The following is a 56,321-nucleotide window of genomic DNA, read 5'->3' as shown; positions in this document are numbered from 1 at the left end:
TACCGGGAATTTTTCCGGACGAGCAATCCAATTGTGCCGCGATCGGGTACAAAGCGATTGGCTAAAAAAGAATAATCGGTTGGGCAAGCGTCCATAAACCATTGCTTGATCAATCGAGCGTTTTCAACCAACAGGAGGGGGTAAATATGAAATTGAAACCATTAGCCGCTGTATTGGCCTGTGTCACGATCGGAATTGGTGCAGCGGGTTGCGCGCCGAAAGAAGAGGCTGACAAGTCGGTAGCAGAAGCGCCGGCAGCGCCTGCGGTGACAGAGTCCGCCGCGCCTGCAGAAGCTCCGGCAGCCCCGGCTGCAGGTGCCGAGACCGTGATGGATCTCAGCGCAGTCATCGGTGGCAGCCAGCGTACCCCCCAGTATGCCGAGCGTGACCAGTTCCGCCATCCGGCAGAAACCCTGGAGTTTATGGGGATTAAGCCTGACATGGCCGTGGTGGAAATCGCCCCGGGTGGCGGTTGGTACACCGAAATCCTGGCGCCTTACCTCAAGGATACCGGTACATTCTACGCGGCACATTTCCCCGCCGATTCTGAGGTGGGCTATTTCCAGCGCTCCCTGAAGGCGTTCAAGGACAAGCTGCAGTCTGATCAGGACTCCTACGGCAAGGTGATCGTGACCGAGTTTGATCCGGGTTCCGATAAAGCAGTGGCACCAGCCGGCAGTGCAGACATGGTGCTGACCTTCCGCAACGTACATAACTGGATGAACCAGAGCAAAGAAGAAGCGGCATTTGCCCAGTTCTTCGCTGCGCTCAAGCCGGGCGGCGTGCTCGGTGTGGTTGAGCATCGGGCTAAGCCAGGCACCAGCCGCGAAGACATGATCAAGAGCGGTTATGTTACCCAGGACTACGTGATTGAAGTGGCCAAGGGCGCCGGTTTCGAGTTTGAGGAAGCCAGCGAGGTGAATGCCAACCCGAAAGACACTGCGGACCATCCGAAAGGTGTTTGGACCCTGCCACCGAGCCTGCGTCTGAAGGATGAGGATCGCGAGAAGTACATGGGCATCGGCGAGAGTGATCGCATGACCCTGCGCTTCCGCAAGCCTGCCGAGTAATACAGCCCCTGTGAAAGGGGAAGTGTTCTCGCAAAAAACGGCCCGCAATGCGGGCCGTTTTTTTGTGTGTGCGGTAGACTCCGCCGGGTAAATATTCGACTGATCAGGCCGTACCCATGATAGTTCCCCACCGACAACTCGACCCAGACACTCTGCAGAACCTGCTTGAGGAATATGCCACCCGTGAAGGAACTGAGTACGGTGAGCGAGAGGTGAGCCTTACTGACAAGGTCGCGAGCCTGCGTCGGCAGCTGGAGTCCGGTGACGTGGTGATCTGGTTTGAGCCAGGCGAGGAATCCGTCAACCTGGTGCTCGCACAGGATATCCCCGCTGATGAATGATTTCCTGATCACCCCCGCCGCGGGCCAGGCTCGCGCGCGCTTCCTGTTTGCGCACGGTGCCGGCGCGCCGATGGACAGCGAATTCATGCAGGAAATCAGTGAGGGATTGGCACGCGCGGGCATCGAGGTACTGCGCTTTGAATTTCCCTACATGGAGGAACGTCGGCAGACCGGCAAGCGACGGCCACCAAACCGGATGCCGGAACTCGAGGCGTGTTTTTTACAGCAGGTACAAGCGGCGGCGGCAATCTCTCCGGCATTGCCACTGTTCATTGGTGGCAAGTCCATGGGCGGGCGTGTTGCCAGTTTGGTGGCTGAGGGGCTGTTTGGTGAGGGCCTGGTGTCCGGCCTGGTTTGTCTCGGCTACCCGTTTCATCCCACTGGTAAACCGGACAAGCTGCGCACGGCGCACCTGCTACCGATGACCTGTCCGACGTTGATTGTGCAGGGCACTCGCGACCCGCTGGGTAATCAGGACGAGGTGTCCGCGTATGGATTGCCTGGGCACTTTGTCGTGCACTGGCTTGAGGATGGTGACCACGACTTCAAGCCGCGACGGGCTAGTGGGTATTCCCGCGCGGAACACTGGCAGGCGGCAGTGGCCGCGATTGCAGAATTCAGCTCGCCTGCTCGAGAATCGTAATGCGCTCTGCCTGCGCCAGCATCGGTGCCAGCTGAGCCATCTGTCCCCGGCGCTCCTCACTGGTGTACCAGTGCTGCCAGTGCAGCTCGGACTGCCACTGGGACAGGGTAAAGCGTTTCAGCGGGTTATCTTTGGCCTGGAAGGTCTGCCCATCAATAAACCCAACCGTACGATAGGCGTTGGTGAGGAGCCTGCGGGCCGCATCCTCATAGGTGCTTTTCATGTCCTCGGCTATTTCGCGCTCGATCAGAACGTAAATCATCGACCCTTACTCGTAACTGGCAGCAAACTCGTCTTGCGGATTCTAGCGTGGGAGACGGTGACCAAGGTGGGCATTTTGGCCGGGTTGCTGGGCAATCCTGCAGTATCGGGATTTCAGGGGGGTCCGGCGACGGCTGAGTCTACGGGTGACGCCGGGTGGGGATTGGAGGACAATAGCGGCCATGAATTCAGATCAAACTCTCGATGCCCGCGGCCTGCTGTGCCCGGAGCCCGTCATGATGCTACACGCCGCAGTGCGCAAGCTGGGGGAGGGCGAGGTGCTGCTAATGCTCGCCACAGACCCGTCGACCCAGCGCGATGTCCCCAAGTTTTGCCAGTTTCTCGGCTATGAACTGGTTGAGCACGCAGAAGCCGACAGTGAATTCTCCTACTGGATTCGCAAGGGCGAATAAGGCCCTGCCACCCGGAAGGCATTGAGAGTCAGAGGGCGACCAGTTGGTCGCCCTCTGTATTGGCCAGTGCGGTCAGGGGTTGGAAACCAGCGCCGCGATCGCGGCCAGCGCTTCCGGGTCCTCTGATTTGATCTTGTTGGCGATGTGGTGCTGAAAGAAATAGCGAAACCCGTTCGATTCCTGCGCGGGATACAGGCAGATATCCCCGGGTAGCACGGGTGTGGTTTCGACGCTGTCATGGTCGATCAGCATGCCGTGGATCTCGCCACAGGCATACAGGCGCCAACTAACCACTTCAGTCAGCGTGAGGTTTTCGCGCTGGTCGTCCATGAATACTGCATGGGTGCCGATGGTGTCGGGAATCTCCTGCGTGATTTCCTCGGCTTTCCCACTCTCGAACTCGAAGTATTCCGCCGCAGTCTCCAACTCGACGATCTTGTGGATGGGCGCCTCGTGGAAGATTTCCTCGACGCCCGGGTCGTAGTAGCCTTCGAAGCGTCCATCCAGGGGGTCCCGGATATCCGGACAGGCAACGATGGAGTTCAGCCAGGGAACAAGGCCTACGACCTCGCCATTGGCTTTGAGGCCCCAGCACAGAATTTTCAGGCTGTAGAGATCTGTGCCACTGGAGCTGTTGGAGTAGAGCATTTCCAAGCCATCCAGCTCCGGCGACAGGCGCACAAAACGCTTGCTCGCAGAAGTCTCGATTGGCTCGCCGGTGAAGAGGTCAACCACGTTGGAATGACGATGGTCGGTCATAGAGCACCTCCTTGCAGGGCCGGTTATGGTGCAGGAGGGCGTTATACTGCTTGTTCCCCCCTTGAATAGGGCAACCCGAGCAGGCAGGGCCTTCTCGGGGTCCCTAACCACTAAGTTATATGTTGGTTTGGCGAAATACAACCAGCCTCTTATATAAGAAGGTTATTATCGGCGTGGTTTTCCATGACTTTGCTCGAGACCGGCGCGTTGTTATAGTCCCCGCCTTTCCCATCCGGTGGAGTACCCGTGTTAGCCAAAGCCCCTGTTATCGAGGCGTTCGCACTGCCTGAGGCCGCTGGCATCGTCGCGGTGTTCAATCGGTGCTTTGCGGACCCCGCCGGCCTGAATACCCGCCTGCGCGGTGGGGCCGCCGAACCCTTTTATCGCCCGGCGGGGGACGGCGTTGATTTCCACTGTATCGAGTTCACCCGTGACTACGCCGCCAGCGCCCTGCACGAAGTCGCACACTGGTGCGTCGCAGGCCCCGAACGCCGCCAGTTGCCCGACTATGGCTACTGGTACGCCCCGGATGGTCGCACAGCGGAACAGCAGCGGGAGTTTGAGCAGGTAGAGATTCGCCCGCAGGCGCTCGAGTGGATTTTCGCCCGGGCCTGTGGTCTGCGTTTCCGCGTCAGCGCCGATAATCTGCAAGCGGGCCTGGGGCCCAGTACGGCGTTCAAACGGGATATCTGGCAACAGGTACAGCTATTTTGCCGCGAAGGCGTCAATACGCGCGCCCGCGATTTTGCGACTGAACTGGCACAAGCATTCACCCATATCGACCCATTTATGGCCGAAAACTATCGGCTGGAAGACCTGGGATGACCCTATGAGCACCCCCGAGAATTTAGCCAGAGAGGGCGGCTGCCTGCTGGTGGACGCCTCTGTCTATATATTCCGCTATTACTTCGCATTGCCCCCCAACTGGACCAGCCGCTCGGGATACAGCACCGAGGCGGTCTATGGCTTTACCAACTTTCTGCTGGACTTGCTGGCGCGGCGTCCGGTGCGGATAGCCTGCGCATTTGATGAATCGCTGGGCAGTTGTTTTCGCAACACGTTGTATCCGGAATACAAGTGCAGCCGGGCGCTGCCCGATGAAGCGCTGGCGTTTCAGCTGGAGGCGTGCCGGGAAATGGCAGAAGCGCTCGGTATTGCGAGCTTTTCCAGCGAGCGCTATGAGGCTGACGATATCCTCGCCTCATTGACGCGGTTGTGTGAGATGCATCGCCCGATCATCGTCAGCCGCGATAAGGATCTCGGCCAGTTAATGGCGAGAGGGGCCATCTCCCTGTGGGATTTCGCCGCGGACAAGCATCTGGATCAAGCCGGCATTGGCGAAAAGTTTGGCGTGGCACCGGGGCAGATTGCCGACTACCTCGCGCTGGTGGGAGACACCAGTGACGATATTCCGGGGGTGCCCGGCGTCGGACCGAAAACGGCCGCGCAGCTACTGTCCCACTATGAGGGTATCGACGGGCTGCTGGCCGATCCGGCCGGTGTAGCGACCCTGCCGATTCGCGGGGCGAAAAAACTGGCGGAAAAGCTAGCAGAGTATGCAGAGCAGGTGCGCCTTGCGTTGCAGCTGACGCGCCTGGTGGAGGATATTGACCTGCAGGTCGATGAGCAGGCACTGCGCTGGCGACCTTATGATTCCGAACTGGTACAGGCAGTCGCCGAAGAGTTTGGTATCGGTGGCCTGAAGGGCAAGATTCGCCGGGTGGCGGAACTCGATTTCACGCAAGAGCGTGTATAGAAGGAAAACCATGGCAAAGGGATCACTGAAAATCGTCGCGGACGAAAATATTCCCGCGCTGGAGCACTATTTCTCCGGTCTCGGCGACGTACATAAGGTGCATGGCCGCACCCTGACGCGCGCGCAGCTCGCAGACGCCGATGTACTTCTGGTGCGTTCGGTCACCCCCGTCAATGCTGCGCTACTCGAGGGCACACCTGTGCGCTTTGTCGGCAGCTGTACGATCGGTACGGATCATCTCGACACCGAATGGCTGGACGCACAGCGTATTGCGTGGAGTGCGGCACCGGGATGCAATGCCAATTCGGTGGTGGAATATGTATTTTGCGCGCTCGCCACGCTGGGTGTGGACTGGCGTGGTCGTAGTTTTGGCATTGTCGGTTGCGGTAACGTCGGTGGCCTGTTGCAGCGTCGGTTGCATGAGATTGGTATTGCCTGTGCGGTTTACGATCCCTGGTTGCCTGACAATCCCGACAGTGCGCCACTCGCGAAGGTATTGCAGCAGGATATCGTTTGTCTGCACGCACCGTTGGTGCGGGGTGGAGAGCACCCCAGTGAGCATCTGCTCGGGGCCTCCGAGCTGGCGCTGTTACGCGAAGGCGCGGTGTTGCTCAGCGCCGGACGCGGCGGGGTGATCGATAACCGGGCACTGCTCGACGCCTTGCGGGCGGGCAAGCCGATGACCGCGATCCTCGATGTGTGGGAAAACGAGCCCAACATCAATGCGGAGCTGCTGGAACAAGTGGACCTGGCGACGCCCCATATCGCCGGGTACAGCTACGATGGCAAGCTCGCCGGAACCCGAATGATTCGGGCCGCGCTGGCCGAGTCTCTCGGTGAGCTGCTGGCTGACAGCGGTGCGGGAGCGGACGATGCGGGCGAAGGGCTGGAGGTGCACGCGCTGCACCTGGCGCACGACGCCGACAGCGATTTTGCCGTGCTGGCGAACCTGCTGCAGCAGATATACGACCCGCGCGAAGATGACCAGCGATTGCGCGCTGTGGCGACCGGAGATCTGGGAACTGCATTCGATCGGCTGCGCCGCGAGTATCCGCGTCGACTGGAGTTTTCCCACTACACACTCGGCGACATCGTACTGGACGCCGAGCAACGTCGACAATTGGCGATATTGGGCTTGCAGTGAAAGTAAAAAAACTGGGTTTGGTGATCAATCCCTGGGCCGGGATCGGTGGGCCCGCGGGTCTCAAGGGCAGCGACGGCGCAGACACCGTGCAAATGGCACTGGATCGGGGGATCGAGCCGCAATCACAAAAGCGCGCGGCAACTGCGCTGGCGGCATTGGCGCCATTTCGTGAGCAGCTGGAAATTCTCAGCTTTGCCGGCGATATGGGCGAGGCCGCCGCTCGGGCTGCCGATCTGCCGGTCAGCGTCGTCGGCGCTGCCGAACACAATCCCTCAACACCGGAAGACAGCGAGGCGGCGGCTGCTGCCATTCGCGCGGCCGGTGCAGATCTGATTGTGTTCGTTGGTGGCGACGGCACTGCCCGCAATATGGTGAATGCCCTCGGCGACACAGTTCCTGTGCTCGGTATTCCTGCGGGTGTGAAGATGCACTCCGCCTGCTTTGCGATTTCTCCGCGTGCTGCCGGGGAAGTATTGCGACGCTTGCTGGAGGGGGAGCTGGTCGACCTGCACGAACGTGAAGTGCGTGACATCGACGAGAAATCGTTTCGTGAGGGCAGGGTGAGTACCCGCTATTACGGCGAGCTCCTGGTGCCGGAAGAAGGGCACTTCCTGCAGGCGGTGAAGAATGCCGGCCGCGAAGTCGAAGAGCTTGCCGTTGCCGACATTGCGGCGGACATTGTCGAGGACCTGGACCCGGAAACCCTTTACGTGGTCGGCCCGGGTTCGACCACGCTGGCGGTACTGAATGAGGTGGGCTGTGAAGGCACACTGTTGGGGGTGGATCTGCTGTTGGACGGTGCACTGATCAAAACTGACGTCAGCGCGCCGGAAATCGAACAGGCACTTGCCGAGCATGAAGGCCCGGTAAAAATTATTCTGACCGCGATCGGCGGGCAGGGCCACCTGATCGGACGCGGTAATCAGCAGTTCTCACCGCGGGTCCTGCAAACCGTGGGGCGCGATAATCTGATCGTGGTTGCCACCAAAACAAAAATTACCGAATTGGGCGGTCGCCCGCTGCTGGTCGACAGTGGCGATGCGACACTCGATGCGGACTGGAGTGGGTTTATTCGCGTGGTGACCGGTTACCGCGATGCAATCCTTTACCCGCTGAGCGACGGAGAGTTTGATGTCGGACAGGAATGAAGTGATCGCAGCTGACTGGAGCGATCTACTGACGCAGGTTGAAGAAAAGCTCGCGTCTCAGTCAGGAGAGTCTGCGCCCGACAGCCGTCGCCTTTTTCACGGGCGTGGCAAGACCTGGCCTGGCCTGGAGCAGGTGTGCGTCGACAGTTTTTACCCGGCGCTGCTGGTGAGTTTCTTCCGCCCGCACGAGGGAGAAGATGCGCTGTGTGCTGAGCTGTGGAAGCGGGTGGAGCCGCTCGGCTATCAGGGGGTTGCCGCGCAGCGGCGCTATCTGCAGGACGCGCCGATCGCCTGGCCATTCGGTGAGCCCGTCACCGCGCCAGTAGCGCGTCGCGCAAAGCTGGAATTTCCGATTACCTTCAAGCGGCAAAATGTCGGCTTTTTTCTCGACATCGAGCCCGGTCGGGTTTGGCTGGAAAAGCAGGTGCAGGAAAAACTGGCAGCGGGAGAGGATCTCAAGCTGTTGAACCTGTTCGCGTTTACTTGTGCCTTTTCTGCAGTGGCGCGTTCGGTTGGGCCGCTCAAGGTCGTCAATGTTGACCTGAATGGGGGTGTGCTCAAGCGCGGGCGCAACAATCACACCGCCAATGGCTTGCCGGTAAAAGGGATCCAGTTTCTGAAGATGGATGCGGTGCGCGAGTTTGACCGCTTTGATCGGCGCGGACCCTTCCAGTTGGCAGTGGTCGATCCTCCCACACGCCAGAAAGGCAGCTTTGATGTCGACCACAATTACCAGCGCTTGCTGGAGTTGCTGCCGACCTGTCTCGCCGACGAGGCGGAGATCTTGATGGTGCTGAACTCACCGCGCCACAGTGAGCAGGGCTTTCGCGCAATGATCGAATCCGCGAACTCGGGCTTTTCCGTGGTAGAGCGCTTGCCGCAGAGTGTCGACTTCCCGGACTGTGATCAGGATGCGGCGCTGAAAATGCTACACGTGCGTTATCGCCGTCAGCCTCAACCTTAAAACAATCGCCTTCTGTGCGGCGTCTGTCGCACCGGTCCCGCGCACTCAGTGCGCGGCCATCTCCGCCATCAGTCGTTCCATCAGTTCCTGCAGGTGATTGGAAGAGCCCTGGCGAACCGCGGTATCCAGCTTCTGTGCATTGCTGGTGCCGGAGTCGTCGCGGCTGATCAGGAGCAGGAAGCCTGCATGGGACAGCGTGGTATCTTCGATCGCTTCCTGGCGCACCAGTTGCGAGAAATCGATATAGCCACTCTGCTTCAACCAGCTCATTGCGCCGAGGCAGGCCATATGGCGTGGCGAATGCAGGCCGAATTCGTCCGGTGTATCCGGTCCGGCAATGTCGTCCACGTAGATAGTCGAGGGCAGCGGAAACTGATTGAACAGTGCCAGCAAAATGCGCCCGGCATCGCGGTAAAAATCGTGGATGTGAAGATCGTCGAGCATCAGCCTGTTTACTGCGAGTAGCGTTCGAGGAAATTGCCAAACCGGCCGATGGCATCGGAAAGATCATCGGCGCGGGGCAGGAATACAATGCGCAGGTGATCCGGCGCATCCCAATGGAACGCGCTGCCCTGTACCAGCAGGATCTTTTCCTGGCGCAGGAAATCCAGCACAAGCTGTTCGTCGTTATTGATCTTGTGATGGTTCAGGTCAATCTTCGGGAACAGGTAAATCGCGCCTTTGGGTTTTACGCAGCTGACGCCGGGAATGTCATTCAGCATGCGATAGGCGAGGTCCCGTTGCTGGCGCATGCGTCCGCCGGGTAATACCAGGTCATTAATACTCTGATAGCCGCCAAGTGCCGTTTGCACCGCGTACATCGCGGGTACATTGCCGCACAGGCGCATGGACGCCAGGATATCCATGCCCTCGATAAACCCTTTGGCGCGGTGTTTGGCGCCGCTGACAATCATCCATCCGGAGCGGAAGCCAGCCAGTCGGTAGGACTTGGACAGTCCGTTGAAACTCAGGCAAAGCACATCCTCGGCGAGGGAGCCCATCGGGGTGAACTCCGCATCGTCATACAGGATCTTGCTATAGATCTCGTCCGCAAAGATCACCAGATCATGCTGGCGTGCCAACTCGACAATTCCTTCGAGTAATTCGCGTGGATACACGGCGCCAGTCGGGTTGTTGGGGTTAATGACTACAATGCCCCGGGTACGCGGGGTAATTTTGGCCTTGATATCATCGATATCCGGCAGCCAGCCCGACTGCTCGTCACAGCGGTAAAGTACCGGGTGGGCACCGGTCAGGTTGGTGGCCGCCATCCACAGTGGATAGTTCGGCATCGGCAACAGCATTTCGTCGCCATTATTGAGCAGCGCCTGGGTAGACATCGAAATCAATTCAGATACGCCATTGCCCAGGTAGATATCCTCGATGTCGACATCGGGGATCCCCAGCGTCTGGGACTCCTGCATGATGGCTTTACGCGCGGCAAACAGTCCCTTGGACTCTACATAGCCCTCTGCCAGTGGCAGGTTATGAATCACATCCTGGATGATTTCGTCGGGAGCGGCAAAGTCGAAAGGGGCAGGGTTACCTATATTCAATTTGAGAATACGGTGCCCTTCCTCTTCCATGCGATAGGCATGCTCCATCACCGGGCCACGAATTTCGTAGCAGACGCCGTGGAGTTTTTCCGACTTGTAGATGTCCTTCATGATGGTTGGGGGAATCCTGACCCTGTACTATCGTAGGATCCGCGTTAACCCGGAGCGGGAATGGGTGGCGGGATCTTACACTGCTGAAAAAGAAGGGAAGTATGGCAAAAGAGAAAGACGATAACTACTGGCGCGAACAGCTGACAGAGGAAGAATTTCACGTTTGTCGCAATGCAGGTACCGAGCGGCCGTTCAGTGGAGAGTATTGGGACTGTTTTGAAGACGGGAAGTACCTGTGCCGCTGTTGTGGCGAAGTGTTGTTTGAGTCATCTTCCAAGTTCGACGCAGGGTGTGGCTGGCCCAGCTTTGATGCAGAGGCCACGCCGGGGGTAGTTGCCGAGCGGGCTGACGACAGCCTGGGCATGCGACGGACAGAGATCCTGTGTGCCAAATGCGAATGTCATCTGGGGCATGTATTTCCCGACGGTCCGACAGAATCCGGATTGCGTTATTGCGTAAATTCTCTTTCGGTAAAACTGAATCGTAAGGACGAAACGTAAATAACAGAGCCTATTTAAGGACAAAATAACAAGAGTAAGGAGTTCGCTATGAAGAAGACCCACTGGAGTCGCTGGCTCGTGCGCCTGCAATGGATTCTGCTGCTCGGCATTTTTATGGCCGGTGCCGCCCTGCGCATGGAGTTGCTGCCGTTTGGTACCGTCTTCAAGGTTTTCCAGTACCTCGGGCTGGCGGTGCTGGCCATCGCGCTGGTGTGCATGCCACTGTTTATCTGGGGGCTGATCAAGCGCAACTCTGAAGTGCGCTGGACCGCACTGAAGGGCGTTATTCTCGGCTTGATCCCGATTGCGGTACCGCTGTTCACGGTTGGCAGAGAAAATTTTGAAGTGCCGGCGATCCACGACATTACCACTGACCTGGCGAACCCGCCGGCGTATGTCACGATTTTGTCCCTGCGGGACGACGACGATAACAATCCCGCCTATGAGGGCGAGCGCGTTGCCAAGCTGCAGCGTGAAGCGGGTATTTACGACGACATTCAGCCTCTGGTGGTGGAACCGTCAGTCGCGGTGATGACCCGCAAGGCCGGTGAGGTCGCCGAGTCGCTGGGCTGGCGGGTTGTGGCCATTTCGCCGGAGCAGGGGCGTGTGGAAGCGGTTGATCGTACGCCACTGTTGGGTTTCCGCGATGACGTTGTGGTGCGGATTACCGAGCATGAGGGCGGCAGCAAGGTCGATGTGCGTAGCAGCTCGCGGGTGGGTGTCAGTGACCTGGGGGCCAACGCCCAGCGTATCCGCACCTTCCTTGAGGCGCTCAAGCAGAAGGTGAGGGAGGCGGAATAGGCAGCCGGCTTGCCGCGCCTTCGAGGCTTGTTGCGGGGTTGCGGTAAGTGCCTGACTCTAAAAGGAAAAAAACTAGAAAAAGTTTCTGGAAGGGTGTTGACAGTCCCCCGGTCGCTCCATAGAATGCGCCCCACTTCTGACGCAGAGCACGACGCCAAACGGCGACACAGCAAAGCCCAGAAGGTCCGGGTCCCCTTCGTCTAGAGGCCTAGGACACCGCCCTTTCACGGCGGTAACAGGGGTTCGACTCCCCTAGGGGACGCCACTGCGGGAATAGCTCAGTTGGTAGAGCGCAACCTTGCCAAGGTTGAGGTCGCCGGTTCGAACCCGGTTTCCCGCTCCAGTTTGATTGCCCGTTATCGGGTGACCTTCGGGTCCGAGATAACAGGTTGCCAGCGAAGATTTTGCTGGCGATGCCACGGACAGTGTGGCAGCATTCGGCATCTGCCGAAAGCAAGTTTCTGTCCCCATCGTCTAGAGGCCTAGGACACCGCCCTTTCACGGCGGTAACAGGGGTTCGACTCCCCTTGGGGATGCCAATAAGACCCGGCAGCAATGCTGCCGGGTCAACCTGAAAAAGCGGGAATAGCTCAGTTGGTAGAGCGCAACCTTGCCAAGGTTGAGGTCGCCGGTTCGAACCCGGTTTCCCGCTCCAGTATTAAAGCCGCTCTTTGAGCGGCTTTTTTATTGCCTGATTTTTGCCTTCAATAGAACGTTGTACGTCTCTTTATGCGTGGGCGCAAAATGACCCCACGGGATACCCGGTTGAAATCTGGTTGGCGAGCGCGTTGAATATGCGCTCCATTTTGCAGGAGTCCTCCATGACCGCCGCGCTCTCCATTCGCGATCTCGAGAAAACCTACGATAACGGCTTTCAGGCGCTGAAAGGCATCAGCTTCGATGTGCAGCCGGGGGATTTCTTTGCATTGCTGGGCCCCAATGGCGCCGGCAAGTCCACGACCATCGGCATTATTTGCTCGCTGGTGCGCAAAACTGGTGGGCAGGTGTCGATCTTTGGCGTGGATATCGATGAGGACTTTGCGGCGGCCAAGCAGCAGCTGGGTGTGGTACCGCAGGAATTCAACTTCAGCCAGTTCGAGAAGGTCTTCGACATCGTCGCCACCCAGGGCGGCTTCTACGGCATGCCGCGCAAGCTCGCCGAAGAGCGCACCGAAAAATACCTGCGCAAGCTGGGGTTGTGGGACAAGCGCGCCTCGCAGGCGCGGATGCTGTCCGGGGGCATGAAGCGTCGCCTGATGATTGCGCGCGCCCTGATCCACGAGCCCAAATTGCTGATTCTCGATGAGCCCACTGCAGGCGTCGACATCGAGCTGCGCCGTTCTATGTGGGCCTTCCTGCAGGAGATCAACGAGCAGGGCACCACCATTATCCTGACAACTCACTATCTCGAAGAGGCAGAGAGCCTGTGTCGCAATATCGCCATTATCGATAAGGGCGAGATTGTTGAGAACACCTCGATCCGCTCGCTGCTGAAGACCCTGAATAAAGAGGTCTTTATTCTCGATACCCGCGAGACCATGCGCGAGTGCCCGGACCTGGGTGATTTTGAGGGGCAGCTCATTGACGAGAACAGTCTTGAGGTGACGGTCGAGAAAGGGCAGTCATTAAATGAGGTGTTCCTGGCATTGGGTAAGCAGGGGCTTGCCGTGGTGAGCATGCGCAACAAGGCGAACCGCCTCGAGGAGCTGTTTGTGTCGTTGCTGGCAGAAGACAAAGAAGGGGATAGCGAATGAACGCGGTAGCCATCTGGACTTCATTCGCGACCATTTTCCGCCGGGAAGTGCGTCGTTTCATGCGTATCTGGCCGCAGACGCTGGTGCCACCGGTCATCACCATGTCCCTGTACTTCGTGATTTTTGGTGCGTTGATCGGCAAGCGTATTGGCGAGATGGGTGGTTTTTCCTATATGGAGTTTGTGGTGCCCGGCCTGATTATGATGGCGGTGATTACCAACTCCTACTCCAATGTGGTGTCTTCCTTTTACAGCGCCAAGTTCCAGCGCAACGTCGAGGAGCTGCTGGTTTCGCCGACGCCCAACTGGGTCATTATGGCGGGCTATGTGCTGGGCGGCGTGGCGCGCGGCCTGATTGTGGGGCTGGCGGTCACTACCATTGCGCTGTTGTTTACCGATCTGGAAATTCAGCACCTGGGCCTGACGGTGCTGGTGGTGTTCCTGACCGCGGTGCTGTTCGCGCTGGCCGGCTTTATCAATGCCATCTTTGCCAACAGCTTTGATGACACCTCGATTATTCCGACTTTTGTGCTGACGCCGCTGACCTATCTGGGTGGTGTGTTCTTCTCGATCCAGATGCTGTCGCCGTTCTGGCAGGCGCTGACCAAGCTGAACCCGGTCTTGTATATGGTCAATGCGTTCCGCTATGGCGTACTGGGCGTTTCCGATATTCATGTGGGTTGGGCATTTGCCGGGGTGGTGCTGTTTATCGCGGCGTTGTCCTGGTGGGGGCTACACTTGATGGCCCACGGCAAGCGCCTGCGCCACTAACCCGATGTATCACCGAGTGACCGATGGATAGAGAAGACTGGCAAAACCTGCCCCTGGGACGTGAGACCCAGTACGAGTCGCGCTACAACGCCGCGTTGCTGCATCCCATTCCGCGCAAGGTGTCCCGCGCCCAGCTCGGGCTGGATGGCCCGCAGCTGCCGTTCCAGGGAGCCGACGAGTGGTGGGGTTTTGAGTTGTCGTGGCTGAACCCGAAAGGGCTGCCGCAGGTGGCGGTAGGGCGGTTTACCTTTCCTGCCAGCAGCCCCTCGATGATCGAGTCCAAGTCGTTCAAGCTGTACCTGAACTCGCTCAACCAGACCGAGTACGCAAGCATTGATGCCGTACACGAGACGTTGGTGCGTGACCTGTCTGCTGCCGCTGGTGCTGAAGTGCAGGTGGAGCTGCTGGATGTGGAAGATCCGTCGCTAAGCACCGGCAGGCCCCAGGGGTTCTGTGTCGACAAGCTGGATATTGCCGTCGACGGATATCAGCCGGATGCCAAGTTGCTGGCGATCGATCCCGGGCGCGGTGATGTGAGCGAGACGCTTTACAGCCACCTGCTGCGCAGCAATTGCCCGGTGACCGGTCAACCGGATTGGGCCACCGTACTGGTGCGCTACCGTGGTCCGGCGATTGTGCCCGAGTCATTCCTCGCTTACGTGGTTTCATTCCGCGAGCATCAGGACTTCCATGAACACTGTGTCGAGCGTATGTTCTGCGACTTGCAGGCACTGGCGGACTTTGGCGAGCTGACCGTCTGCGCGCGATATACCCGCCGCGGAGGCCTGGATATCAATCCGCTGCGTACCCTCGGCACAGATCTCTCCCAGCCGCCGCGTCTGGCACGTCAGTAAAATTTTCTGATTATCGGGCCGGATGATGGCCAGTGAAGAAGGAGGCTGCCCGGATTCGGTGCCGGGCAGGGGTCAGACGATGGTCTTGCTGCGCAGGGTCGAGGCAGCCTTGTCCAGCGCCTGCAGTACCTTGTCGCGGTCGTAATTGCGAATCTTGTCGAGATCCAGGTGGATCGAGAAGCCCGGCGCGTGATCCTCCAGGTAGCTCTGCTGGCCGCCCAGGTTTTTGCGCAGGTCGGTAACCTGGTACACCTTCACCGGGGTGCTGAAGCCCTTCACGGTCACATGGCCCTTGTCGCGGCACATGACGGACTGTTTGATCAGTGCCCAGGTCTCGTGGCTGATCAGGATCTCGCCGGGCTGGGCTGCGCCTTCCAGACGTGCCGCCAGGTTCACGTGGGTACCCATCACCGTGTAAGACTGGTGGTTGGCGGTGCCGAAGATACCCACCGTGCAGTAGCCGGTATTGATGCCCATGCGTACCTGCAGCGGGCGGGAAATTCCCTTGTTGTACCACTCCTGGCGCATCTCGCGGGCGCGCTTGCGCATGGCCAGTGCCATGGCGACACAGCGCAGTGCGTCAGACTTGGGCCCCTTGCTGTCATCATCGCCAAACACCACCATGACCGCATCGCCGATGAACTTGTCGATGGTGCCGCCGTACTGTCCGGCGATCCGCGCCATTTCCGACAGGTAGCTATTGAGCAGCTGGGTCAGGGTTTCGGCCTCCAGCTCTTCGGTCAGCTGGCTGAAGTCTTTGATATCGGAGAAGAATACGGTCAGTAGTTTGCGCTCGGTCACCAGCTCGCCCTCGCGACCGGTGGTCACTGCACGCCACAGGCGCTGGGGCAGGTACTTGGACAGCTTGTAGGTACGCATCTTGTTGACGTGCTGGTCAGCGGTCAGCGAGCGGTTGGTGCGCTGCAGCTGCGCGATTTGCTTGTGGGTATAGAAGGCATGGGCACAGAAGTAAGTGAACACCCCGATCAGGCTGGCGGCGCTGATATTGAGGTCGGCGTTCACCACCAGGTTGGGCTCGTGCAGCAGGTAGCCGGCGCCAATCCCCAGCGCCAGGCCAGTATTGTGCTCCAGCCAGCGGCGCCCACCACCCTCGGTCAGTGCATTGAACTGCACCATGGTGACGAACAGCAGCGAAGGCAGGATTGTGAAGTCGGCCAAGGCAATGGCTACGCCGATCAGGGTAGCATCGGTAAATGACAGCCAGCGGCGAACGGTACCGGCGTTTTCTGCGCTGACCGATTTGGCCACCTGAAACGCAATACCGATATAGGCGAGCATGACCATGGCCATGCCCAGCACAATAATTTTGTCCAGATCCCAGGGGGCGGACCACTGCACGGCATTCAGCAAAGTGCCTGCCGCGGCAAAGCAGATCAGAGTACGGAAATACAGCGGGTAGCGGGTTTCTCGCTCCCGGCCGCCTTGATCCTGTGGCTGCTCCAGCGTCGTCATCGTTTTTTTCTTAATATGACTGGATAAAGAAAATACTACGCAGTCAGGTTGTGCCGGTCTTTGTCGGTCAAAACCTGTCTGGTCGGTCCCCAATAAACCGCAAGTGTACTCCTCAAAGGGGGTCCTTGGGAAATCCTCAGTGTGACCGTTTGTTACTCGAATTGCCTTGCGCGCGCCGTGAGAAAGTCATCCGGCTTTTTGCGTCGAGAGCCTCGGGAGATTTCTGCGACGGCAAGGTGGAATCCAGTCCTGATTCGAGCCGGATGCATCGGCGTCAATCGCGTTATGCGGTAAACTCCGCCAGCGACAACATTCTCCAGCCACAGGATCACACCATGGACGCTCTTGAAGCCCTGCATAACCGGGTATCGACTGGCCTGCTCACTGAGCCTGCTCCGAGTGAAGAGCAGCGCCAGCAGTTATTTCGCGCTGCACTGCGGGCCGCAGATCATGGTTGCCTGAGGCCCTGGCGTTTCCTGCAGATCGAAGGCGAGGCCCGCAAGCGTCTGGGCGAGATCTTCCTGGCTGCCAGTGAGCGGGGCGCTGTGGAACCCTTGAGTGACGCTCAACGTGAGCGCTTCCTCGCTATGCCCCTGCGGGCCCCGTTGATCATTGTCGCGATCAGTTCACCGGTCGAGCATCCCAAGGTGCCAGAGCTGGAGCAGCGCATGTCCACCGCCGGTGCGGTGCAGGCCCTGCTCACCGCCGCTTTCGCCCAGGGCGTGGGAGCCTACTGGCGCACCGGTGTGCTCGCCAGCGAACGGCCCGTTGCCGATGCCCTAGGCCTGGCGCCCAATGAGCATGTCGAAGGCTTCATCTATTGCGGCACCCCCCAGAAAGCCCCGCGTCCGGCACCGAAGCTGGAAGTGAGCGAATACGTCCGCCAGTGGGAGGGGTAGAGCCCCCGCAGCACCCCGCGAACGGCGCATAAAAATTCCTGACCCAACGCTTGCGCCCCGCGCCCCATTTGCGTATAGTGCGCCCTCGCTGATCGGGGGCCTATGTTGCTGATTAGCAAGGCAAAACGCCAATTCCCGCAGGCGTGCGGGCTGACCGGAAACGGAGACAGCGAACAACGCCACAATCAGTTTCGGTGAGGTGTCCGAGTGGTCGAAGGAGCACGCCTGGAAAGTGTGTATGTCGAAAGGCATCGAGGGTTCGAATCCCTCCCTCACCGCCATTAAACAAAAAAGCCCGGCTTCCAGCCGGGCTTTTTTGTTTAACCGCGCTGCGGGCGGGCAAGAACCCTCGCGGTTCGACAAGCGGCCAGCGGCCGCGCAGGGCGCCGCCTTGGCGGCGGGCGAAGCCCGAGCGCACAGCGCGAGCCCATCCCGACCGGATTATCACTGCGAACTCTATCAGCGCTTCCAGCCGGGCTTTTTTGTTTAACCGCGTTGCGGGCGGGTGAGAACCCTCGCGGTTCGACCAACTCGCAAAGCGAGTTGGGACCGAGGCGCAGCCGAGCCCGCAGGGGCAAAACACGCAACCGCGTGTTTTGAGTCAATCCCGACCGCATTATCACTGCGAACTCTATCAGCGCTTCCAGCCGGGCTTTTTTGTTTAACCGCGCTGCGGGCGGGTGAGAACCCTCGCGGTTCGACCAACTCGCAAAGCGAGTTGGGACCGAGGCGCAGCCGAGCCCGCAGGGGCAAAACACGCAACCGCGTGTTTTGAGTCAATCCCGACCGCATTATCACTGCGAACTCTATCAGCGCTTCCAGCCGGGCTTTTTTGTTTAACCGCGCTGCGGGCGGGTGAGAACCCTCGCGGTTCGACCAACTCGCAAAGCGAGTTGGGACCGAGGCGCAGCCGAGCCCGTAGGGGCAAAACACGCAACCGCGTGTTTTGAGTCAATCCCGACCGTATTATCACGACGAATTTACCAAGCGCTTCCAGCCGGGCTTTTCTATTTAATCTGACTCGCTTCTGTTGTTCGCGGCCCATCGGCACCCGTACACAAACACAAGCCCCGCTACCAGTCCGGCCAAACACTGCCCCAGTAATCCCCCCATGCCGCGCGTGCTGGCAATCAGGCTGACATTGAAAATCGGATGCATCGCAGCGAAGAAAGCCAGATAGGCAATTACCCCTCCAACCGGATAAACAATCGTGGCGGGGAGTCCGGTAAAACGGCGCAACAGGCCCATAACGGTAAACCCAATCGCGAGACCAATGGCGATCACAGTGCCGTAGCCTGGCAGCAGTCCGGCGATGTCGCGGCCGGTTGCCACCAGTCGGTCTTGCCAGCTGATTTGCACACCGAGTTCGGTCAGGCCGGATAACACCACCTGAGTGTGAATGATACTGCTCAGCAGGAAGGCAACAACAACGGCCAACAGGTAAGACAGGAACACGGCCGATTTACGAATAGCGGTTTTTTCTTTATTCATGGCAACGACTATCGCACAACTTTGACCTTGCGCGAAGTGTTTGAGGTGTAGGGCAGTGGCTGGGGCGGCCGCTGTAGTGAATAAGGGTTCTGGGGTATAGTTTCCGGAAAAATAAAGGGAGTGCGCAAGTGCCAGTCAAAATCAATGCATGGATGGGCATGATGTCCCTCGCCCTGTTCTCGGTTGTTGCGACCGCGAAGCCTCCGCAAAAGGTCCCCCTGCGAGCAGAGGTCAATAGTGATGCGTTTATCGTTTCCGAATTGAACACCGATTTGCAGCTGCCCTGGGGGCTGTCTTTCCTGCCAGATGGTCAGATGCTGGTGGCAGAGCGGGGTGGTCGCCTGGTGATGCTGGATGCAGACGGCGGCAACCTGCGAGAGATCGAGGGCCTTCCGGAGATCTATGTTAAAGGTCAGGGCGGCCTGTTCGAGGTATTGCCGGCTCCTGACTTTGCCGATACCGGTGAAGTTTTTGTCTCGTATGCGCACGGAACTGACAAAGCCAACGGCACCCGTATTAGCCGGGCCATCCTGCGTGTTGGTCGTCTTCACGACCTGAAACCAGTATTCACCGTCGCCCCCTTAAAAGACACTCCCGTTCATTTCGGTGGGCGTATGGCCTTCCTGCCTGATGGGACCCTGTTGCTCACCACCGGTGATGGCTTCGATATGCGCGAGGATGCGCAAAAACTGGACAACCTGCTTGGTAAGGTCGTACGCATCAATCGCGACGGCAGTGTTCCGGCCGATAACCCCTATGCAGACAGAAAGGGGCCTGGTGCAAAGGTCTGGACCTATGGCCATCGCAACCCTCAGGGGCTGGTTTACAACGCGACCACTGGCAACGTGATTCTGCATGAACATGGACCTGCCGGTGGGGATGAGGTCAATATCCTGCAGGCCGGTAAGAACTACGGTTGGCCAGTGACCACCTACGGAAAAGACTACTCCGGTGCGATTATCTCGCCGTTCACCGAATACGAAGGTATGGAGCAGCCGCTGTTGCACTGGACCCCTTCGATTGCCCCCGCGGGCCTGGCGATCTACCGCGGTGATCTGTTTCCACAGTGGGATGGCGACCTGATGGTAGCGGCACTGGTAGCCCGCCACCTGCGGTTAGTCGATATGGAGGATGGCAAAGCCGTGGCACAGCAGGTCCTGCTTTCCGATCTCGGGGAGCGCATACGGGATGTGCGTATCGGACCGGAGGGCGCCATCTATCTGTTGACCGACAGCACTGAAGGCAAGTTGCTCAAGCTCGAGCCCCGCTGACCATTAATAATGGGCTGCGTTGCTTTGATAAGCTCGCAGCCTTTCTGCTGTCTTACTTCTTCGAATATTGCCCGCTGTAACGGACGGCCCCAATTCCGATACGGAGTGTGGGCCTGGCGTATGACTAGTAACAATCGCAGTGAGGTACAATAGGATTTGCCTTGGTGGCGCGTGTATCTGTATCGACGATACATATAGCCACATTGACCAGTATCTAGATGCGGCTCGGCAAAAATTACAATAATCTTATTGAAAACAATCGCTTAACTCGCCCAGGGATATTTTGAGATACTGGGCAGGGTGGTTGTTTATGCAGAGTGGGAAATTAGAAAGAATATCCCGTAACCTTGACGCCACGGGGGCTTCAGCGCATTCTGGCGCTCATTCAATAAAAAGATAATAGGCCAGTACATATGGCCACTTTGATCAGTATCTAACTGTTATGCATAAGGAGGTAATGTGAAGCCTTCAGAAACCGAACATGGAAAGTTAGCTTTAGAATTCGCGAATGCTTTAGTGAGCGGCGATTATTCTCTCGCCCAACGTTTAATTCATTTGAGCGAAGAGGTAGACCTCGAAGCCGAGTTCATGGAAATGATTGAGTATGGAGATGGGCCTGTTACCAATGTTGAAGTGATGAATGAAATGGTTTCTTGGCCAAGAAGGAAAGAGGATGATGTTGGCTGGGCTTATGTAGCCCTTATCGGCGAGGGATTTTCTGAGGCTGTTGCAGTTGTCGTGTCAAAACTTAATAATTCAGTAATAATCACAGACGTAGAGTGGGGGCGCCCGTAATGCATAACAAGCCGCAGCAATCGCTCCCGTTGGTCGCAGGGACAGCCAAAACGCTGCGCTTATTTGTCTGCCCCTGTGCGGGACGTTATGTTTTCGCACTGAATTGAGTATATGCCACGAATAATTTTGATATTGCTGCTAATGGTTATGGCCTCCGTGAACGTAATACTGGACTTTACTCGTGGTGAGGTTGCTCCTGCTATCAATTCGTGGGTCGTTTTTTCTGTACTGGCTTGCGGTTTTGCCACCGCATTTCCAGCAGGGGTTGCGTTTTTAATCTCGGCCAAAACAAGATTCAACATTGCGGGAATCAAAATCTATCGTTTAGCTTCTGATTTCGTTCTTGGTATAAGTTTGTTGGCTTGGTTTTATTTACTAGTCATTCGCGAACGCCCAGAATATTATGAAGGCGCATCACATTTGTATGTTGCAACTTGGCCTGTACTACTTGGAGCAATTGCAATAGTTTTGTATTTAATCTGTTTGTTGGTTCAAGGCACGCATTGGACAATCAAACATAACAAGGTGCTGTAGTCGCTGCGCTGGGACCTCCGTTCCGCTACGCTTCACTACGGCCCCTAAGCACGGCGTTAGGGTGAAGACTTACCCACGTTTAGTAGACACCCTGTATAGTTAGGTTTCGGCCTAACACGGAGGTGTACCATGGGTAAGAAAAGAACTCAGGCGTATACGGAAGAGTTCCGCAGAGAAGCGGTTAAGAGGGCAGAGAGGCCCGGTGCGACAACCGCATCAGTTGCTCGGGAGCTTGGTGTCAGTGCCCAGCAGATCTATAACTGGCGTCGACAGTTTCGGCGACTGTCCGAAAAGCAGTTCAATAGCCTGGATGGCGTTGACTATTCCAAACAGGAAAGTGCGGAAGTTCGCAGGCTGAAGAAGGAACTGCATGAGGCTCGGCAGGAGGTCGAGTTCCTAAAAAAGGCAGCTGCGTACTTTGCGAACCACCAAGAGTAAAGTACGCACTGATACAGGAGCATGTGGGACTATTCCCGATAGGCTTGATGTGTCGGTGTTTGGAAGTCTCAAGATCGGGATATTATCGTTGGCTCGGCCGCTTGGTGTCCCCTAGAGCTCTGAGAAGGGTTCGGATAGCCGAGAAGGTGAGGGAGACCTTTGCAGAGTTTAGAGGCCGCTATGGAGCGCCCAGAATCACTCGGGAGCTTCAAGAGGCGGGTGAGCCATGCTCAAAGAACTATATCGCTGCGCTTATGCGAAAGGAACATATAAGAGCGAGAAACGGCAAAGGCTTTCGATACAGCAAACCGGCTGAAGCCAATATCAACGTCGCGGCCAACTTGCTTAAGCGCTGTTTCAATGTGGATCAGCCAAATCGCCGTTGGACTAGTGATATTACATACATCTGGGTGCGAGATCGCTGGTTGTACCTGGCCGTAGTGATGGATCTCTACTCTCGGCGTATCATCGGCTGGGCGTTCGATTCCCAGATGAGCGATGAATTGACGCGGCGGGCGTTGAAGATGGCTTTGGCGCAGCGACAATCGAGGCCTGGATTGATTGTTCACTCTGACAGGGGGGTCCAATATCGGTCGCAGAAGTATCAGGATCTATTGTCTGAGAATAAGTGTAAGCCCAGCATGAGCCGTCAGGCCAACTGTTGGGATAATGCCGCAATGGAGTCCTTCTTTAGTCGACTAAAAGTTGAATTGGTCTACGCAGACCCGTTCCAAAGTGAAGAACAGGCGAAATCCGAAGTGTTTGAATACATCGAGGTTTTCTACAATAGGATCCGTAGGCACTCCGCCTTGGGCTATGTGAGCCCGGCAGAGTATGAGCGCAAATGCGCATAGTTAGAATGTCTACTTTTTGTGGGTAAGACCAGGTGCGGACATAGTTCGTGGAATTAAATAAGAAGAAAGTAAGCGGTTTGCATTGATGAGTTTATTTAAAAAAATTTGGCGTGGCTGGGCAGTTGGTGTAAGTGTCGTCTTTATGCCAATTTTTCTTCTGGTCGCGTTGCTATCTGATGAGGCATCAGATCAATTGCTGTATGCGATACCTGTAGTGCCATTGATCGCAGCACTTCAGGGACTTTTAGTTGCTGCACTAGTGGTTCTCGGTCTTAAAATTTGGCCACCAAAGTAAATTGAGTGAACACCCTAACAAGCACAGGCAGTAAAGCTCCGGCCCGTTGGGCCTCCGCGGGACAGCTTACCTTGTGCACCTTTTGCACAGGTCGCTACGCTCCCATTTTTGCGCAAAAGGCGCACAAGGTAAGCCGCCCCTGCTGTGGGCGTTAGGATTCTCTGAAAGTCATGCAAAATATCACCATCACATGCGCTGTTTTGATATTAATTGCATTTGTTTCCTTTTATTCTCAGGAAATCATCCAAAGTAATCAAAAAATTGTGAGAGATCCGGTCAGTGAAGAAGTATCTCCCTTTCTTGCTACGTCACTTCGCTCTGGAAGTCTATTTGAGCAAAAGTTAAAAAAAGAAATTGTGAGGTTCTCTCTATACAGATCATTTGAAGATGCAATTTGGATAACTCTAGATTTAAACGAAGGTAAGATGTATATCGAATCTCGTGACTTTGATATGGGCGCTCAGCAAGGTAAGAAACTTGACCTCTCTGTCAAGGTCGATTCTCAGTATGTAAAAGCCGTTAAAACCGAAATTGCGGAATCATATCTAGAGGCTAAAAAAGAAGACGGCGAGCACGGTCTGGATGGGTCAACGTGGATCATAGAGTTAACGTGGAATGGTAAGTATTACGCAAGTGATGTATGGAGCCCTGAGCTTGGTCCAGAACATCAGTTGGGTAGTTTATTATTTGGTCGAGCGCAGCAATATGCTTCACTCGGCCTCCTGTACTAATCCTAACAAACGCAAGCAGATAGCTACGGCCCTCCGGGCCTCCGCGGGACGCCCAACGCTATGCACATTTTGTGCGAGTCGCTGCGCTCCCAGTTTCGCACAAAATGTGCACAGCGTTGGTCGCCCCTGTTGCGGGCGTTACATGCAAAGAAACTTATGAGCTCTACTTTGAGAATAATTGGGGTCGTTGGGGTACTTCTATTTGGTGTCCTATTTTCTGGGACATTTTTGTCGCCGGAGAAAATTGAAAGTTCCGCTAAAGGATTTGTTAAGTACCAAATTGAAAAAGAAATTCGTGAAAATCAGAAGAAACTTAGTGAATCATCAGTGACAGAGGCGGCACTTAAAGCAGCTGAAAAACTGGGTCTAGAAAGAGAGCAGCTTCAATCTAATTTAGAGAATGAACTTCCCGAAAAAATTGCAAGCGTAATCGCCTCCATGTGTGGTTATGATTGCGAAAAGAAGAAGGTGATAGCTAAATCAATAGCTTCGAGCTATGTAGATAGGATTAAAAGTATCAAAGTTGCCGAGAATACTTTGGCTTCTGTCGTTAAAGGGAAGTATCTTGAGATTATAGGTAACTTGAAACTCGATCTTAGAATATTTCTTGGTTCAAATTTTTTAATGTTTTTAATTTTGCTAGCTGTATCATTCGCAAAACCAAGTTCGATGCAGCATTTATTCTTGCCTGGAATATTGCTTGTGCTGGCAACCGCCGTATCTTCTTTAATCTACATTCTTGGCCAGGATTGGTTCTACACAATCTTGTACAACGACTATATGGGTTATGTTTACATCATATATATAGCTGTAATTTTTGCACTTTTGATGGATGTAGTATTGAACAAGGGTAGGGTCACAACTGAGATTGTTAACGGTATAGCCAACGCTGTCGGTTCAGCGTTCTCGGTGGTCCCGTGCTAGAAGCATGTAACAAGGCGCTGCAGACCGACGTCTAACTTTGTGCACTTTATGCGCGGTCGCTACGCTCCCATTTTCGCGCATAAAGCGCACAAAGTTAGCCGCGGCTGAGCGCGGCGTTACGTTTTTAGGGGAATCTATGAAATACGTAAAGTTGATAGCAGTCTCTTCTGCTCTATTTTTGGCAGCGTGCTCACAGATAGAAAGCACCGGAAACCCGCTCGCAGCGCAGAATTTGGCTGATTCAAAGGCCTGGCTTCGGGAAAATCTTAAAGCAGAGGGTGTAGTTAGTACGCCATCGGGTCTGCAGTACAGAGTACTATCCAGCACAAATGGCAGTGGCTGTAAGCCGAAGAGGAACTCTACGGTAAAAGTTCACTATGATATGCGTTTGGCGAAAACTGGATATGAATTTGATAGTAGCTTTAAAAGAAGCATGCCTTCTGAATTCCCGCTGAGTCAAATGATAGATGCCTGGGGGGTAGGTATTCCAATGATGGAAATAGGGGATTCCTGGGAGTTTTATATTCCCCCTGAATTAGCATATGGGAGCAAGGGTTCAGGTAGCTTAATACAGCCAAATGTCGTGTTGGTTTCTAGAGTAGACCTTCTAGGTTCCAGTAATTGCCGGTAAAACATAGCCAGTATGTGAAGGGTGGCTCCATACGCCGTGCTCCCGTTTTTGCGCAAGATGTGCCCGGAATTGCCGCGGTTGAGTGCTGGCTGAAGTGTTTTTATGTCCAAGGAGGAGTAGATGAAAAAAGTAGCATTTTTATCCGTGATGCTTGTACTGACCGGTTGTGAGGCTGCATTCGATGCAGCTTTTACTGAAATTGGCAAGGCGGGCCTAGAGGAAGCCTGTGGTGAAGAAAACTCTGAATGCTTATTGGCAGTAGATTCTCAGTTTTCGTTCTGTCACGAGCAGTATAGAAAAGAGTGGAAGGACTACATGGTGGCGGGTTTCTCGGAGGAAGATGAGAAACTTGATATTTATATGGAAAAAATTGCTCTCTGCATAGTGGATGAAGAGGGTATTCCCTATTTTGAGTTTGCTTCAAGCAGCAGTTAACCTGAGCGTTAAGTGCGGTTCTATAAACTTTTCTTCGATTTTCAATTTTCTCGCTGCGCTCACAAATTAACGATGAACCGAGGCGTTGCGAGTCGAATCTTATTTTTGTGGGTAAGATCAATTTAGATCGCAATAGATAGTAGTCAATATGAACAGATTGAAAAGTTTCCTTAGGTCTATAGCCGCTGTAGCTGTGGGCTACAGTATGTTCAATATTTCAACTGGATATATCGTAACTCCGATTATTTCAAGGTCTATTCGTGTGTATTTTGAGCTTGATTTTCAAGTGTCGCTCGCTGTCGATTTGATCATCAACTTTTTTGTGTATACCGTTGCCGTATGGCTATCCTGCCTAATTTCAAAAGAGTTTGTTCGTTTTACTTCTCTTATGATCGCTGCCCTAACTGCAGCTACATACAATATCCAAATCGCTATCCCAGATTTGCAATCTGGAGCTTATACGTTGTGGTATATCATCGGAGTTAATCTTGTTGTTATTTTGGGTAGTCTTCTCGTTGCCCACGGTATGCGGAGAGCTAATTCACAGCTTAACTCGGAATACAGTGCCAGTACGCCTCCATCCGTCGGCTGAACCCTGTCTTTGAATCATGAAAGAGACTATTGCCGGTATCACATTTATATTGATAATTCTGAGTTTTTTCTTAGTTGTTATCCCACTTTTTTTGGTCTTGATGACGAAAAAAGAAGGGAGGTTCTCTGTTTTTTGCCGGAATAATCGCTCTTTTGGCGTTATATTGGCCGCATCACTATTAGTGTTTTTGATGGGGAATTTTATTTCTCTGGCTTTCCACATCTATCAACTACTTGTACTTTTGGTGCTTGTCTCATGGAGTGCAGTTAATTTCCCCCGGTTTATGGGCCGGCAAATGAGGGTGCTGAAGAGATATTTGCCTTGGGTAAAGTAAAAGGCATAGTAATCCCCGGTAATCGTTTCCGCTGGTCACAGCGTCTATCATATCGTTGGCATGGTGTATGCCTGGACGAGATCGACATGCCTGGATTGACACGCCTGATACTAATCGCCGTTGTTGGCTTTGCCACGTCAAGCTGTTTCGCCCTGGATGTATCGATACGAAATGCGACTTCGATTCGCTACGAATCTGAGCTGCTGGGTAGGGCTTATACGGTCTCGATCAAGCTCCCGAAGAGCTATACACGTGATGAAAAGCGGATGTACCCTGCAGTTTATGTCCAGGATGCACCGTATACATTTGGGGTGGCCGCATCTACGACACATTTTACACCCCTGGACGATATCATCATTGTGGGGTTGGGGTTTGCCGAGGGTGAAAACGGTCAGTTTAGTCGCGTTCGGGATCTGACGCCGGAAGCGGATGCCTCCTGGAAGTCGTATGAGACTGGGGGCGCCGGGAAGTACTTTGAATTTATATCGAGTGAACTCATCCCTCATATCGAGTCGAAGTACCGCATTGATCCCGGCCAAAGAGTGTTTGCCGGGCAATCACTTGGAGGCTCATTTGGTGCTTGGATGTTGCTGGAGCACCCAGGCTACTTCTCGGGTTACGTCCTGACGAGCCCATCCTTTTGGTATAAGGACGATGTAATCCTCGAATACGAGGCGCAATATCATGCTGCGAACAAGCAGCTGAACGCAAAGGTTTATCTCGCAACAGGCGCGTTTGAAACCCCGGACCATGGTATGCGTCAGGATATGGTGGATGGCCACCGGCGGTTTGTGGAGAGGCTAAAGTCTCGCAATTACGTGGGTTTGGAGCTAAAGGATGAAATAGTGGATGGCACTGACCACTACACCACCTTTCCTGTGGGTCTATCAAAGGGACTGAACTGGATATTTGTTGAACGATGAATCGAGTCGGTTATAAGCACCAAAGGCATTTACCGGATCTGGCGACGACAAAGTTGGCAGTCGCGATGGTTTTTTTTATGTTCATCTTGACTGGTTGTACTGGCCTTGCGGCTGAATTGAGTTGTGCAATCGACGGGCCTATCGAACAAGAACCAACGGAGAAGGTAGCCCAGTTCAGTATCTATGCCGAATACACGGTAGATGGAGAGACAGTAGAAGCTCGGGATGTCCTTACCTGTCGTTATGCAGGGCGCGCATGTGATGGAACAGGGCTTCATAACAAGTGGCAGTCATCCCTTGGTCGGGGCGGTAATAACTTCGCTTTGAGTCGGCTTGACGATGGTAGGCGAATTGAGATTGTTGTCGGTCAGTGTTCGGAGTTGGTAAAAGGCGGGATTAGTGAAGATCCATTCATCATCGTCGCTAGCAAAAAGAATGGCATCGAATCCGGTTTAACTGTGACGCCAGAAGTATTAAGTCGTGATTATTCTATAAGGGTTTCTGGGTACCGTGTTACAAGAAGGCTCTGAGCACTAATTGCACATTTGTCTAGCCCAGGTGTTCGCTGACTCCTCTATTCGCAGGCAGCTATTGCAGTTGCAATGTCTGTTTGCTTCGCTGACTGTTTTGGCTGGTTGTAATGTATGACGTCTCTATTTGAGTATTACCTTGTCGACTGGATTGCGATGACTTTGAGTCTCATCTCAGTCTATTTGTTGGGTAATAAGAATCGCTTCGGGTTTCTTCTGTTTGCCGTTTCCAATGCGATGTTCATTTTCCTCGGATTGGTGTGGATGGATAGTATTGGTATTGCGGTCGGGAATATTATATTTCTGGTGATGAATATCCGGGGTTATCTGCACTGGGGCAGGGGCGATGATGCCGGGCGTCACGCCGGTGGGGCTTGATTAGTCGGGCTTGGATCGGATTGGTTGATGATCACGCATTCGATCGGTTTGCGGAGCGAGGAAGGATCATGCCGGGCAGGGGCCCTGTCAGGGTGATGGTGGGGTGTTTTGAGCTACCGTCTGCACGGACATTACTGCCGTGCAGAATGCTGAATTCTCTCTCTCAGTCCCAATTTGGCTGGCGTTTTTCCAGGAAAGCCGTAATGCCCTCTATCGCATCGGGGCTCTGCAAGCAGGTATCCAGTTGCTCGCGCAAAGTTGGCAGGGCATTGTCGAAGGACATGTCGTCCTGCTGAACAAAAGCCTTTAATCCCATACTCATGGTGCCAGGCGCCAGGCTGGCGAGTTCAGTCGCCAGGTTCTGTACCTGATCCTGGAGCGCATTCGCGGGCACTGCCTGATTAATTAGACCAAACCGTTCGGCCATTTCGGTCGAGATCGAGTTGCCACGCATGACGAAATCCAGTGCGGCGCGTTGCGGCATGGTCCGGAAGAGTCCGGCCATGACCATAAATGGCCAGATGCCACGTTTGATCTCTGGTGCTGAAAACTTTACGCTCTCTGCCGCAATCACATGGGTGGCATTGCAGAGGAATAGCAGTGCGCCGGCGTAAACACTCCCCTGGACACAGGCGATAACCGGTTTATACAGATGGCGGAGCCGCAAGGCGATGTCGTCTGCGGTTCCCCGGATAGGCACCGTGGACGTGCTTTCCTGGTTGCTGCTGCTCATGGCGGACAGATCACCGCCAGCGCAGAAAATGTCTCCGTTTGCGGCCAGTACGACCACGCGTACTGCGCGCTCCTGCTTGGCGTAGTCGAGGGCGTAGAGAATCTCCTTCGCCATTGTCGGATTAATCGCATTCTTGCGTTCGGGCCGATTGAGGCGGATGGTCAGGATGTGGTCATTTTCTTCCACTTCAATGGCCTCAAACACCAGGCCGTGCAGGGACAGTTGAGCTTCGGTCATACGGGGTCTTCATCCATGTGCAGTGCTTTGGTCAGGGAGACGGGTACCTCGATCCACTTCGCCCGCAGGTATTCCCCCATCGATTTTGCCTGAGGATCCATGCGTACCGAGGAGGCGACACCCTCTCCGAGGATACCCTTGATATAGAAGTTGAGTGCGCGGATGTTGGGTAATTCATAACGGTCTATGTCAAAGCCGGCAGTTTCCGGCATTAACTGCTTGAGCAGATCGGTTGTCAGGACGCTGTGGAGATAGCCATAGGCTTCCTCGCTGGTTGCCCATACACCGATATTGGCACAGCCACCTTTGTCCCCAGACCGGGTACCGAATAGCCGGCCAAAAGGAATCGACACGGTTTCTCCCGTCGGGGGAGGGGGAATCGAGCCAGGGTCGGTTTGATAGCGAACCGGCTCGATACCGAGTTGGCTGGTGGGCACGATCTCGGTCACGCTATCGTCGAGGTGGACCTGCTCGATGATGTGCTGGCTGCCAACCAGTGTTGGCCAGTAGACCAGAAAAGTCTCACCATTACCGATCGGGTTGATAACGCCAAAGCCGGGGATGTTTGCCAACGCCAGTTCCACCATCTTGGCAGAGAAGAGACGACCAACTAGATCTTTATCCGGTGACTTGGCAATGATGCGTAATCGGGCGAATGCCTGTTCATTGGTATGCGGGTTTTCTTTGTCACTGCGTACCAGTTCGATGGAAACCGAATCGAACTGTTCCTGACCGCCGACATTCTTGAAGAAGGTGTCGGTGATGATTTTGGCTTTGGCTTCAATATCGAGCCCGGCGAGTAAAATCTCGAAACCGTTGCGAAAGCCTCCGAGAGTGTTAACACAAACCTTGTGACTGGATGGGGGGCTGGAACCCTTGCAGCCGCTGACGTACACGCGGTCGTCGCCCACCTGTTCCAGCTGCAGGGTATCGAAATGGCCGATGACATCCGGGTTGAGGTACGCCGGATCGCTGATTTCGTACAGGAGCTGCGCCGTGACCGTGCCGACCGAGACCAGGCCTGCGGTGCCCGGGTGCTTGGTGATCGTAAAGTTGCCACTGGCTTCGATCTCGGCAATCGGATAACCCGGATTGTCAAAACTGGGCACTTCCTCGAAGAAGGCATAGTTGCCGCCGGTGGCCTGCTGGCCGCACTCGATGATATGGCCTGCTGCCAGGGCGCCCGCCAGTGCATCATAGTCGGAGCGCTGCCAGTTAAATTTCCATGCGGCAGGGCCGATGACCACGGCAGCGTCGGTGACACGTGGGCAAATGACGACGTCTGCCCCCTGGTCCAGTGCCTCTTTAATACCCCAGGCGCCCAGGTAAGCATTGGCGGTGAGCAGAGTATGGTTGCTATCGGCCAGTACCTCGCCGGTATCGAGATTGCGAAACGCCTCGTCATTGGCCTGCAAGTCTTGCATACGCGGTGCCAGATCATCGCCATCGATATAGGCAACCTTGACGTCGAGGTTCAGTTCAGTGGCAATCTCCCGTATCGCTTCGGCCATGCCGGCAGGATTGAGCCCGCCGGCATTGCTGACGATTTTGATGTTGTGCTCGATGCAGTGCCGTAATACCTGTTTTACCTGCTTCAGAAAAGTGCCGACATAGCCGGTATTACGCTGCAACTTTTGGCCGTAAAGGATGGCCATCGTCAGTTCGGCCAGGTAATCCCCCGTGAGCACATCAATGGGACCCCCTTCGACCATTTCTCTGGCCGCGGATAATTTGTCCCCATAGAAGCCGCTGCAGTTGGCGATTTTGATCGTTTCAGTCAACGTGGTCTTCCCGTCTATGGTTGGTCTCTCAGAGAATGTGTGTCAGGCACTCTCTACGCTCACCAGTAATTGTCTGGTTTTAACCTGCTGGCCTGCCTCACAACTGATCCCGGACACCGTGCCACTCATCCCGGCCTTTAGCGGATGCTCCATCTTCATGGCTTCCAGTACTACTAGGGTCTGGCCGGCTTCCACGGAATCGCCCTCACTGACGAGTACTTCAACAATGGCGCCATCCATCGTCGCCTTGACCTGGCCACTGGCCGCACTGCTGGCAGTGGTGGCTGGCTGGTAGGTGACATCTTCCAGGATAAAGTGGCCACTGCCGTCATCCAGATACAGGGTGTCTCCGTCGAAAACGTAATGCAGGGTTTCCTGGATCCCGTTTTCGATATACGCACATTGCTGATTGCCGAATGCAATCAGTGCGAGCTCCACGCGTTCTTCGCCGATGCTGATGATGTAGTGGCCCGGCTGCTCTTGAATGGTGATGGTGCTGGGTTGCCCATCGAAAGAGAGCTTGAAGACGGTCTCCGGGCTGATCGCGCGGCTCCAACTGGGCTCGGCTTGTGGCCCTGCGTCGATGTTCTGCTGCAGGTAGAGCAATGCCGCTTTTGCCAGGGTGGCAGTGGACGGTTGCTTCTGTTGCACGCTCGCATCGTCTGCAAAATGCTGCTCAATAAAGGCGGTGGTCGCCGCACCAGCCCCAAATACTTCGTGTCGCAGAATATTGTGCAAGAACAGCTTGTTGTTGTTGACGCCCAATAGTTGGGTGTCTTGTACGGCAGAAGCCAGCCGACGAATGGCGTCTGGCCGGTTGTCGCCGTAGGCGATGACCTTGGCCAGCATTGGATCGTAGTAGGGACTGATGTCCTGTCCGGCCTGAATGCCATGGTCCATCCGGATACCGGCGCGTGCGGGGTAGTTCCACGCGCGTACCATGCCGGTTTGTGGCATAAATTGGTTGCGCGGGTCCTCGGCATAGAGTCGCACTTCCACCGCGTGGCCTGTCAATGCGATCTGGTCCTGTGTCAGTGGCAGGGCCTCGCCGGCGGCGACCTTCAATTGCCAGGCCACCAAGTCCTGGCCGGTGATGAGTTCCGTCACCGGATGCTCGACCTGCAAGCGAGTATTCATTTCCAGGAAGTAAAAGTTCTTGTCCTTGTCGACCAGAAATTCGACGGTGCCGGCACCACGGTAGTTGCAGGCTTTGGCAGCGTTCACTGCGGCCTCGCCCATCCGCTGGCGCAGGCCGGGGTCCACAAAGGGGGAGGGGGCTTCCTCGACCACCTTCTGGTGACGGCGCTGGATGGAGCAGTCGCGCTCACCCAGATAGACGGCATTGCCGTGTTCGTCGGCAAATACCTGTATCTCAATATGGCGCGGCTCAATGACGGCGCGCTCCAGAATCAGCTCGCCACTGCCAAATGCGCTTTCCGCTTCGGAGCGCGCGGTGCGGATTTGCTCGGCAAGCTCATCCGGCCCTGTCACCAGTCGCATACCACGACCGCCACCGCCGGCGGATGCCTTGACCATCAGGGGAAAGCCGACTTCCTCTGCCCTGGACAACAGGGTTTCGTCAGACTGGTCTTCACCCTGATACCCGGGGATGCAGGGGACTCCGGCGTCCAGCATGGCCAGCTTGGACAGCCGCTTGCTGCCCATGAGCTGAATGGCTTCACTGCGGGGGCCAATAAATACCATGCCCTGCGCTTCGCAGGCCTCGGAGAAGTCCGCATTTTCTGAGAGAAAGCCATAGCCAGGGTGGATGGCATCGGCGCCCGTCTGCCGCGCAGCGGCCAGGATCTTGTCAGCCGACAGATAGGACTCGCTGGCTGGTGCCGGGCCGATACATACGGCCTGATCGGCAATCCGGACGTGCAGGGCGTTGGCATCGGCCTCACTGTAGATGGCGACCGTCCGGTAGCCCAGGTCGCGGGCAGTGCGGATCACCCGCACGGCAATCTCGCCGCGGTTGGCGATCAGTATTTTGGTCATATTTCGCATGATGATGAATCCTCAACTGAGCGCTTATAAGCGACCGATACCAAAGGTACTGGTATTGATGGTACGTTCGTCGGCTTCACGGCAAACACTGAGGGCAAAGGCCACCACAGCGCGGGTGTCGGCGGGATCGATGATGCCGTCATCCCAAACCCGTGCGGTATTGGCAAGCGCATTCGATTTGGCTTCCATGGTTTGGATGGTGTCTTTCTCCAGGGCGTCGACCATCTCACGCATTTCATCGGTGATTTCGCCCATGCGTGCCATTTTGGTTTCCGCCACCTGGCGCAAAACACTGCCGGCTTGCGCGGGGCCCATGACCGAGACCACACTGCGCGGCCAGGCAAACAGGAAGCGCGGATCCATGCCGCGGCCCGCCATGGCGTAATTGCCGGCGCCGTACGAACCGCCCACGAGCATGGTAATCTTGGGTACGGTGCAGTTGGTTACCGCCTGAATAAACTTGGCACCGTGTTTGATAATGCCGGCTTGCTCCGGCTCTGTACCCACCAGAAAACCCGTGGTGTTGCACAGGAACAGCAGGGGTGTGCCCGATTGCTCACACAGCTGGATAAACTGCGCTGCCTTGACTGAACCTTTGGCGGTTATGGGGCTGTTGTTTCCAATGACGCCGCAGGGATACCCTTCGATATCAATGTGGCCACACAGGGTGCCGCTATCGAGTTGCCCTTTGAACTCCAGAAAATCTGAGCCGTCGGCGATACGTGCAATCACTTCGCGCATATCGAAGGGCGTCTTTGGATCTTCGGGAATGATGCCGCGGAGCTCTTCGGCGGCGTAGAGCGGCTCGCGATAAGTTACTTCGGCACGCTGGGGCTGGTTCTTGTTCCAGCCGAGCTTTTGCATCACTTCTCGGGCGATGCGAATGCCATCGGCATCGTCTTCTGCCAGATAGTCGTTGGTGCCGGCCATTTCACTGTGCATCTCGGCGCCCCCTAACTCTTCATCGGTGGCAATTTCACCGGTGGCGGCTTTCAGCAGGGGAGGGCCGGCCAGATACATGGTGGATTGTTTGCGCACCAGAATCAGGTAGTCAGACAGGGTCGGCTGGTAGGCGCCGCCCGCGGTCGCACTGCCATGTACCACGGTAATTTGAGGAATACCGGCGGCCGACATACGGCATTGCTGGGCAAAGCCTGCACCGGATTCGCCGAAGAAGTCCCCAATGAGTTTAAGGTTGCCGCCGGCACTCTGTGCCAGCACGACCATGGGCAATTTGTTTTCAAAGGCCAGTTGCATGGAGCGCATGCGCTTCTTGCCCCCCAGCGGGGTGATACTGCCGCCCTTGGTCAGGAAGTCATCAATGGAAACCATACAACGCACGCCGGCGATATAGCCGATACCGGCGATGCAGCTACCGCCTGCTGCGGAGCCATCCAGGTCTTCTTCCTGCAGGTAGCCGCACAACGTCGACAGTTCGAGAAACGGGGATCCTGCGTCCAGCAGCAAGCTCAGGCGTTCTCTTGGAGAGATAAAGCCTTTCTTCAAATAGCGCGGCGCCTTGGCCTGCGCTGCGTCAATCACGCGACGTTCAATGCCGCGAAATTCCTCGACGGCTGCATTCATCACGGCCGCGTTCTGTTGGAATGCTGCGGACTGGGTATCTAGTTGGGATTCGATCACCGCCATTACGGTCTTCCTGTTGTCATTGTTCTTGGATCGCTAGAGAGAGCGGTTAGCCGCGCGGAAGCGTGCCCATTTTCTTGCAAATAATACTGAGCATGACTTCGTCAGCACCGCCGCCAATGGAGGCCAGGCGCATATCGCGGTACGCGCGAGAAACGGGGTTGTCCCACATGTAGCCCATGCCACCCCAGTACTGCAGGCAGGCATCGGTCACTTCACGCTGCAGCCTGCCGGCTTTGAGCTTGGCCATGGATGCCTTGAGGGTGACATCATCCCCATGGATATAGCCTTCCACGGCGTCATAAGTGAGCGCACGCAGGGCTTCGATTTCGGTCTGTAATTCGGCCAGGCGGAAATGGATCACCTGCTGGTCCAGTAACGGCTTGCCAAAGGCAACGCGCTCGCGGGTGTATTCGATAGTGCTGTTGATGCAATGCTCCATGGCCTTGAGGCCACCAGCCGCACAATACAGGCGCTCCTCCTGAAACTGCATCATCTGATAGGCGAATCCCATGCCTTCTTCCCCAATCAGGTTTTGCTGCGGTACGCGTACGTCATCAAAAAAGATCTGCGCGGTATCGGAGGAGCGCATACCGAGCTTGTCGAGTTTTTCCGAGAAGGAGATACCAGGGGTTTTGGTGGGGACCACAATAAGGGACTTGCTCAGGTGTGGATTATCGCCACCGGTATTGGCCAGCAGGCACAGGTAGTCTGCCTGGGTCGCGTTGGTGATCCACATCTTGCTGCCGTTGATGACATAGTCGGATCCGTCTTTTACCGCGGTGGTTTTAATATTGGCGACATCGGAGCCGGCCTGCGGTTCGCTGACTGCAATGGAACAGACTGCATCACCGGAGATGGCCTTGGTCAGGAACTCCTGTCGGATATAGTCGCTGCCGAACTTTGCCATTGCCGGTGTTGCCATATCGGTTTGTACTCCGATGGCCATGGAGACCCCGCCGCTGGCGATACGTCCCAGTTCTTCGGAGAATACGATTTGGTAGCTGTAGTCGAGCCCCATACCGCCATACTCGGTAGGTTTGGCAATACCCAACAGGCCGAGATTGCCCATTTTCTTGAACAGGGTGTGGGCGGGGAATATGCCGTCTTTTTCCCACTGATCGCAGTAAGGGTTGATTTCTTTATCGATAAACTGGGCAATGGTATGGCGTATGGCTTCGTGTTCCGGGGTGAGTTTCATCGAGATTCCCTCTATCGCTTCGGTGGCAACATTCCGGTGAAATTATTGTTAGGCCTTATTGAAAACGCGCTGCTGTCTTCGCCAATTTTCATCACTTTCTGGAAGGCAGGACGGGCGCGCATCCGGTTCAGGTAGTCACGTACCTGTGGCTTGTAACGTTCATCAATTTTCAGGACTTCGCCCAGGTGCAGGGCGAACGTGATGGCGATATCGGCAATGGTAAAGCGCTCGCCGACCAGAAATTCTCGGCCATCCGCCAGAAAATGATTGAGCCTTTTCAGGCGGGCGTGGTACCACTTCATATAGTCTGTGGCTGCCTCGGCGAGCCCGCGCTCGGGGGGCTCCATAAACGTATAGCGGATATACACGGTCTGTGGAAAGGTCAGGGTGGCGTCGCTCTGAAACAACCAGTTGAGATAGTCACCGTACTCGCGATGGTCGGGCCTCACGCCAAACTCATATTTGCCATAGCGCTCGACCAGGTACAGGGGAATACCGGAAGACTCGGTCATATGTGTCTCGCCATCGACCATATACGGCACAGTCCCGAGCGGATTCACTTCGAGAAACTCCGGCTGCAGAAAGCGCGGGGGGAAGGGCAGGACTTCCACCTCGTAGTCAAAGCCCATCTCCTCCAGCGCCCAGAGCACACGCAGTGAGCGGGCGTTATGGCAGTGCCACACTTTAATCGTCATTGGTTCAGACTCCATACTGGCGCGAAGCCAGGTCGCGCATAATTTCTTCCGAGCCACCACCGATGGCATTCACGCGGACTTCACGGTAAATACGCTCGACCCGGTTGTCGCGCAGATAGCTGGCACCGCCCAGAATTTGGCTGGCCTCGCGCGCACAGTACTCCATGGTCTGGCTGCACTGGACTTTCAGCAAAGCGATGTCGCCGGGGTTGGGAGTGCCTTCGATCATTTCCCGGGTGCAGTGGTTGATGTAGGCCTGGCAGGCGTTGATGCGCTGCTTCATTTCGGCAATCTTGTGGCGGATGACCTGATGCTTGGACAGGGGCTTGCCAAAGGTGTGGCGCTGCTGTGCCCAGTTCACGGCCTCCTCGAGGCATACCCGCGCGCTGGCTTCCATGCTCACGCACAGGGCCATGCGTTCGGCGTTAAAGTTGTTCATGATCACCAGGAAGCCGAGGTTCTCCTCACCGACCAGGTGATCGACGGGGACCTTGACGTTGTCGAAGTAGAGGGTGGCCGTATCTGAACACCACCAGCCCTGCTTGCGTTCCAGCGGCGTGCGGGAGACGCCCTCGGCATCCATCGGGATTAAGAGCATGGAGACCCCGCCAGGGCCCTCGCCACCGGTGCGCACAGCAGTGGTGGTCCAGTCGGCGTTCATGCCGCCCGTAATAAAGGTTTTACAGCCGTTGACGATATAGTGGTCGCCCTCGCGGCGTGCGCTGGTCTGCAGGTTGGCGACATCGGAACCGCCACTGGGCTCGGTAATGCCCAGGGAAATGCGTTTACTGCCATTCAATACGGCTGGCACTACTTCGCGCTTGATGTCATCAGTGGCGAAGTTAACGACGGGTGGCAAGCCGATGCCGTGTACCAGCAAGGTGGCGCCAATGCCGCCGACACCAGAGCGTGCCATTTCTTCACCGACAATATTGTGGTGCCAGATATCGGTACCAGTACTGACGCCGCCATATTCCTCCGGATAGCCCAGTCCGAGTAACCCGATTTCTGCGGCTTTGGGCCAGAGCGCGTCGGGGATCTGTCCTGCTTCATCCCATTCTGCGGCGTAAGGCAGGATCTCTCGGTCGATAAAGCGGCGTAGTTGTGCGCGCCACTGTTCATGATCGGCGGTCAGGTGAGGGTTGGATAAACGAGCACTATCAAAATCTAAAGCCATCGCTGAATCTCTCAATATGTTCTCTTTATGCGTTCGGCAAAGCAGATGGCCCCGCAGACTGTAGTGAACTATGGATTGAGAGGGCCAGTAGATGCCCAATTTTAGATGCCATTCGTATGGGAATTGGTGCCATTGAAATGGTCGGCAGCGGAGGCAGAGGTGCGGGGAAGGCAAGCGGAGCGGGTGATTGGCGTGCTAGCGCTGACGATGCTCCAGAGGAGAAATCCCATGCCACGACTTGAACGCCGCAGAAAATGAGCTCTGATCGCTATACCCGAGCAAGAAGGCAATTTCGGTGACAGTGAGACGCTCGTCCGCCAGGTAGCGCGTTGCCAGTTCGGCGCGGATCTGTTGCAGCACCTGGAGGAATTGGGTTTCACGTTCCGACAGGCGGCGCTGCAGGGTACGACGGGAAAGGTTAAGGGATTCCGCCACCCGATCGATACTGATTTCACCACGGGGTAGCAGCTGCAGTATTGTCTGGCGTAACTGGGTCAGGAAGACATCCGGTGGCTCATCTGCCTGCAGCAGGTGCTCCACCGGACGCGCAAAACTCGTATTCAGCTTGCCCAGCAGGCGTGTGAGCGGGTAGTCGAGGCTCTCGCGGGAGAAGTAGAGCCCGCTGACCGGCTGTTCGAAGTGCAGATCGTCACCGAAAATCGTGCGCAGCAGAGTCAGGTCCTTTGGCTCGCTATAGGTGAAATGGGCCTGCTGCACCGGAACCGGCAGAATGCACAGTGAGTTCACAATGGCAGCTGCATTGGTCAGCACCATATCACTCAGAAATCGCTGTTGTGCACTGGCTTGCCAGAGTGGTTGCCACTCCAGTTTGAGCGATTGTTTATCGGCTCGCATCGCCACCTCGCCGATATCTCCGGTGGTGCGCAGGATACTGGGCATCAGGTTGAGGTATTCGCGAAAGGTCTGGCATACCGTCGACATGTACAGCTGCAGGTTCAGCCCGTTGATATAGCCGATCCGCCCAACAAAAATCCCGAGGTCAAAATCCTGGCTGTGCTCAGCGATCAACTCGCACAGGCGCATCACCTGGGCCACGCTAAATCGTTGCTCCGGATCTTTTAGCAGGTGCTTATCGATCCCTACTTTTACCAGCAGCGCATCAACCGGTGCGCCCAGATGTTCCCCGGCCTGAATAATGGCGCTGACAAGCGGACTGTATAGGCTCCAGTTTGGGTTCGGTCCTTTCATTGTACGCCCGCTAGCATCACACGGTTTTTTCCTGAGATCGGGCTGTTGGGGCGAAGACGCCTGTTATGATGCTGCATTGCAGTTTGGAGTGATTCCTTACATTTCTAGGGATTCATTTACGCGGCGGATCCAAATGGGGATATCTTGATATTTCGTGTATTTGTACACAAAGGACGATGTTATCCCAGTGGTGAGACCGGAACAAATGGGGAGTAACCGTGAGTATTCCGTGAATACCCACAAAGGGTTTTCTAGTCGACAAGGCCTTCAATAGTCTTCTTGACTTTTTGACAGCGCGCTATATCACGACCTGCAGGATGCGGTAGGGCGAACTGGCCGGAATCATTGTCAAAATACTTTCCGGCCGCGTTGGCAAACTGGTCAGATGTTGCAGCTTGCACCAGGATGTTAGCGCCAATACTCAGATCTTTCCCCGGGATGCCAAAGCCTTCTTTCACCATTTTACTGGCGAGTAAAGAGCCCGGATTCACAGCGATGACCACAGGTGGTTTACCGGCCAGTGCATCGGCGAGCGCCGATGTCCACATCATGAGGGCAAGTTTGCTCTGTGAGTAGGCTTCCATGGCTTCCATTTCTGAGCCATTTCCTGCCAGCGCGTCGAGATCCACCGGGGCCTGGGCGGCAGACGCCAGATTGATGACCCGTCCATTTTTGCTGAGTAACGGCATCAGTGCTTTGGTGAGGAGGTAGGGCGCAATCGTGTTGACCACAAAACGAATATCAATGCCATCGATACTGGTTGGACCCGGTACCTGCAGGACGCCGGCGTTGTTGATCAGGACATCCAGACTATGGTGATCTTTTGAGACGGCGGCTGCGAGTGACTTGACCGCATCCATTTGCGTCAAGTCGGCGATATAGCCATCCACTTTGCCCATGGGCGAGAGTTCTGCCAGGGCTTTCTGGAGCTTTTGTTCCGTGCGCCCGTGCAGTAATACATGGTGACCCTGAGCCAGTAACAGCTTCGCAGTTTCATAGCCGATACCATCGGTCGATCCGGTGATCAAAATTGTTTTGGACATGCGCTCTCTCTAGCGATTGATATTGGGTAGAACCTGGTCGGCCAGCGTATACAGTGTTTCCTCTATGTCCGCCTGGTTGAACCGCAGGTTCAGTGCGACATGGTTGATACCCAGGTCCCTGCGTGACTGCAGATAGGCCGTCAGGGCGTGCACGCCCAGTCTCAGTCCCAGGTGAATCGGCTGGGGCGGCGCATCGGGATCGTGCAGCAAGTCGATATACAGCGGTTCCATTACGGGCTTGGCCGGCCCTCCAGCTTCCTGAATACGCTTGCGCCATTCGCCGATGATTTTGCTCTGGGTCGCCGCGTCTCGCGGATAGACTATCCAACCATCCCCATGCTCTGCAATCCATTCCGTACTTTGTTGACTGCCTCCGGTCACCAACAGGGGCAGAGTGCTTGCCTGCGGTTTCGGCAGCATATCCATCGTTCCGCGCAGGGTCCCACAGGTATTGGAAAACACCGGGTAGTCTTCGCGCATTGCGCGAATATAGTCGTAGCTCTCTCGAAAGCGATCGCCACGGTTTTCGTAGGGCAGGTTGAGGGCCGGGTACTCTTCCGGGCGATCCCCGGAGGCGATGCCGAGGATCAGCCGGCCGCCGGACAGCGCGTCGACACTGGTGGCCGATTTGGCGACATGCGCAGGGTTTCTGAGTGGCAGCACCACACTGGCCACGCCCAGGGCGATACGCTGGGTGTTTCCGGCGAGATATCCGAGGTACACAAACGGGTCAAACAGTTGGCCGGCATCGCCGAAAGAGGGGACGTTAAATGGGACGTCACGCAGCCATACGGCGGAGAACCCGAGGGTCTCGGCGAGTTGTACACGCTCCAGATGGTTGGTCAGTTCGGGAACAGGGCTTCTATCGTAGCGCTCGATGGGTACGACCAGGCCCAGGCTCAGTCGTTCGGGTTTAAACGTCTGGTTGTAGCCGGTGTTGAGCGCGGGAAACTCTGGGTTTTCGGTAGAGCTCGGCATTCGGGTATCCATTAGCCATGCGCGATGCAGGTCAGGCTGTTTAGCAAGTGTAGGTGGGGTTCAGCTGGCGTTTTGTTAGGGACCGTAAACTTCCCTGGTCTGGTTGCTGGTTATTGAGTCGGGTTTTGACATCAAATCATACCTAGCCGTCGACCTGGCAAGCGTATCTCCTAAGCTGTTTAGCGCCCACAAGCAATTTGGTTTGCCGTATGACGCAATGGATACTCAGGTTTCTGTTGTTGCTGACGACGATAGCCGTGGTTGGCTGCAGTACCGCACGTGAACGGCCTGCGCCAGTTTCTGATTCGGTAGCGTCGTCAATCCCGCCCACCGAAGGGAGAGGCATACCGCATAGCGCGCCCTCCACTGGCACGGTACCCCTCAATGATCCGTTTGCCGGTGTCAAAGATCGCCTTTATCGACAGCATCAGTCGTGGAAGGGGACCCGATACCGGCTCGGTGGTATGAGTCGGAAAGGTGTGGATTGCTCAGCCTTTGTGCTGCTGACCTATCAGGAGCACTTTGACATTCAGCTGCCGCGTACAACCGGTGCACAAGTTCAGGTCGGTAAGAAAATTAGCCGAAGCCAACTACGCCCCGGGGACCTGGTGTTTTTCAAGACCGGTCGTAGATTACGCCATGTGGGGATCTATATAGAAGGCGGCAAGTTCCTGCATGCCTCGACCTCGCGTGGCGTGATGATTTCAGGCTTGAGTGACTACTACTGGAAAGACAAATACTGGACGGCACGACGCGTCGAGTTAGGTAGCAGCAAATAGCCAGAGCATCCGCCGAATGGCAACCTACACGCGGTTTGCAGCTTGGCTATATTTGATCAAATGCGAGTGAACGCCCCTCAATCTTCCTTTCTTTGCTGCCTGTTAATGTTTGCATTAGCCGGTTGCAGCCTGCATGGCCCCGATATGATGCGGTCTTCACGCATTGCCTATAACAAGGCCGTTCAGGTGAGCGACCAGCGTGAGCAATTGCTGAACCTGGTGCATTTACGCTACGACGAGGCGCCTGAATTCCTGTCTGTCAGTGGTATCTCCACGCAGATGAATGTGGACCTGCGAGGTTCATTGGGCGCGGTATTGGGCGAAGAAGGTGGTGATACCACTGCGGTGGCATCCCCAAACTTTGAGGTGCGCTATTCGGAGGCGCCGACGGTAACCTTCGTGCCGCAACGGGATGAGAAGTTTACACAACAGCTGGTTGCGCCAACGGGGCTGGATAGCGTGTATCTGTTGACGCGGTATGGCGGGGATCTTGACCGGATCCTGACACTGATGGTGGACGAGGTCGACGGTATCCCCTCAGGTACAGAGCCCTACCGAGCCATCATTCACCAGTTGGGGCATCTTCACGATATCGGGCTCGTGGATATCGAGATGAGGAGACACAGTGAAGACGTCTCACCCCTGATCACAGCGCAGCCGCCTTCCGCCGCTGACGTATTGGCTGCTGCCGAACAGGGCTATCGCTTTGAGGCCCGGGGGGCGGGCTACGTCCTGACCACCCAGGTTTCTTCCTACATGCTTTCGTTCCAGCCGCAGGCGTGGACGGTCGGGAGTGCGGGTTCGGTCGCCAATCTCCTGCAGCTGACGCCGGGCGCTTCTTACTACGAGCTCGATCCCGGCAATGGTGCCGATACCGGAGCCATCGAGATCACCACGCGATCGGTGCTCGGCGCAATGAAATACCTCTCCAACATGGTGGAAATACCGGCGGCGCATCAGGGCATCGTCCGTTCGGCAGTCTACACGCCCGAACCCATGCTTCAGGTGCGGGTTTCGCCAGAACCCGTCGAGGATGCATTTCTGTCAGTGCAGCATCGCGGCTACTGGTTCTACGTCGCGGACACAGATGTTTCCAGTAAGAGAACCCTGGGGCTGCTGACCTCTCTGGTGCGTCTGACGATCACGGCTGGTGGTGCGGAAAATGTGCCGGTGCTGACTTTGCCGGTTACTCGTTAAAGGTCTGAATACCCGTGGAGAAGTGCAGCAGGTGTGGTGGGAGCGTGGAACCTGCGGTGGAGGAACGTCTGCAGGTGTGGATCTTGATAAAAAAGGCCAGCTCAAAAACTGAGCTGGCCAAGCTGGAAACCGAATCCTGTGGTTTCGAGAGAGAACTTAGAACTTTGCGCTAACGCCCAGGATAAAGCGACGGTCTGTCTCCATTACCTGGAATACCGTACCGGTAGCGCCGGTATTGATGGTGGGCTCGGCAGTCAGGTTGGTGACGTTGGCCACGACGGTAATGTCGTTGGTGATGTCGTAGGTTGCTGACAGATCCACCTGCTTCAGGTCTTCGCGATAGTCATTGCCCAGAGTGGGGTCATCCGGATTGGCACCGACGCTGATGCCCAGTGGACGAACACGCTTGGTGTCGTTGTTGTCCAGGAAGCGGTCACGGTAGGTGTAGGCCAGTCGAACACCAAATGCGCCGTACTCATAGTACAACTGCGTATTGAAAGTGTTCTCGGAGATGTCCTCCAGTGGTACGCCGTCCGGGTCTTCACTGTCAGAGTAGGTGTAGTTGGCAGTCAGGCCCAGGCCAGACCAGGCGCCTGGCAGAAAGTCGAAGGCCTGCTGGTAGCCCAGTTCAAAGCCCTGGATTTTGCCTTCCTCACCATTGGTGACCAGGTCGGTTTCGATACCCATTTCCGAGATTGGCGTATTCTCGTTGGCATACTGGATTGGCCCTTCCGCATTCCACAGACAGATCTTTTCATAGTCGTCGGTGTTGGACAGGGTGCTCACGATCTCAGGCAGGTTGGCGCAGGTAGAGGTGCTCTTCAGGAAGGAGGCTACGTCCTTGTAGAACAGCGCCGCAGACACCATGTTGCCCTCGCCGAAGTAGTGCTCGGCAGAGATGTCGTACTGGGTTGCACGATAGGGCTCCAGTGCCGGGTTGCCGCGATCCGCAGCAATATATGCATCGCGGAACTGGTAAGCGGGGCTGAGCTCACCGAAGTCGGCGCGACGCATCACCTTGCCGGCCGCAAAGCGCAGCAGGGTATCGTCGTTGACATCCCAGGTGACATTCAGGCTGGGCAGGAAGTCGTCATAGTTGGTGCCGTCTGTGACAACTTCGGAAACGCCGTCCACGTCCTGATACGCACTGGATTCGATGTCAGTATCGACGTAACGACCACCAACGACTGCGCGCACGGCGCCGAAGTCGAGATTCGCCTGCACATACATGGCTGATGTCTCTTCGGTAATCGCCGAGAAACCACTCTCCATGTACTCGAGGTTGTCTGCCAGACTGCCATTCACTTCGTAGTTGGTGCCTGCCAGAAGCTGCTGCACGATATCGAAGGTGGCGGACTGATTCTTCAGCAAACTTACATTAAAGGCATTGATGTTGGCGAGATCGTATGCGCCGCTGGTGCCGGTATGTTCGAAGGCATCGTTAAAGTTGTAGTTCTGGATAACGCCGGGGAACTGCGCGGCGATATCTTCCATCCAGATAATATCCGGATTGCCTTCGCTATCGGTCAGGTCCTTATAGATATTGGTCAGACGGAACTGGCGCTGGTTCTGTTCAAACTCTCGATTGGTAAAGCGCACACCAGTCTTGACTGCAGATACCCACTCCAGACCAAAAGGTTCGGCATATTCCACGTCGAAGCGGAAAGCATCTTCCTGGTTGACGACAAAAGTGCGGGTGTCTTCATAGCGGCGGAAGGCCTGATTCTGCTGATCGGCAAACACGAAGCCGTCTGCAAAATCCACTACCGGTGCACCGTTCGCACTGTTGGTGAAAGTTACCGGTACATACCATTGGTTGGAATCCGGATGGCCATCACCTTCCAGCGCCTGCTCGATGCCACGGAAGCGGAATTCGGATTTCGGCGTATAGGTATCGGACTCCGCCATGCTGTATTCGGCAGACACTTTTAGCTGGTCCGTAAAGTTCCACTCACCACCCAATGCATGGCTGAACGAGTCGGTATTACGGAACTCAGAAGCCGCAGTCTGGATCGGCAATACACTTTCGTAGGTGAAGTTCTGTAGCTGGCCGTTGCCATCTTCGTAGGTCACGCCAGGCGTCGTGACCGGCGTGCCGCCAACGTGCAGGATGGAGAAGGCTTCCTGGCTACCGCTACGCTCAGTGGCGTTCAGGTCCAGGTAAACCGAACCCTGCTCGGATGCCGGGGCCCATTGCAGAGATACATTGAAAGCAGTGCGCTCGCGTTGTTCTGTACGCGGGTTGTAAGTGTGCTCTCGGCCATAAACGTAATTACCGCTCGGTGTATTTTGCGCAGCGTCGGCGCTGGTGATCTCACCGTCATTGTTGAAATCCACCTGGCCTACCTGCAGCTGCAACAGGGACTCGTCACGGCGCAGGGTGCGATCCTGGTGGGAGACCAGGGCCATCGCACCGAAGGTGCCAGCTTCACCGAGATCCCAGCTGTTGCCCACCGAGCTGTTGAGAATCGGGGCCCAGTTGTCGGCTTTGTCGGCGTACTCACTCTGGAAAGAGACGGCAGCCACAGGCGCGTTGAGGTCCAGCGGACGTGCGGTTTCGAGATTAATTGTGCCGCCCAGTGCACCCTCGATCATTTCCGGGGTAGGGGACTTGACCACTTCGACTTTGGACAGGAAAGCAGAAGGGAAGTCCTGGAAGTTAATCCCATTACGGCCATCGCCCAGGGTGGAACGGCCGTTAATTTCGACGCGGTTTTGTTTGAGGCCGCGAATGGACACTTCGGAGCCAACGCCGAAGTCACGGTTGATGGACACACCGGTGACGCGTTGCAGTGCTTCGGCGATATTGTTGTCGGGCAATTTGCCGATATCTTCGGCAACAATGGCGTCGACAATGCGGTCGTCATTGCGTTTGGCGTCGACGGCAGCTTCAAGGCTGTGGCGGATGCCGACGGCGACAACTTCCTCGAGTTCGGTGGCCTCTTGCGCCATGAGTGCGGGCGCGGCCATAGCGGAGGCCGAGAGCATCAGTATGCTGAGATCCCTCTTCACACTGTGCGTGTCGAATTTCTTATTCGTTTTCATCGTTTGATTTCCCTCATCTTGAATACAGCTTGACTGTTGTTATTTGCTGCAACGCGAGTTAAACCAATCGGTCTATTTTCTGTCAACCAAATAATAAATAAATGTTACATATTGGTAATGCCAATATTATTAAGTTGCTGAAATTAAGGGTCTTTTTGAATTAGGGGATTTTTGGCGACAATCATGCTGAATTTATAGGCCATTGTTAATAGTCTGGATTTTTATTATTGGCCTAACCAATTTTGCGGGTTTGGGTGTCACGAGAAGTGCGCGTGTGTAATTCGGACTCTGGCGATTGCAGGCGAATAAATCCTCTTCTGCATCGTCGAAGGTAATTCGTGCGCCAAAGAGGTCATCAGGCACGGTTCGAGATGTTGAATGAGGAGACAGCGTGACTTGATCTAGATCATTCGAAAGCCAATTAGTGCGTGAGGGAATACGTCCGGCGTACGGAAACGCCAGACGTGTGGAGTATGCTGGCTTTATCTACATTTCACTGCAGGGCCAGGGAGATTGCGATGGGTCAGGAAATTGATACGACTGAATTCAGCGAAGCCGATGAACAGGAATTTCGGCGTCGCTTACGCACCGAAACCAATATTCTCAACCGCTGGTTCAAGCAGGAACGTTTTGAAGTGCCGGAAAGGCCTATGTGCGGGCTGGAGTTGGAGGCATGGCTTACCGATAGTGACTTTGTGCCCGCCCCCGAGAGCGAGGCGTTTTTGGCCAAGGTCAATGATGAATTGGTGGTGCCAGAAATCTCCCGTTTCAACTTCGAGTTAAACAGCATTCCGAGTGCGATTCAGTCGACCGTTTTCAGCGAGTTGGATACAAACCTGTCTGCATTGTGGAACACCTGCACCAGGCAGGCGGAGTCGATGGGGTTGCGAGCGATCTCCATCGGGTCCTTGCCGACGATACGCGCCAATATGCTGACGCTCGATCAAATCTACCCAAGCAAGCGTTACTTCGCGTTGAATAAGCGCATTATGAAGATGCGTCGCAATCGGCCACTGGTGCTTTCCCTCGAGGGCAAGGAATTATTGGAGGTCTCTCATCCCGATATCATGCTGGAAGCCGCTGCGACTTCAGTGCAGGTCCACTTGCAAGTTGCGCTTGCCGAAGGCAAACGATTCTTCAATGCGTCGACCATTGCTTCTCCGATCATGGCCGCTGTTGCGGCGAACTCGCCCTTTTTATATGGCAAGGCGTTATGGAGTGAGACACGGATTCCGATTTTCGAGCAGGCAGTGAATTTGGGCAGCTTCCGCAATCTCGATGGTTCCGTTGCCAAGCGGGTCTCTCTGGGGAATGGCTATGTGCGGGAATCCCTGCTGGAGTTGTTTCTCGAGAACCTGGAAGGTTACCCGGTACTGTTGCCGGACAATTACGACCGCAGCCCGGATGAACTCAGCCACCTCCGTCTGCACAATGGGACGATCTGGCGCTGGAACCGTCCTCTGGTGGGCATCGGGGAGGACGGGACGCCCCATCTGCGCATTGAGCATCGGGTACCCTCGTCGGGCCCCTCGATACCCGACGTGGTTGCCAACACGGCCTTCTTTCTTGGGCTTGCTACTTATCTCGCCAGGTTGCCAGAGCCCCCGGAAGATCAACTGCCATTTGCCGCAGTAAAGGAGAACTTCCTCAGGGCATGCAAGGACGGGCTTAATGCGGAAATCGCCTGGATCGATGGCAAGACCTGGAATTTGCAGAAGCTGGTATTGCAGGTGCTTATCGGCCCGGTAGAGGAGGCTCTGGTGTCCCTTGGCGTCGAACAGGAGGACATTTACCGCTATATAACCAGAATCATCCGGCCACGGGTTATCACCGGGCAGAATGGCTCGAACTGGCAGCGGGCTTTTATCAATACCCACGGACCCAACTTCCAGCGATTGCTGGAAACCTATTATCAGTACCAGAAGCAGGACATTCCTGTACATGAGTGGAAAAGTGAAGCTTAGGTTTCTGGATTCTCTGCCTGCGGCATTCTATACCATCGATCACCCGCGCGAGCTTCTGGGTGTATTGGGAGGCCCCACGGTGGTGTCTCTGGAAGGAAAGGCATCTGAGCCGCTGATGCTGAGTACCTTATTGCACGGCAATGAGACAACCGGATTTTTCGCCTTGCAGCGGCTGTTGCGGACATATCGCGAGCGTGCCTTGCCACGCTCGCTCATCATTTTCTTCGGTAATCTGGAAGCCGCGGCACAAGGGGTCCGGCATTTACCCGGCCAGCCCGATTTCAATCGTATCTGGGGTGGAGGGGAAACACCTGAGGCCAATATGGCGCGGCAGGTAGTGCGCTATGCCCGTGAGCGCGGTGTCATTGCCAGTGTTGATATCCATAATACAACTGGAAGAAATCCCTACTATGCGTGTATGAACCGGACCTCTGAGGATTTCCTGCAGCTGGCCCGGGGCTTCACTGACATTGTCATTTACTTCACCGAACCCCATGAAGTGAATTCGAATGCGTTTGCCAAGTTGTGCCCTTCAGTGACCTTGGAGTGTGGGTTGCCCGGTGAGCCCGAGGGGGTTGAGCATCTGTATCAATATCTCGAATCCCTGTTAATCAGGGATCCCGAGCAACCACTGGGTACCGGTAGCCATCGGGTCTTCCATACGGTCGCGCGCCTCAAGCTGCCATACTTCTGTGCGTTTGATTTTGATTTTGAGGAAAATACACAAAAGGACTTTTCGTTTGTTCGCGGATTTGATCGGCATAACTTTGAGGTGATCAAGAAGGGATCAGTACTCGCGTACACCCGGCAGGGTGGGCCACATCTCGCGGCGCTCGATAATAACGACAGGTTGGTAACGGAAAGCTACTTTGCGTTTCAGGAGGGCAAAGTGATCACCCGAAGGGACATTATCCCTTCAATGTTTACCACCGTTGCAGAGGTAGCACGGGAGGATTCCCTGGGATACTTGATGGAGCCGTATCGTGGAGATTGACGTGTAGCCAGAACGGCTGGAGTGGGGGAGTATCCCCACCATGACCGGAGCGCTAGCGTCACTCCGATCATGGTGGGGACGGTCAGTTAGGAGCGGGACAGCTCGGCGTTATTCTCTGGTGCAGTCCGGAGCAACGATTGCTTAATCCGGGAGCCGAATGCGCCGATATCGAGCCCGATGGCATACATGGCGGGTACCAGCAGCAGGGTGACGAAGAAGGCTACGAAGACCCCGAAGGCCAGAGCCACTACGATAGGCTGCAGGAAGGCCGCCTGGATACTGCGCTCCAACATCATCGGAACCAGGCCAACGATAGTGGTGATGGTGGTCAGCAGGATAGGACGGAATCTCGCCACACCGGCTTCCACAATCGCGTCTATGGCTTTGATGCCCTGGCTGCGCAATCGATTGCAGTGATCCATCAGGACCAGGTTGTCATTGACCACAACACCGGCCGCGGCAGCGATACCAAAGTAGCTGAAGATCGCCATAGTCATCCCCATGACACCGTGCCCAAGAATTGCGCCCAGGAAGGCGAACGGGATGGCCACAAGAATCAGGAGGGGCTGGGAGTAGCTGCGGAAGGCGACTGCCAGCAAGCTGTACATGCCGAAGAACGCCATGATGTAGAGGCCCATCACCTCCTGAATAAAGCGTTTTTCGCCCTCCGCCTGGCCGACAGAGCCACGCGCGATGCCAGGGTAACGCTTCTCCCACTCCGGGAAGAAGTTTTCATTCAGGTCCTTCATGATGTCCCCACGGACATCATCCTTGAGGTCCGCCATAACGCGCGCCGCGCGGTTGCCGTTCCAGCGCTGGATGCGCTTGATGCCCGGGGCATACTCCAGTTCGGCGATCGCCAGCAGGGGGACTTCGTGGCCATCGGCGGTGCGCACGCGGAGGTCCTTCAGGCTTTCGATCGAGCGACGGTCCTCCAGCGGATATCGCACCATGACCTTGACGTCCTGGCCCGCGCGGGGCAGACGCTGGACCTCTTCGCCAAAATAGGCCTGACGTACCTGGCGGTTCACATCGGCCAGGGTCAGTCCGAGTTTTGCCGCACCCGGCTTCAGGTCGATACGAATTTCTTCGGAAGCACCCTCGAGGTTGTTGCGTACATCGTAGAGGCTCTCGTAGGTACGCAGCTGGGTTTCGAGCTCCGCCGTAGCCGTACGCAGAACGTCGAGATCCGGATGGCGAATAGAAAGTTCGAAGCCCGGGCCGTTATCGTTCAGTGAGTAGCGCACTGACACTTCTTTTGCGTCGGGGATATCGCCAATCAGTTCACGCAGGCGCAGTGCGGCATCCTTTGCCGACATGTCGCGCACTTCCGGGGGAGCCAGCTGCACGATAGCCATGACGCTGTCGCGACGGGAGCGGGTGTACCAGTTCTCGATCAGCGCACCTTTACCCTCGGTACGCTCATTGACCTCTTCTTCCAGCTGTTTTTCAGCGCGTTGCAGCTGAGCCAGGATTTCCAGTGCGCGGCTGTAGGGCGCGCCTTCTGGCATGGTCACATTGACGATGACTTCAGTGGATTCGATATCGGGCATAAAGCCTTTCTTGATCCAGCCACTGCCGAAAGCGCCAAAGCCGATCATCAGCGCCGCAACAAAGATGCTCACGGTCAGGTAACGACGATCCACTGCCCACTGGCCGATGCCGCGATAGTGGTTTTGTGCAAAGTAGATGATGCTGTCGGCAATGCGCTTTTGTACCCGTCCGAAGCGTCCGAGCTTGGTGCGGGGCTTCAGGTTACGCAGGTGCGCCGGCAGGATGAACAGACACTCGACCAGGGAGAATACCAGCGCAAGGATTACCACCCAGGTAATGTGACGAGTAAATTCGCTGGTGGAGCCACTGATAAAGAGCCATGGCAGGAACGCGAAGATCGTTGTCACGACCGCAAACACTACCGGCTTGGCGACCAGCTGGGTGCCAAGCACTGCAGCACTCAGTGAATTTTTATGCTCCGGGTTGTGGGATTCGGTATGGATACTTTCCCCGACCACAATCGCATCGTCCACCACGATACCCAGCACCAGCAGGAAGGCGAAGGTGGAGAGCATGTTCAGTGAGACACCGACGCTGGGCAGCAGTACAAACGCACCCGCATAGGCGGTGGCAATCCCCACGGCGACCCAGAAGGCCACTTTCGGGCGCAGGCTGAATACCAGCACCAGCATCACCAGCAGCAGACCTTGCAGGGCTGAACTACCAATGGTGTTCATGCGTCCCTTGAAGTCTTCGGCGTTGTCCGTCCACAGTGTGAGCTGGGCGCCGCCGGGCAAGGTTTCACTGCGCTCCGCAATCCATTTGCGAATGGAGTCCGAGGCGGTGACGATATCCATCGTTTCGGTGGTCATGACCTGCAGGAGTACTGCCGGCTCACCGTTCAGGGTCGCGAGGATTTCGTTATCTTCAAAGCCATCTACCACGTTGGCTACATCGCGTACTCGAATGGTGCCGCCGTCTGCAGTCTGGCGCACGATGATGTCGCCAAATTCCTGTTCGCTATCCGCCTGGTTGCGGACCTTGAGCTGATAGGCGCCCACCTCAGTACGTACGGTGCCCGCAGACTGGTTGATGGAGTTTGAGCGAATGGCGTTGGCGACTTCCTGGAACGTCATGCCATAGCGACGCAGCGCCTGTTCGCTGACCTCAATGGAGACTTCCTCCATACGGGTGCCGAACAGTTGCACCACTGAAATGGCGGGTAGTGAAGCGGCTTCCCGGCGTAACTGCTCAGCCAGTCGCTTCAGTTCACGCTCGCCCAGGTCACCGTGTACGGCAACGCGGATATATTCATTGCGGTTTACCCACTGACGCACCTGAGGCGGTTCAATATCGCGTGGAAAAGAGGAAATACTATCGACGCGGATTTTGATCTCGTTCATAAAGCGGGAGAAATCCACGTCACTCTCGGCGAGAATGTAGACCCCACCGTAGCTTTCCGCTGAGGTCGAGCGCACCCACTCGATATTATCGAGATCGCTGACCGCTTCTTCGATCCGCGCAACAATCTGCTCTTCCACTTCCTGTGGTGCAGCGCCGGGCCATGAAACCTCAATTTCCAGGCCGGGGAAGCGTACCTGTGGGTCCATTTCCCGCTCCATCATGCCGAAGCCGAGAAAGCCCGCCACGAGGATGCCCACCATTGCGAGGTTGGCGGCAACGTGGTTGCGCGCCCACCAGTCAATCAGTCTATTCATGTGCTTACTCCGTTACCGCTGGGCCAGCTGGGTGATCGGCTGGACTTCCATGCCGTCAACGGCGTTGGCAATAGTCGAAGTCACCACACGCTCACCATCCGCGAGGCCAGAAGCGACCACCACACGGTTTTCCGATGTGGACAGGACTTCCACGGTACGGATGTCGAGGCGATTATCTTCATCAATCACGTAGACCTTGTCGGCATTGCGCAGGGCGTCACGTGGCATCACCAGTGCCTGGTACGGCTTTACGCCCTCTGCCTCGGCGGTCACAAAGAGACCCACCGCGAGCGGGGCGCCGTCGCTGGCGCCAGCGCCATAGGGGTCTTTCACCTCGGCTACCGCATAGATCAGGCGGGTCTGCTGGTCGACGGCTGCCTGGGTGCGCACAATCTGGCCCTGCCAGTGGCGAACTTCGCGTCCGACGGCGGCAGAGAGGGTGACTTCAGGTCCCGGGCGTTTTTCGCTGGAAACGAAGCCCATGGGCAGGTCCAGTTCCTGCAGTTGGGAATCTGTCAGCGGAAGGCGGATCTCTACGCGATCGGTGGCAAATACCCGACCGAGTGCCTTGCCTGCGGTCACATATTCACCAACACCGACGTCGCGGCTGATCACGCGTCCGCGGAACGGCAACTTGATACGGGTGCGCGCCAGATTCAGCTTGGCGTCAGCCAGCTCGGCCTTGGCGGAACGCAGGCGCGCTTCGGCCTCTTCAACCTGCGGCTTGTTGACCTGCAGCGGGGTGGGTTGTTTGTTCGGGTTGATGGACAGCCACTGCTGGCGCTTGATCTGCGCCTGGGCCTCGGCCTGCAGCAGCAGGACTTCGGCCTGCTCGACGCCGGCCTCAGCGCGTGCGAGGGCGAGCTTGTAGTCGCTGTCGTCGAGCTGGATGAGTGTCTCACCGGATTTGAAGCCCGCGCCCTCAGCGAAGCTGTCGGCGATCGCAACGATACGCCCGGAAACCTGCGGGGTCAGGTCAATCTCGGTATGGGCCCGGACTTCCCCCTGAGTGCTGACCGCCAGATGGACAGACTCCTCACGAGCCTGTGAATACATCAGCGATACCAGGCGCTGCTCTTCTTCCTTTTTTTCGGGCGCAGGTTTTGATGCGCTCAATACCTGTACCACCCCAAAACCGAGCGCCAGCACCAGTACCGGTGCTGCTCCTTTCAAATATTTCTTGTTCATTGGTCTCATCTTGCCTGGATAGAGAGTTCGCCAACGGTTACCGCTGGCATTAATGGACCCGATCAAATCAGGAAACCCCAAAGCTTGGCTATGGGCTGCCGCTGTGAATAAGCCGGAAAGAGTCGGATCAGCGGTAGATGCCCGTGGCCATCGTTTCTATTGACTATGCGGGTTGCACGTTTGGATGCAGGGCTCGAAAAACTTTTTGGACGAAATGGATGATTTTGGCGACAGGATGACAGCGGGCTCCGGGTGATGCCCGGCGGGATTCCAGTGGGGCTGCGCAAAACTGTCAAAAGTTGAGCAAACATTGATCAGTTGCCGGGCCTCCTTTGCCCTCAGCCTGAACTATCCTGAGTTCGCCGAAAGCATTGTATGCCATGGATTGCCGGATTTAGCCAGAGAAATCCCCTTATGGAAAAAGCGTGGTTTCAGCGGTCAGTCGATGACACGCTCTCAGAGCTGGATGTCGATGTGGAACAGGGACTCAGTGCGCCAGCGGCGGAGGACCGGCTGCGTTCGGCTGGTCCCAACAAGCTCGCCGAAGTGCGACGGCAGTCGACCATTGCGCTCTTCCTGGAACAGTTCAAAAACCCCCTGCTGATCGTGCTGATGATCGGCGCAGCCATTTCTTTCTATGCCGATCACGTTGTCGATGCCATTGCGATTGCCGTCATCGTATTAATAAACGCCACCATCAGTTTTGTGCAGGAATTCAACGCCGCCAAGTCGATGGCCGCACTGAAGGGGATGGCCGCGCCCAGCGCATTTGTGCGCCGCTCTGGTCAGTGGGTGGATGTGCCCGCGGAGGCGCTGGTACCGGGGGAAATCCTGCGCTTAAACACCGGTGACATCATTGCTGCCGATGTCCGCATCGTTGAGTCGAACAATCTTCAGGTGGACGAGGCGGCACTGACCGGGGAATCCGAGCCTGTGCACAAAGAGGTGGAAGTCATTCAACCTGATCGGGTGCCACTGGGGGATCAATTTAATCTGGGTTTTGCCAGCACCATTATCACGGCCGGGACAGGCGTGGGTATCGTGATTGGCACGGGCATGGATACCGAGGTGGGCAAAATTGCGCATCTCATGGCGTCTGCCGAGGAGCCGATGACGCCGCTACAACAGCGTATCCGCAAGCTCTCGCACATTCTCGTTGGCGCTGCCCTCGCCGTAGTGGCGGGGATTATTGGTATTGGCATCCTGCATGGCATGGACTTGATGGAGATGCTGAATACCGGCATATCCTTGTCCGTTGCGGCAATTCCAGAAGGGTTGCCCACAGTTGTCACCATTGTTTTAACGATGGGTTCGCAGCGAATGGCCAGAGGCAATGCACTGGCGCGCAAGCTGTCGGCGGTCGAGACACTGGGTTCTACTTCGGTGATTTGTTCAGACAAGACCGGCACGCTGACACAGAACCAGATGCAGGTAATGGCGATCTGGGCAGGGGGCGCTTACTGGCGGGTGAACGGCCAGGGGTTTAACCCGCAGGGGACTTTTGTGGCGGGGGACGGAAAAGAAGTCGATCCACAGAAGGATCCCGACCTCAAACTGGCCCTTATCATCTCTGCGCTGTGCAACGAAGCCACGCTGACCACGCGTGATGGTCTGCCGGCAATTCAGGGCAACCCCACGGAAGGCGCCTTACTGGTGGCGGCCACCAAAGCGGGACTTTCTCGGGAGCAGCTTCTGAGTGAAGGCTACTCGATCATCAAGAAGTTCCCGTTTGATTCCACACGCAAGATGATGAGTGTCATTGTGCGGACACCACAAGGTGCACACTTGCTCGCCGCCAAAGGTGCACCGGATGTCGTGTTAACGCGGGCAGTAAAGATGCGGCGTGACGGGCAGGAGGTATCCGTCGACGACGAGTCTCGGGGGAGTGTGGAAAAAGCCATTTCTTCATTTGGCGAACGCGCATTGCGTACGTTGGCCATCGCATACCGCACGCTGGATTCCGCCGAGGTCAGCGCTGCAGAAGATGGCCCCGCTGCTGAAAACATTGAGCAGCAGATGGTATTGCTGGGTATCCACGGCATTATGGATCCACCGCGACCCGAGGTAATTGATGCGGTGGCCGAATGCTGGAGCGCCGGAGTGCGAACCATCATGATCACCGGTGATCATGCAGCGACCGCCCGCGCGATTGCGGAAGAAATTGGTATCCGGCGCAGTGAGGAGGACCTGGTGTTTACCGGCGCAGAGCTGGATGGACTATCTGACCGCGAGCTGCAAAATGTGGTGCCCCATGCTTCTGTCTTTGCCCGGGTATCACCTGAGCACAAGCAGCGAATCGTCAGGGCACTTCAGGCCAATGATCAGGTTGTCGCCATGACGGGAGATGGTGTCAATGATGCACCCGCGCTGCGCAATGCGGATATTGGCGTGGCCATGGGCATTGCCGGAACCGCCGTCGCCAAAGATTCCGCGGATCTGGTGCTGCTGGATGACAACTTTTCCACGATTGTGGCGGCGGTATCGGAAGGTCGGCGTATCTACGACAACATCCGCAAGTTCATCCGCCAGGCGCTCACCGCCAACGTCGCGGAAGTTTCGGTCATTCTGTTTGCATTTATGCTGATGGGGGATGATCCGTTGTTGCCGATTACCGCCCTGATGGTGTTATGGATCAACCTGATCAGTGATGGTATACCGGCCCTTGCCCTAGGTTTGGAACCGGCGGAGCCCGATGTGATGGATCGCCTGCCGCGCAGCCGCGATGAAAGCTTTTTTGCCGATAACCTTGGTGCGCGCATTGTCATTCGGGGGTTGGCGCTGGGATGGATCAGTTACTGGTTATTTGATTTCGCCCTGGGGCGTGGGCGACCGTTGGAGTACGCGCAAACCCTGGCGTTTACCAC

General features: G+C 55.9%; 54 protein-coding genes and 5 tRNA genes (1 of these 59 cut by a window edge). 40 read left to right on the top strand and 19 right to left on the bottom strand.

All coding sequences use genetic code 11. The features are described 5' to 3' along the window. The first annotated feature begins 146 nt into the window (after window positions 1-146). From ACXAD0_RS14830 to ACXAD0_RS14820, 3 genes are all read left to right on the top strand, one after another. Window positions 147-1,070, top strand: a complete 924-nt coding sequence (locus tag ACXAD0_RS14830) for a class I SAM-dependent methyltransferase (protein WP_475089331.1) — start codon at window positions 147-149, stop codon at window positions 1,068-1,070. 116 nt (window positions 1,071-1,186) lie between these two features. Continuing rightward, window positions 1,187-1,411 (top strand): YheU family protein, encoded by a 225-nt coding sequence (locus tag ACXAD0_RS14825; protein ID WP_475089330.1) that lies wholly within the window; start codon window positions 1,187-1,189, stop codon window positions 1,409-1,411. Continuing rightward, complete coding sequence (locus ACXAD0_RS14820; protein WP_475089328.1) at window positions 1,404-2,054, top strand: alpha/beta family hydrolase; 651 nt, start codon at window positions 1,404-1,406, stop codon at window positions 2,052-2,054. Before ACXAD0_RS14825 ends, ACXAD0_RS14820 begins: the two co-directional genes overlap by 8 nt. On the opposite strand, the gene ACXAD0_RS14815 is transcribed toward ACXAD0_RS14820, so the two are convergent. Next, entirely contained in the window at window positions 2,029-2,316 is a 288-nt protein-coding gene (locus ACXAD0_RS14815) for an antibiotic biosynthesis monooxygenase family protein (RefSeq protein WP_475089327.1), read from the bottom strand. The two genes, ACXAD0_RS14820 and ACXAD0_RS14815, sit on opposite strands and share 26 nt — an antisense overlap. Before the next feature lie 181 nt (window positions 2,317-2,497). Here ACXAD0_RS14815 and tusA point away from each other — a divergent pair, with 181 nt between their 5' ends. Further along, window positions 2,498-2,728, top strand: a complete 231-nt coding sequence (gene tusA, locus ACXAD0_RS14810; RefSeq protein WP_475089326.1) for a sulfurtransferase TusA — start codon at window positions 2,498-2,500, stop codon at window positions 2,726-2,728. Window positions 2,729-2,800: 72 nt separating this feature from the next. Here the strand turns inward: tusA and ACXAD0_RS14805 are convergent, their stop codons facing one another. Further along, a complete protein-coding gene (locus ACXAD0_RS14805; RefSeq protein ID WP_475089324.1) occupies window positions 2,801-3,487 on the bottom strand; it encodes a hypothetical protein in 687 nt (228 codons plus the stop codon). A gap of 246 nt (window positions 3,488-3,733) precedes the next feature. Between ACXAD0_RS14805 and ACXAD0_RS14800 the strand changes: the two genes are divergently transcribed. From ACXAD0_RS14800 to ACXAD0_RS14780, 5 genes are read left to right on the top strand one after another with little or no spacing between them, the layout of a single operon-like run. After that, window positions 3,734-4,312, top strand: coding sequence for an elongation factor P hydroxylase (locus ACXAD0_RS14800; protein ID WP_475089323.1), 579 nt, complete (start codon window positions 3,734-3,736; stop codon window positions 4,310-4,312). Between the two features lie 4 nt (window positions 4,313-4,316). Next, window positions 4,317-5,243, top strand: a complete 927-nt coding sequence (locus tag ACXAD0_RS14795) for a 5'-3' exonuclease (RefSeq protein WP_475089322.1) — start codon at window positions 4,317-4,319, stop codon at window positions 5,241-5,243. 10 nt (window positions 5,244-5,253) lie between these two features. Further along, on the top strand, window positions 5,254-6,387 hold the full coding sequence (locus ACXAD0_RS14790) for a 4-phosphoerythronate dehydrogenase (RefSeq protein WP_475089321.1): 1,134 nt from the start codon (window positions 5,254-5,256) through the stop codon (window positions 6,385-6,387). Continuing rightward, window positions 6,384-7,535, top strand: a complete 1,152-nt coding sequence (locus ACXAD0_RS14785) for an ATP-NAD kinase family protein (protein ID WP_475089320.1) — start codon at window positions 6,384-6,386, stop codon at window positions 7,533-7,535. Before ACXAD0_RS14790 ends, ACXAD0_RS14785 begins: the two co-directional genes overlap by 4 nt. After that, complete coding sequence (locus tag ACXAD0_RS14780; protein WP_475089319.1) at window positions 7,519-8,499, top strand: class I SAM-dependent methyltransferase; 981 nt, start codon at window positions 7,519-7,521, stop codon at window positions 8,497-8,499. The genes ACXAD0_RS14785 and ACXAD0_RS14780 overlap by 17 nt, the downstream gene beginning before the upstream one ends. Window positions 8,500-8,544: 45 nt before the next feature. Here ACXAD0_RS14780 and ACXAD0_RS14775 read toward each other — a convergent pair whose 3' ends face one another. Beyond that, a complete protein-coding gene (locus tag ACXAD0_RS14775; RefSeq protein ID WP_475089318.1) occupies window positions 8,545-8,943 on the bottom strand; it encodes a hypothetical protein in 399 nt (132 codons plus the stop codon). Window positions 8,944-8,951: 8 nt separating this feature from the next. Then, the gene (locus ACXAD0_RS14770) at window positions 8,952-10,166 is read right to left on the bottom strand and encodes a pyridoxal phosphate-dependent aminotransferase (RefSeq protein WP_475089317.1); all 1,215 of its coding nucleotides are present in this window, start codon (window positions 10,164-10,166) and stop codon (window positions 8,952-8,954) included. Between the two features lie 101 nt (window positions 10,167-10,267). On the opposite strand from ACXAD0_RS14770, the gene msrB reads away from it, so the two are divergent. From msrB to queF, 9 genes are all read left to right on the top strand, one after another. Beyond that, window positions 10,268-10,666, top strand: coding sequence for a peptide-methionine (R)-S-oxide reductase MsrB (gene msrB / locus ACXAD0_RS14765; protein WP_475089316.1), 399 nt, complete (start codon window positions 10,268-10,270; stop codon window positions 10,664-10,666). A gap of 48 nt (window positions 10,667-10,714) precedes the next feature. Then, on the top strand, window positions 10,715-11,467 hold the full coding sequence (locus tag ACXAD0_RS14760; protein ID WP_475089315.1) for a DUF1499 domain-containing protein: 753 nt from the start codon (window positions 10,715-10,717) through the stop codon (window positions 11,465-11,467). Window positions 11,468-11,656: 189 nt separating this feature from the next. Further along, a tRNA-Glu gene (locus ACXAD0_RS14755) sits at window positions 11,657-11,732 on the top strand. Window positions 11,733-11,734: 2 nt separating this feature from the next. Next, window positions 11,735-11,810 (top strand) — tRNA-Gly (locus ACXAD0_RS14750). 120 nt (window positions 11,811-11,930) lie between these two features. Next, window positions 11,931-12,006: transfer RNA gene (locus ACXAD0_RS14745), tRNA-Glu, on the top strand. A 40-nt stretch (window positions 12,007-12,046) separates the two neighbouring features. Next, window positions 12,047-12,122 (top strand) — tRNA-Gly (locus ACXAD0_RS14740). A gap of 166 nt (window positions 12,123-12,288) precedes the next feature. After that, window positions 12,289-13,221: an ABC transporter ATP-binding protein gene (locus ACXAD0_RS14735; protein WP_475089314.1), complete on the top strand. Its 933-nt coding sequence runs from the start codon at window positions 12,289-12,291 to the stop codon at window positions 13,219-13,221. Next, entirely contained in the window at window positions 13,218-13,991 is a 774-nt protein-coding gene (locus ACXAD0_RS14730; protein ID WP_475089313.1) for an ABC transporter permease, read from the top strand. The genes ACXAD0_RS14735 and ACXAD0_RS14730 overlap by 4 nt, the downstream gene beginning before the upstream one ends. Before the next feature lie 23 nt (window positions 13,992-14,014). Beyond that, the gene (gene queF / locus ACXAD0_RS14725) at window positions 14,015-14,845 is read left to right on the top strand and encodes an NADPH-dependent 7-cyano-7-deazaguanine reductase QueF (RefSeq protein ID WP_475089312.1); all 831 of its coding nucleotides are present in this window, start codon (window positions 14,015-14,017) and stop codon (window positions 14,843-14,845) included. 72 nt (window positions 14,846-14,917) lie between these two features. On the opposite strand, the gene ACXAD0_RS14720 is transcribed toward queF, so the two are convergent. Next, window positions 14,918-16,318, bottom strand: coding sequence for an adenylate/guanylate cyclase domain-containing protein (locus tag ACXAD0_RS14720; RefSeq protein ID WP_475089311.1), 1,401 nt, complete (start codon window positions 16,316-16,318; stop codon window positions 14,918-14,920). A gap of 335 nt (window positions 16,319-16,653) precedes the next feature. On the opposite strand from ACXAD0_RS14720, the gene ACXAD0_RS14715 reads away from it, so the two are divergent. The 3 genes from ACXAD0_RS14715 to ACXAD0_RS14705 all read left to right on the top strand — a co-directional run bounded on the left by ACXAD0_RS14715 (window position 16,654) and on the right by ACXAD0_RS14705 (window position 17,707). Further along, window positions 16,654-17,217 (top strand): nitroreductase family protein, encoded by a 564-nt coding sequence (locus ACXAD0_RS14715; protein ID WP_475089310.1) that lies wholly within the window; start codon window positions 16,654-16,656, stop codon window positions 17,215-17,217. Between the two features lie 193 nt (window positions 17,218-17,410). Then, window positions 17,411-17,498, top strand: a tRNA-Ser gene (locus ACXAD0_RS14710). Next, entirely contained in the window at window positions 17,456-17,707 is a 252-nt protein-coding gene (locus ACXAD0_RS14705) for a hypothetical protein (RefSeq protein WP_475089309.1), read from the top strand. The genes ACXAD0_RS14710 and ACXAD0_RS14705 overlap by 43 nt, the downstream gene beginning before the upstream one ends. A 521-nt stretch (window positions 17,708-18,228) precedes the next feature. On the opposite strand, the gene ACXAD0_RS14700 is transcribed toward ACXAD0_RS14705, so the two are convergent. Then, window positions 18,229-18,708 (bottom strand): hypothetical protein, encoded by a 480-nt coding sequence (locus ACXAD0_RS14700; protein ID WP_475089308.1) that lies wholly within the window; start codon window positions 18,706-18,708, stop codon window positions 18,229-18,231. A 128-nt stretch (window positions 18,709-18,836) separates the two neighbouring features. Here ACXAD0_RS14700 and ACXAD0_RS14695 point away from each other — a divergent pair, with 128 nt between their 5' ends. The 14 genes from ACXAD0_RS14695 to ACXAD0_RS14630 all read left to right on the top strand — a co-directional run bounded on the left by ACXAD0_RS14695 (window position 18,837) and on the right by ACXAD0_RS14630 (window position 28,373). Continuing rightward, window positions 18,837-19,979, top strand: a complete 1,143-nt coding sequence (locus ACXAD0_RS14695) for a PQQ-dependent sugar dehydrogenase (protein ID WP_475089307.1) — start codon at window positions 18,837-18,839, stop codon at window positions 19,977-19,979. Window positions 19,980-20,438: 459 nt separating this feature from the next. Continuing rightward, window positions 20,439-20,774 carry a hypothetical protein gene (locus ACXAD0_RS14690; protein ID WP_475089305.1) on the top strand — a complete coding sequence of 112 codons (336 nt, stop codon included), beginning with the start codon at window positions 20,439-20,441 and terminating at the stop codon, window positions 20,772-20,774. Between the two features lie 156 nt (window positions 20,775-20,930). Beyond that, window positions 20,931-21,308 (top strand): hypothetical protein, encoded by a 378-nt coding sequence (locus ACXAD0_RS14685; RefSeq protein ID WP_475089304.1) that lies wholly within the window; start codon window positions 20,931-20,933, stop codon window positions 21,306-21,308. Window positions 21,309-21,437: 129 nt separating this feature from the next. After that, a complete protein-coding gene (locus ACXAD0_RS14680; protein WP_475086650.1) occupies window positions 21,438-21,746 on the top strand; it encodes a transposase in 309 nt (102 codons plus the stop codon). A gap of 8 nt (window positions 21,747-21,754) precedes the next feature. Continuing rightward, window positions 21,755-22,600: an IS3 family transposase gene (locus ACXAD0_RS14675; RefSeq protein ID WP_475090290.1), complete on the top strand. Its 846-nt coding sequence runs from the start codon at window positions 21,755-21,757 to the stop codon at window positions 22,598-22,600. Between the two features lie 85 nt (window positions 22,601-22,685). Then, window positions 22,686-22,895 (top strand): hypothetical protein, encoded by a 210-nt coding sequence (locus ACXAD0_RS14670; protein WP_475089303.1) that lies wholly within the window; start codon window positions 22,686-22,688, stop codon window positions 22,893-22,895. A gap of 170 nt (window positions 22,896-23,065) precedes the next feature. Next, the gene (locus tag ACXAD0_RS14665) at window positions 23,066-23,626 is read left to right on the top strand and encodes a hypothetical protein (RefSeq protein WP_475089302.1); all 561 of its coding nucleotides are present in this window, start codon (window positions 23,066-23,068) and stop codon (window positions 23,624-23,626) included. Window positions 23,627-23,782: 156 nt separating this feature from the next. Beyond that, a complete protein-coding gene (locus ACXAD0_RS14660; RefSeq protein WP_475089301.1) occupies window positions 23,783-24,550 on the top strand; it encodes a hypothetical protein in 768 nt (255 codons plus the stop codon). 136 nt (window positions 24,551-24,686) lie between these two features. Next, window positions 24,687-25,181, top strand: a complete 495-nt coding sequence (locus tag ACXAD0_RS14655; RefSeq protein WP_475089300.1) for an FKBP-type peptidyl-prolyl cis-trans isomerase — start codon at window positions 24,687-24,689, stop codon at window positions 25,179-25,181. 120 nt (window positions 25,182-25,301) lie between these two features. Continuing rightward, complete coding sequence (locus ACXAD0_RS14650) at window positions 25,302-25,616, top strand: hypothetical protein (protein ID WP_475089299.1); 315 nt, start codon at window positions 25,302-25,304, stop codon at window positions 25,614-25,616. A 148-nt stretch (window positions 25,617-25,764) separates the two neighbouring features. Then, window positions 25,765-26,208 carry a hypothetical protein gene (locus ACXAD0_RS14645; protein ID WP_475089298.1) on the top strand — a complete coding sequence of 148 codons (444 nt, stop codon included), beginning with the start codon at window positions 25,765-25,767 and terminating at the stop codon, window positions 26,206-26,208. Window positions 26,209-26,529: 321 nt separating this feature from the next. Further along, window positions 26,530-27,465, top strand: coding sequence for an alpha/beta hydrolase (locus tag ACXAD0_RS14640; protein ID WP_475089297.1), 936 nt, complete (start codon window positions 26,530-26,532; stop codon window positions 27,463-27,465). Beyond that, entirely contained in the window at window positions 27,462-27,995 is a 534-nt protein-coding gene (locus ACXAD0_RS14635) for a hypothetical protein (RefSeq protein WP_475089296.1), read from the top strand. Before ACXAD0_RS14640 ends, ACXAD0_RS14635 begins: the two co-directional genes overlap by 4 nt. A gap of 114 nt (window positions 27,996-28,109) precedes the next feature. Further along, window positions 28,110-28,373: a nicotinamide mononucleotide transporter gene (locus ACXAD0_RS14630; RefSeq protein WP_475089295.1), complete on the top strand. Its 264-nt coding sequence runs from the start codon at window positions 28,110-28,112 to the stop codon at window positions 28,371-28,373. Window positions 28,374-28,536: 163 nt separating this feature from the next. Here ACXAD0_RS14630 and ACXAD0_RS14625 read toward each other — a convergent pair whose 3' ends face one another. From ACXAD0_RS14625 to ACXAD0_RS14580, 10 genes are all read right to left on the bottom strand, one after another. After that, window positions 28,537-29,343, bottom strand: coding sequence for an enoyl-CoA hydratase/isomerase family protein (locus tag ACXAD0_RS14625; RefSeq protein ID WP_475089294.1), 807 nt, complete (start codon window positions 29,341-29,343; stop codon window positions 28,537-28,539). Then, on the bottom strand, window positions 29,340-31,124 hold the full coding sequence (locus ACXAD0_RS14620; RefSeq protein ID WP_475089293.1) for an acyclic terpene utilization AtuA family protein: 1,785 nt from the start codon (window positions 31,122-31,124) through the stop codon (window positions 29,340-29,342). The genes ACXAD0_RS14625 and ACXAD0_RS14620 overlap by 4 nt, the downstream gene beginning before the upstream one ends. Window positions 31,125-31,166: 42 nt before the next feature. After that, the gene (locus tag ACXAD0_RS14615) at window positions 31,167-33,131 is read right to left on the bottom strand and encodes an acetyl/propionyl/methylcrotonyl-CoA carboxylase subunit alpha (RefSeq protein ID WP_475089292.1); all 1,965 of its coding nucleotides are present in this window, start codon (window positions 33,129-33,131) and stop codon (window positions 31,167-31,169) included. Between the two features lie 24 nt (window positions 33,132-33,155). After that, window positions 33,156-34,778 (bottom strand): acyl-CoA carboxylase subunit beta, encoded by a 1,623-nt coding sequence (locus ACXAD0_RS14610; RefSeq protein ID WP_475089291.1) that lies wholly within the window; start codon window positions 34,776-34,778, stop codon window positions 33,156-33,158. 46 nt (window positions 34,779-34,824) lie between these two features. Then, complete coding sequence (locus ACXAD0_RS14605) at window positions 34,825-35,976, bottom strand: acyl-CoA dehydrogenase family protein (protein ID WP_475089290.1); 1,152 nt, start codon at window positions 35,974-35,976, stop codon at window positions 34,825-34,827. An 11-nt stretch (window positions 35,977-35,987) separates the two neighbouring features. After that, window positions 35,988-36,671: a glutathione S-transferase family protein gene (locus ACXAD0_RS14600; RefSeq protein ID WP_475089289.1), complete on the bottom strand. Its 684-nt coding sequence runs from the start codon at window positions 36,669-36,671 to the stop codon at window positions 35,988-35,990. Window positions 36,672-36,675: 4 nt separating this feature from the next. Then, window positions 36,676-37,848 (bottom strand): acyl-CoA dehydrogenase family protein, encoded by a 1,173-nt coding sequence (locus ACXAD0_RS14595; protein WP_475089288.1) that lies wholly within the window; start codon window positions 37,846-37,848, stop codon window positions 36,676-36,678. Window positions 37,849-38,043: 195 nt separating this feature from the next. Next, window positions 38,044-39,057: an AraC family transcriptional regulator gene (locus ACXAD0_RS14590; protein WP_475089287.1), complete on the bottom strand. Its 1,014-nt coding sequence runs from the start codon at window positions 39,055-39,057 to the stop codon at window positions 38,044-38,046. Between the two features lie 251 nt (window positions 39,058-39,308). After that, entirely contained in the window at window positions 39,309-40,100 is a 792-nt protein-coding gene (locus ACXAD0_RS14585) for an SDR family NAD(P)-dependent oxidoreductase (protein WP_475089286.1), read from the bottom strand. A 9-nt stretch (window positions 40,101-40,109) separates the two neighbouring features. Then, window positions 40,110-41,078, bottom strand: a complete 969-nt coding sequence (locus ACXAD0_RS14580) for an LLM class oxidoreductase (protein ID WP_475089285.1) — start codon at window positions 41,076-41,078, stop codon at window positions 40,110-40,112. Between the two features lie 209 nt (window positions 41,079-41,287). Here ACXAD0_RS14580 and ACXAD0_RS14575 point away from each other — a divergent pair, with 209 nt between their 5' ends. Together ACXAD0_RS14575 and ACXAD0_RS14570 are read left to right on the top strand one after the other, a co-directional pair. Next, a complete protein-coding gene (locus ACXAD0_RS14575) occupies window positions 41,288-41,857 on the top strand; it encodes an NlpC/P60 family protein (protein WP_475089284.1) in 570 nt (189 codons plus the stop codon). Window positions 41,858-41,962: 105 nt separating this feature from the next. Beyond that, window positions 41,963-43,054, top strand: a complete 1,092-nt coding sequence (locus tag ACXAD0_RS14570) for a hypothetical protein (RefSeq protein ID WP_475089283.1) — start codon at window positions 41,963-41,965, stop codon at window positions 43,052-43,054. Window positions 43,055-43,210: 156 nt separating this feature from the next. Here ACXAD0_RS14570 and ACXAD0_RS14565 read toward each other — a convergent pair whose 3' ends face one another. Further along, window positions 43,211-46,099 carry a TonB-dependent receptor gene (locus tag ACXAD0_RS14565; protein WP_475089282.1) on the bottom strand — a complete coding sequence of 963 codons (2,889 nt, stop codon included), beginning with the start codon at window positions 46,097-46,099 and terminating at the stop codon, window positions 43,211-43,213. 518 nt (window positions 46,100-46,617) lie between these two features. On the opposite strand from ACXAD0_RS14565, the gene ACXAD0_RS14560 reads away from it, so the two are divergent. Together ACXAD0_RS14560 and ACXAD0_RS14555 are read left to right on the top strand one after the other, a co-directional pair. Beyond that, complete coding sequence (locus ACXAD0_RS14560) at window positions 46,618-48,063, top strand: glutamate-cysteine ligase family protein (protein WP_475089281.1); 1,446 nt, start codon at window positions 46,618-46,620, stop codon at window positions 48,061-48,063. Beyond that, on the top strand, window positions 48,053-49,057 hold the full coding sequence (locus ACXAD0_RS14555) for a M14 family metallopeptidase (protein WP_475089279.1): 1,005 nt from the start codon (window positions 48,053-48,055) through the stop codon (window positions 49,055-49,057). Before ACXAD0_RS14560 ends, ACXAD0_RS14555 begins: the two co-directional genes overlap by 11 nt. A gap of 86 nt (window positions 49,058-49,143) precedes the next feature. Here the strand turns inward: ACXAD0_RS14555 and ACXAD0_RS14550 are convergent, their stop codons facing one another. Beyond that, the gene (locus tag ACXAD0_RS14550; RefSeq protein ID WP_475089277.1) at window positions 49,144-52,269 is read right to left on the bottom strand and encodes an efflux RND transporter permease subunit; all 3,126 of its coding nucleotides are present in this window, start codon (window positions 52,267-52,269) and stop codon (window positions 49,144-49,146) included. A 12-nt stretch (window positions 52,270-52,281) separates the two neighbouring features. Next, a complete protein-coding gene (locus tag ACXAD0_RS14545) occupies window positions 52,282-53,457 on the bottom strand; it encodes an efflux RND transporter periplasmic adaptor subunit (RefSeq protein ID WP_475089276.1) in 1,176 nt (391 codons plus the stop codon). Window positions 53,458-53,871: 414 nt separating this feature from the next. On the opposite strand from ACXAD0_RS14545, the gene ACXAD0_RS14540 reads away from it, so the two are divergent. Then, window positions 53,872-56,321: the 5' portion of a cation-translocating P-type ATPase gene (locus ACXAD0_RS14540; protein WP_475089274.1), read on the top strand. Its footprint extends 271 nt past the window's final position; 2,450 of the gene's 2,721 nt are visible here — the first part of the coding sequence; the start codon lies at window positions 53,872-53,874; the stop codon falls past the right edge of the window.

Source organism: Microbulbifer sp. ABF4_148, assembly GCF_056158985.1.
The sequence above is the reverse complement of the archived record's forward strand: the minus strand, read 5'-3'. Positions and strand labels throughout refer to the sequence as shown.

Excerpts from the sequence above, each read along its gene's own strand:
- ACXAD0_RS14545 (WP_475089276.1), bottom strand. The coding sequence starts at position 53,457 with ATGAACAAGAAATATTTGAAAGGAGCAGCACCGGTACTGGTGCTGGCG.
- msrB (WP_475089316.1), top strand. The coding sequence starts at position 10,268 with ATGGCAAAAGAGAAAGACGATAACTACTGGCGCGAACAGCTGACAGAG.
- ACXAD0_RS14825 (WP_475089330.1), top strand. The coding sequence starts at position 1,187 with ATGATAGTTCCCCACCGACAACTCGACCCAGACACTCTGCAGAACCTG.
- ACXAD0_RS14665 (WP_475089302.1), top strand. The coding sequence starts at position 23,066 with ATGCAAAATATCACCATCACATGCGCTGTTTTGATATTAATTGCATTT.
- ACXAD0_RS14770 (WP_475089317.1), bottom strand. The coding sequence starts at position 10,166 with ATGAAGGACATCTACAAGTCGGAAAAACTCCACGGCGTCTGCTACGAA.
- ACXAD0_RS14635 (WP_475089296.1), top strand. The coding sequence starts at position 27,462 with ATGAATCGAGTCGGTTATAAGCACCAAAGGCATTTACCGGATCTGGCG.
- ACXAD0_RS14595 (WP_475089288.1), bottom strand. The coding sequence starts at position 37,848 with ATGGCTTTAGATTTTGATAGTGCTCGTTTATCCAACCCTCACCTGACC.
- ACXAD0_RS14705 (WP_475089309.1), top strand. The coding sequence starts at position 17,456 with ATGTCGAAAGGCATCGAGGGTTCGAATCCCTCCCTCACCGCCATTAAA.
- ACXAD0_RS14760 (WP_475089315.1), top strand. The coding sequence starts at position 10,715 with ATGAAGAAGACCCACTGGAGTCGCTGGCTCGTGCGCCTGCAATGGATT.
- ACXAD0_RS14560 (WP_475089281.1), top strand. The coding sequence starts at position 46,618 with ATGGGTCAGGAAATTGATACGACTGAATTCAGCGAAGCCGATGAACAG.
- ACXAD0_RS14580 (WP_475089285.1), bottom strand. The coding sequence starts at position 41,078 with ATGCCGAGCTCTACCGAAAACCCAGAGTTTCCCGCGCTCAACACCGGC.
- ACXAD0_RS14600 (WP_475089289.1), bottom strand. The coding sequence starts at position 36,671 with ATGACGATTAAAGTGTGGCACTGCCATAACGCCCGCTCACTGCGTGTG.
- tusA (WP_475089326.1), top strand. The coding sequence starts at position 2,498 with ATGAATTCAGATCAAACTCTCGATGCCCGCGGCCTGCTGTGCCCGGAG.
- ACXAD0_RS14655 (WP_475089300.1), top strand. The coding sequence starts at position 24,687 with ATGAAATACGTAAAGTTGATAGCAGTCTCTTCTGCTCTATTTTTGGCA.
- ACXAD0_RS14590 (WP_475089287.1), bottom strand. The coding sequence starts at position 39,057 with ATGAAAGGACCGAACCCAAACTGGAGCCTATACAGTCCGCTTGTCAGC.
- ACXAD0_RS14630 (WP_475089295.1), top strand. The coding sequence starts at position 28,110 with ATGACGTCTCTATTTGAGTATTACCTTGTCGACTGGATTGCGATGACT.
- ACXAD0_RS14830 (WP_475089331.1), top strand. The coding sequence starts at position 147 with ATGAAATTGAAACCATTAGCCGCTGTATTGGCCTGTGTCACGATCGGA.
- ACXAD0_RS14805 (WP_475089324.1), bottom strand. The coding sequence starts at position 3,487 with ATGACCGACCATCGTCATTCCAACGTGGTTGACCTCTTCACCGGCGAG.
- ACXAD0_RS14565 (WP_475089282.1), bottom strand. The coding sequence starts at position 46,099 with ATGAAAACGAATAAGAAATTCGACACGCACAGTGTGAAGAGGGATCTC.
- ACXAD0_RS14645 (WP_475089298.1), top strand. The coding sequence starts at position 25,765 with ATGAACAGATTGAAAAGTTTCCTTAGGTCTATAGCCGCTGTAGCTGTG.
- ACXAD0_RS14735 (WP_475089314.1), top strand. The coding sequence starts at position 12,289 with ATGACCGCCGCGCTCTCCATTCGCGATCTCGAGAAAACCTACGATAAC.
- ACXAD0_RS14660 (WP_475089301.1), top strand. The coding sequence starts at position 23,783 with ATGAGCTCTACTTTGAGAATAATTGGGGTCGTTGGGGTACTTCTATTT.
- ACXAD0_RS14610 (WP_475089291.1), bottom strand. The coding sequence starts at position 34,778 with ATGGCGGTGATCGAATCCCAACTAGATACCCAGTCCGCAGCATTCCAA.
- ACXAD0_RS14605 (WP_475089290.1), bottom strand. The coding sequence starts at position 35,976 with ATGAAACTCACCCCGGAACACGAAGCCATACGCCATACCATTGCCCAG.
- ACXAD0_RS14650 (WP_475089299.1), top strand. The coding sequence starts at position 25,302 with ATGAAAAAAGTAGCATTTTTATCCGTGATGCTTGTACTGACCGGTTGT.
- ACXAD0_RS14790 (WP_475089321.1), top strand. The coding sequence starts at position 5,254 with ATGGCAAAGGGATCACTGAAAATCGTCGCGGACGAAAATATTCCCGCG.
- ACXAD0_RS14550 (WP_475089277.1), bottom strand. The coding sequence starts at position 52,269 with ATGAATAGACTGATTGACTGGTGGGCGCGCAACCACGTTGCCGCCAAC.
- ACXAD0_RS14625 (WP_475089294.1), bottom strand. The coding sequence starts at position 29,343 with ATGACCGAAGCTCAACTGTCCCTGCACGGCCTGGTGTTTGAGGCCATT.
- ACXAD0_RS14570 (WP_475089283.1), top strand. The coding sequence starts at position 41,963 with ATGTTTGCATTAGCCGGTTGCAGCCTGCATGGCCCCGATATGATGCGG.
- ACXAD0_RS14615 (WP_475089292.1), bottom strand. The coding sequence starts at position 33,131 with ATGCGAAATATGACCAAAATACTGATCGCCAACCGCGGCGAGATTGCC.
- queF (WP_475089312.1), top strand. The coding sequence starts at position 14,015 with ATGGATAGAGAAGACTGGCAAAACCTGCCCCTGGGACGTGAGACCCAG.
- ACXAD0_RS14815 (WP_475089327.1), bottom strand. The coding sequence starts at position 2,316 with ATGATTTACGTTCTGATCGAGCGCGAAATAGCCGAGGACATGAAAAGC.
- ACXAD0_RS14715 (WP_475089310.1), top strand. The coding sequence starts at position 16,654 with ATGGACGCTCTTGAAGCCCTGCATAACCGGGTATCGACTGGCCTGCTC.
- ACXAD0_RS14670 (WP_475089303.1), top strand. The coding sequence starts at position 22,686 with ATGAGTTTATTTAAAAAAATTTGGCGTGGCTGGGCAGTTGGTGTAAGT.
- ACXAD0_RS14730 (WP_475089313.1), top strand. The coding sequence starts at position 13,218 with ATGAACGCGGTAGCCATCTGGACTTCATTCGCGACCATTTTCCGCCGG.
- ACXAD0_RS14575 (WP_475089284.1), top strand. The coding sequence starts at position 41,288 with ATGACGCAATGGATACTCAGGTTTCTGTTGTTGCTGACGACGATAGCC.
- ACXAD0_RS14820 (WP_475089328.1), top strand. The coding sequence starts at position 1,404 with ATGAATGATTTCCTGATCACCCCCGCCGCGGGCCAGGCTCGCGCGCGC.
- ACXAD0_RS14780 (WP_475089319.1), top strand. The coding sequence starts at position 7,519 with ATGTCGGACAGGAATGAAGTGATCGCAGCTGACTGGAGCGATCTACTG.
- ACXAD0_RS14720 (WP_475089311.1), bottom strand. The coding sequence starts at position 16,318 with ATGACGACGCTGGAGCAGCCACAGGATCAAGGCGGCCGGGAGCGAGAA.
- ACXAD0_RS14680 (WP_475086650.1), top strand. The coding sequence starts at position 21,438 with ATGGGTAAGAAAAGAACTCAGGCGTATACGGAAGAGTTCCGCAGAGAA.
- ACXAD0_RS14700 (WP_475089308.1), bottom strand. The coding sequence starts at position 18,708 with ATGAATAAAGAAAAAACCGCTATTCGTAAATCGGCCGTGTTCCTGTCT.
- ACXAD0_RS14795 (WP_475089322.1), top strand. The coding sequence starts at position 4,317 with ATGAGCACCCCCGAGAATTTAGCCAGAGAGGGCGGCTGCCTGCTGGTG.
- ACXAD0_RS14775 (WP_475089318.1), bottom strand. The coding sequence starts at position 8,943 with ATGCTCGACGATCTTCACATCCACGATTTTTACCGCGATGCCGGGCGC.
- ACXAD0_RS14585 (WP_475089286.1), bottom strand. The coding sequence starts at position 40,100 with ATGTCCAAAACAATTTTGATCACCGGATCGACCGATGGTATCGGCTAT.